The sequence below is a fragment of the Dethiosulfovibrio salsuginis genome, from assembly GCF_900177735.1.
Classification (GTDB): domain Bacteria; phylum Synergistota; class Synergistia; order Synergistales; family Dethiosulfovibrionaceae; genus Dethiosulfovibrio; species Dethiosulfovibrio salsuginis.
This window is the reverse complement of sequence record NZ_FXBB01000014.1, coordinates 1-57,671: the sequence shown is the minus strand read 5'-3', so window position 1 is coordinate 57,671 and position 57,671 is coordinate 1. Positions and strand designations below refer to the sequence as shown.

General features: G+C 54.8%; 57 protein-coding genes and 3 tRNA genes (1 of these 60 running past the window's edge). All 60 read right to left on the bottom strand.

Features of this window, described 5'->3' with window-relative positions:
* A protein-coding gene (locus B9Y55_RS06765; protein ID WP_143340849.1) for a glycosyltransferase family 4 protein crosses the window boundary here: on the bottom strand, positions 1-776 show its 5' portion. It extends 241 nt beyond the left edge of the window; only the first 776 of its 1,017 coding nucleotides appear in the window; its start codon is at positions 774-776; its stop codon lies beyond the left edge, outside the window.
* Complete coding sequence (locus tag B9Y55_RS06760; protein WP_143340848.1) at positions 752-1,924, bottom strand: ELM1/GtrOC1 family putative glycosyltransferase; 1,173 nt, start codon at positions 1,922-1,924, stop codon at positions 752-754. Before B9Y55_RS06760 ends, B9Y55_RS06765 begins: the two co-directional genes overlap by 25 nt.
* Positions 1,902-3,158: a nickel pincer cofactor biosynthesis protein LarC gene (gene larC / locus B9Y55_RS06755; RefSeq protein WP_085544602.1), complete on the bottom strand. Its 1,257-nt coding sequence runs from the start codon at positions 3,156-3,158 to the stop codon at positions 1,902-1,904. Before larC ends, B9Y55_RS06760 begins: the two co-directional genes overlap by 23 nt.
* Complete coding sequence (gene kdsB / locus B9Y55_RS06750; protein WP_085544601.1) at positions 3,155-3,883, bottom strand: 3-deoxy-manno-octulosonate cytidylyltransferase; 729 nt, start codon at positions 3,881-3,883, stop codon at positions 3,155-3,157. Before kdsB ends, larC begins: the two co-directional genes overlap by 4 nt.
* Positions 3,874-5,076 (bottom strand): hypothetical protein, encoded by a 1,203-nt coding sequence (locus B9Y55_RS06745; RefSeq protein ID WP_085544600.1) that lies wholly within the window; start codon positions 5,074-5,076, stop codon positions 3,874-3,876. Before B9Y55_RS06745 ends, kdsB begins: the two co-directional genes overlap by 10 nt.
* A 31-nt stretch (positions 5,077-5,107) precedes the next feature.
* Complete coding sequence (locus B9Y55_RS06740; protein WP_085544599.1) at positions 5,108-5,998, bottom strand: hypothetical protein; 891 nt, start codon at positions 5,996-5,998, stop codon at positions 5,108-5,110.
* On the bottom strand, positions 5,995-6,864 hold the full coding sequence (locus B9Y55_RS06735; protein WP_200806641.1) for a DNA-methyltransferase: 870 nt from the start codon (positions 6,862-6,864) through the stop codon (positions 5,995-5,997). Before B9Y55_RS06735 ends, B9Y55_RS06740 begins: the two co-directional genes overlap by 4 nt.
* A 99-nt stretch (positions 6,865-6,963) precedes the next feature.
* Positions 6,964-8,220: a 3-deoxy-D-manno-octulosonic acid transferase gene (locus B9Y55_RS06730; RefSeq protein WP_085544598.1), complete on the bottom strand. Its 1,257-nt coding sequence runs from the start codon at positions 8,218-8,220 to the stop codon at positions 6,964-6,966.
* The gene (locus B9Y55_RS06725) at positions 8,220-9,227 is read right to left on the bottom strand and encodes a KpsF/GutQ family sugar-phosphate isomerase (RefSeq protein ID WP_085544597.1); all 1,008 of its coding nucleotides are present in this window, start codon (positions 9,225-9,227) and stop codon (positions 8,220-8,222) included. Before B9Y55_RS06725 ends, B9Y55_RS06730 begins: the two co-directional genes overlap by 1 nt.
* The gene (gene kdsA, locus B9Y55_RS06720; RefSeq protein WP_085544596.1) at positions 9,224-10,081 is read right to left on the bottom strand and encodes a 3-deoxy-8-phosphooctulonate synthase; all 858 of its coding nucleotides are present in this window, start codon (positions 10,079-10,081) and stop codon (positions 9,224-9,226) included. Before kdsA ends, B9Y55_RS06725 begins: the two co-directional genes overlap by 4 nt.
* The gene (gene lpxK / locus B9Y55_RS06715) at positions 10,078-12,330 is read right to left on the bottom strand and encodes a tetraacyldisaccharide 4'-kinase (RefSeq protein ID WP_085544595.1); all 2,253 of its coding nucleotides are present in this window, start codon (positions 12,328-12,330) and stop codon (positions 10,078-10,080) included. The genes kdsA and lpxK overlap by 4 nt, the downstream gene beginning before the upstream one ends.
* Positions 12,327-14,072 carry an ABC transporter ATP-binding protein gene (locus tag B9Y55_RS06710; protein WP_085544594.1) on the bottom strand — a complete coding sequence of 582 codons (1,746 nt, stop codon included), beginning with the start codon at positions 14,070-14,072 and terminating at the stop codon, positions 12,327-12,329. Before B9Y55_RS06710 ends, lpxK begins: the two co-directional genes overlap by 4 nt.
* The gene (locus tag B9Y55_RS06705) at positions 14,069-15,190 is read right to left on the bottom strand and encodes a glycosyltransferase family protein (RefSeq protein WP_143340847.1); all 1,122 of its coding nucleotides are present in this window, start codon (positions 15,188-15,190) and stop codon (positions 14,069-14,071) included. Before B9Y55_RS06705 ends, B9Y55_RS06710 begins: the two co-directional genes overlap by 4 nt.
* Positions 15,163-16,251: a lipid-A-disaccharide synthase gene (locus B9Y55_RS06700; protein WP_085544592.1), complete on the bottom strand. Its 1,089-nt coding sequence runs from the start codon at positions 16,249-16,251 to the stop codon at positions 15,163-15,165. The genes B9Y55_RS06705 and B9Y55_RS06700 overlap by 28 nt, the downstream gene beginning before the upstream one ends.
* Positions 16,236-17,057: an LpxI family protein gene (locus B9Y55_RS06695; protein WP_085544591.1), complete on the bottom strand. Its 822-nt coding sequence runs from the start codon at positions 17,055-17,057 to the stop codon at positions 16,236-16,238. The genes B9Y55_RS06700 and B9Y55_RS06695 overlap by 16 nt, the downstream gene beginning before the upstream one ends.
* Positions 17,057-18,157, bottom strand: coding sequence for an LPS export ABC transporter permease LptG (lptG, locus tag B9Y55_RS06690; RefSeq protein ID WP_085544590.1), 1,101 nt, complete (start codon positions 18,155-18,157; stop codon positions 17,057-17,059). Before lptG ends, B9Y55_RS06695 begins: the two co-directional genes overlap by 1 nt.
* Positions 18,154-18,633 (bottom strand): KdsC family phosphatase, encoded by a 480-nt coding sequence (locus tag B9Y55_RS06685; protein WP_143340846.1) that lies wholly within the window; start codon positions 18,631-18,633, stop codon positions 18,154-18,156. The genes lptG and B9Y55_RS06685 overlap by 4 nt, the downstream gene beginning before the upstream one ends.
* Positions 18,621-19,406, bottom strand: a complete 786-nt coding sequence (gene lpxA / locus B9Y55_RS06680) for an acyl-ACP--UDP-N-acetylglucosamine O-acyltransferase (protein ID WP_085544612.1) — start codon at positions 19,404-19,406, stop codon at positions 18,621-18,623. The genes B9Y55_RS06685 and lpxA overlap by 13 nt, the downstream gene beginning before the upstream one ends.
* Before the next feature lie 5 nt (positions 19,407-19,411).
* Positions 19,412-19,843: a 3-hydroxyacyl-ACP dehydratase FabZ gene (fabZ, locus tag B9Y55_RS06675; RefSeq protein ID WP_085544588.1), complete on the bottom strand. Its 432-nt coding sequence runs from the start codon at positions 19,841-19,843 to the stop codon at positions 19,412-19,414.
* A 2-nt stretch (positions 19,844-19,845) separates the two neighbouring features.
* Positions 19,846-20,685: a UDP-3-O-acyl-N-acetylglucosamine deacetylase gene (gene lpxC / locus B9Y55_RS06670; RefSeq protein WP_085544587.1), complete on the bottom strand. Its 840-nt coding sequence runs from the start codon at positions 20,683-20,685 to the stop codon at positions 19,846-19,848.
* Position 20,686: 1 nt separating this feature from the next.
* Positions 20,687-21,700 (bottom strand): UDP-3-O-(3-hydroxymyristoyl)glucosamine N-acyltransferase, encoded by a 1,014-nt coding sequence (gene lpxD / locus B9Y55_RS06665; protein WP_085544586.1) that lies wholly within the window; start codon positions 21,698-21,700, stop codon positions 20,687-20,689.
* 21 nt (positions 21,701-21,721) lie between these two features.
* The gene (locus tag B9Y55_RS06660; RefSeq protein ID WP_143340845.1) at positions 21,722-22,972 is read right to left on the bottom strand and encodes a hypothetical protein; all 1,251 of its coding nucleotides are present in this window, start codon (positions 22,970-22,972) and stop codon (positions 21,722-21,724) included.
* Entirely contained in the window at positions 22,956-24,689 is a 1,734-nt protein-coding gene (locus B9Y55_RS06655) for a BamA/OMP85 family outer membrane protein (protein WP_085544584.1), read from the bottom strand. The genes B9Y55_RS06660 and B9Y55_RS06655 overlap by 17 nt, the downstream gene beginning before the upstream one ends.
* A gap of 21 nt (positions 24,690-24,710) precedes the next feature.
* Entirely contained in the window at positions 24,711-25,337 is a 627-nt protein-coding gene (locus tag B9Y55_RS06650) for a hypothetical protein (RefSeq protein WP_085544583.1), read from the bottom strand.
* Between the two features lie 45 nt (positions 25,338-25,382).
* On the bottom strand, positions 25,383-25,949 hold the full coding sequence (locus B9Y55_RS06645) for a sigma-70 family RNA polymerase sigma factor (RefSeq protein WP_085544582.1): 567 nt from the start codon (positions 25,947-25,949) through the stop codon (positions 25,383-25,385).
* Positions 25,950-26,012: 63 nt separating this feature from the next.
* Positions 26,013-26,657 carry a histidine phosphatase family protein gene (locus tag B9Y55_RS06640; protein WP_159448265.1) on the bottom strand — a complete coding sequence of 215 codons (645 nt, stop codon included), beginning with the start codon at positions 26,655-26,657 and terminating at the stop codon, positions 26,013-26,015.
* A 66-nt stretch (positions 26,658-26,723) separates the two neighbouring features.
* Positions 26,724-26,799: transfer RNA gene (locus tag B9Y55_RS06635), tRNA-Thr, on the bottom strand.
* Positions 26,800-26,809: 10 nt separating this feature from the next.
* Positions 26,810-26,885 (bottom strand) — tRNA-Glu (locus tag B9Y55_RS06630).
* 4 nt (positions 26,886-26,889) lie between these two features.
* Positions 26,890-26,965: transfer RNA gene (locus tag B9Y55_RS06625), tRNA-Lys, on the bottom strand.
* 296 nt (positions 26,966-27,261) lie between these two features.
* Positions 27,262-27,855, bottom strand: a complete 594-nt coding sequence (locus B9Y55_RS06620) for a DUF501 domain-containing protein (RefSeq protein ID WP_143340844.1) — start codon at positions 27,853-27,855, stop codon at positions 27,262-27,264.
* A complete protein-coding gene (locus B9Y55_RS06615; protein WP_085544579.1) occupies positions 27,830-28,300 on the bottom strand; it encodes a S1 RNA-binding domain-containing protein in 471 nt (156 codons plus the stop codon). The genes B9Y55_RS06620 and B9Y55_RS06615 overlap by 26 nt, the downstream gene beginning before the upstream one ends.
* A 57-nt stretch (positions 28,301-28,357) precedes the next feature.
* On the bottom strand, positions 28,358-28,927 hold the full coding sequence (locus tag B9Y55_RS06610) for a hypothetical protein (protein ID WP_085544578.1): 570 nt from the start codon (positions 28,925-28,927) through the stop codon (positions 28,358-28,360).
* A gap of 9 nt (positions 28,928-28,936) precedes the next feature.
* Positions 28,937-29,467 (bottom strand): hypothetical protein, encoded by a 531-nt coding sequence (locus tag B9Y55_RS06605; protein WP_085544577.1) that lies wholly within the window; start codon positions 29,465-29,467, stop codon positions 28,937-28,939.
* A complete protein-coding gene (locus B9Y55_RS06600; RefSeq protein ID WP_085544576.1) occupies positions 29,460-29,756 on the bottom strand; it encodes a hypothetical protein in 297 nt (98 codons plus the stop codon). The genes B9Y55_RS06605 and B9Y55_RS06600 overlap by 8 nt, the downstream gene beginning before the upstream one ends.
* 20 nt (positions 29,757-29,776) lie before the next feature.
* Positions 29,777-31,354 carry a DUF342 domain-containing protein gene (locus B9Y55_RS06595; protein WP_085544575.1) on the bottom strand — a complete coding sequence of 526 codons (1,578 nt, stop codon included), beginning with the start codon at positions 31,352-31,354 and terminating at the stop codon, positions 29,777-29,779.
* A gap of 39 nt (positions 31,355-31,393) precedes the next feature.
* The gene (locus B9Y55_RS06590; RefSeq protein ID WP_085544574.1) at positions 31,394-32,143 is read right to left on the bottom strand and encodes a sigma-70 family RNA polymerase sigma factor; all 750 of its coding nucleotides are present in this window, start codon (positions 32,141-32,143) and stop codon (positions 31,394-31,396) included.
* 23 nt (positions 32,144-32,166) lie between these two features.
* Positions 32,167-32,655: a chemotaxis protein CheD gene (locus tag B9Y55_RS06585; protein ID WP_085544573.1), complete on the bottom strand. Its 489-nt coding sequence runs from the start codon at positions 32,653-32,655 to the stop codon at positions 32,167-32,169.
* Entirely contained in the window at positions 32,655-33,290 is a 636-nt protein-coding gene (locus B9Y55_RS06580) for a chemotaxis protein CheC (protein WP_234986163.1), read from the bottom strand. Before B9Y55_RS06580 ends, B9Y55_RS06585 begins: the two co-directional genes overlap by 1 nt.
* Before the next feature lie 6 nt (positions 33,291-33,296).
* Positions 33,297-35,327 carry a chemotaxis protein CheA gene (locus tag B9Y55_RS06575; RefSeq protein WP_085544571.1) on the bottom strand — a complete coding sequence of 677 codons (2,031 nt, stop codon included), beginning with the start codon at positions 35,325-35,327 and terminating at the stop codon, positions 33,297-33,299.
* A 16-nt stretch (positions 35,328-35,343) separates the two neighbouring features.
* Positions 35,344-36,462, bottom strand: coding sequence for a protein-glutamate methylesterase/protein-glutamine glutaminase (locus B9Y55_RS06570; RefSeq protein ID WP_234986162.1), 1,119 nt, complete (start codon positions 36,460-36,462; stop codon positions 35,344-35,346).
* A 77-nt stretch (positions 36,463-36,539) separates the two neighbouring features.
* Positions 36,540-37,220, bottom strand: a complete 681-nt coding sequence (locus tag B9Y55_RS06565; protein WP_085544570.1) for a flagellar brake protein — start codon at positions 37,218-37,220, stop codon at positions 36,540-36,542.
* A gap of 3 nt (positions 37,221-37,223) precedes the next feature.
* On the bottom strand, positions 37,224-38,138 hold the full coding sequence (locus tag B9Y55_RS06560) for a MinD/ParA family protein (protein ID WP_143340850.1): 915 nt from the start codon (positions 38,136-38,138) through the stop codon (positions 37,224-37,226).
* A 1-nt stretch (position 38,139) separates the two neighbouring features.
* Positions 38,140-39,468, bottom strand: coding sequence for a flagellar biosynthesis GTPase FlhF (flhF, locus tag B9Y55_RS06555; RefSeq protein WP_085544568.1), 1,329 nt, complete (start codon positions 39,466-39,468; stop codon positions 38,140-38,142).
* Positions 39,469-39,471: 3 nt separating this feature from the next.
* Positions 39,472-41,595, bottom strand: a complete 2,124-nt coding sequence (gene flhA / locus B9Y55_RS06550) for a flagellar biosynthesis protein FlhA (protein ID WP_085544567.1) — start codon at positions 41,593-41,595, stop codon at positions 39,472-39,474.
* 29 nt (positions 41,596-41,624) lie between these two features.
* On the bottom strand, positions 41,625-42,713 hold the full coding sequence (flhB, locus tag B9Y55_RS06545; RefSeq protein WP_200806642.1) for a flagellar biosynthesis protein FlhB: 1,089 nt from the start codon (positions 42,711-42,713) through the stop codon (positions 41,625-41,627).
* On the bottom strand, positions 42,710-43,489 hold the full coding sequence (locus B9Y55_RS06540) for a flagellar biosynthetic protein FliR (protein WP_085544565.1): 780 nt from the start codon (positions 43,487-43,489) through the stop codon (positions 42,710-42,712). The genes flhB and B9Y55_RS06540 overlap by 4 nt, the downstream gene beginning before the upstream one ends.
* Positions 43,489-43,758, bottom strand: a complete 270-nt coding sequence (locus B9Y55_RS06535) for a flagellar biosynthetic protein FliQ (RefSeq protein ID WP_143340843.1) — start codon at positions 43,756-43,758, stop codon at positions 43,489-43,491. The genes B9Y55_RS06540 and B9Y55_RS06535 overlap by 1 nt, the downstream gene beginning before the upstream one ends.
* A 19-nt stretch (positions 43,759-43,777) precedes the next feature.
* Positions 43,778-44,548, bottom strand: a complete 771-nt coding sequence (fliP, locus tag B9Y55_RS06530; RefSeq protein ID WP_085544564.1) for a flagellar type III secretion system pore protein FliP — start codon at positions 44,546-44,548, stop codon at positions 43,778-43,780.
* The gene (locus tag B9Y55_RS06525) at positions 44,523-44,897 is read right to left on the bottom strand and encodes a hypothetical protein (RefSeq protein ID WP_085544563.1); all 375 of its coding nucleotides are present in this window, start codon (positions 44,895-44,897) and stop codon (positions 44,523-44,525) included. The genes fliP and B9Y55_RS06525 overlap by 26 nt, the downstream gene beginning before the upstream one ends.
* Positions 44,898-44,909: 12 nt before the next feature.
* Complete coding sequence (locus B9Y55_RS06520) at positions 44,910-45,269, bottom strand: response regulator (protein WP_085544562.1); 360 nt, start codon at positions 45,267-45,269, stop codon at positions 44,910-44,912.
* Positions 45,270-45,310: 41 nt separating this feature from the next.
* On the bottom strand, positions 45,311-46,438 hold the full coding sequence (gene fliN / locus B9Y55_RS06515; protein WP_085544561.1) for a flagellar motor switch protein FliN: 1,128 nt from the start codon (positions 46,436-46,438) through the stop codon (positions 45,311-45,313).
* Positions 46,439-46,441: 3 nt separating this feature from the next.
* Positions 46,442-47,449 carry a flagellar motor switch protein FliM gene (gene fliM / locus B9Y55_RS06510; protein ID WP_085544560.1) on the bottom strand — a complete coding sequence of 336 codons (1,008 nt, stop codon included), beginning with the start codon at positions 47,447-47,449 and terminating at the stop codon, positions 46,442-46,444.
* A gap of 32 nt (positions 47,450-47,481) precedes the next feature.
* On the bottom strand, positions 47,482-47,934 hold the full coding sequence (locus B9Y55_RS06505) for a flagellar basal body-associated FliL family protein (RefSeq protein ID WP_159448264.1): 453 nt from the start codon (positions 47,932-47,934) through the stop codon (positions 47,482-47,484).
* 21 nt (positions 47,935-47,955) lie between these two features.
* Entirely contained in the window at positions 47,956-48,678 is a 723-nt protein-coding gene (locus B9Y55_RS06500) for an OmpA/MotB family protein (RefSeq protein ID WP_085544558.1), read from the bottom strand.
* Positions 48,679-48,681: 3 nt separating this feature from the next.
* The gene (locus B9Y55_RS06495) at positions 48,682-49,473 is read right to left on the bottom strand and encodes a motility protein A (protein ID WP_085544557.1); all 792 of its coding nucleotides are present in this window, start codon (positions 49,471-49,473) and stop codon (positions 48,682-48,684) included.
* 74 nt (positions 49,474-49,547) lie between these two features.
* A complete protein-coding gene (locus B9Y55_RS06490) occupies positions 49,548-49,742 on the bottom strand; it encodes a flagellar FlbD family protein (protein WP_085544556.1) in 195 nt (64 codons plus the stop codon).
* Between the two features lie 6 nt (positions 49,743-49,748).
* Positions 49,749-51,062 (bottom strand): flagellar hook protein FlgE, encoded by a 1,314-nt coding sequence (locus B9Y55_RS06485; protein ID WP_085544555.1) that lies wholly within the window; start codon positions 51,060-51,062, stop codon positions 49,749-49,751.
* Positions 51,063-51,075: 13 nt separating this feature from the next.
* Positions 51,076-55,539, bottom strand: coding sequence for a flagellar hook-basal body complex protein (locus B9Y55_RS06480; protein ID WP_085544554.1), 4,464 nt, complete (start codon positions 55,537-55,539; stop codon positions 51,076-51,078).
* 108 nt (positions 55,540-55,647) lie between these two features.
* On the bottom strand, positions 55,648-56,103 hold the full coding sequence (locus B9Y55_RS06475) for a flagellar hook assembly protein FlgD (protein ID WP_085544553.1): 456 nt from the start codon (positions 56,101-56,103) through the stop codon (positions 55,648-55,650).
* A 16-nt stretch (positions 56,104-56,119) separates the two neighbouring features.
* On the bottom strand, positions 56,120-57,671 hold a 1,552-nt coding region (locus tag B9Y55_RS06470; RefSeq protein ID WP_143340842.1), incomplete at its 5' end, for a flagellar hook-length control protein FliK.

Genomic DNA, 57,671 nt, shown 5'->3' with positions numbered 1-57,671 from the left:
CTCCTGGAGGGAAATAGACAGCAGTGGCTTTTAGACAGCAGCTCCGCCACGTCGTCTCTGTAGCCAAGAAAGGATATTCGGTCTCCCAGACCGGCGGAGGCCACCTTTTCCCTGAGCTCTTCCTCAAGTGGCCCCTCTCCCGCTATATCGAGAACCCAGTCCTGCCTGTTCGCCATCGGGAGGAAGGCCGATATAAGAAAGTCGATTCCCTTCACCTTCGTGAGCCGTCCGACAAACAGAAACCTGAATGGGCCGCCCTCTTTCGGGCTCCACCTTACCCCAGGGTCGGGTATGCCGTTTTTTATGACGGCGGTCCTGGTCGGGAGCCAGTCCCTCTGATGATCCATCACAGCCTTGGAGACGCAGATAGCCCCATCCGCATGGCGGTATGGGGTTAGACCGGCGTTCAGCGAGTATATGCCGTGACAGGTCACTATGAAGGGAACGCCTGAAATAGTAGAGGTCCACCAGGCTATCCAGGCGGGAACCCTGGAGTGTGCGTGAAGCACGTCCCAGCCCTTAGACCGAGCCATCCACGCCAGTTTGACTGCGCAGATGGCTCCGGTAATGGGGTTTTTTCTGTGAACCGCCATGGTTATGTGGGTGACGTCGGGGTGTAGCTGAGACACCATTCGGCCGCCACCGGATACAACCGTGACTCGGTGGCCCGACCTGGCCTGCTCCGAGGCCAGGTCGACCACGTGGGTTTCCACCCCTCCCACCTCAAGGCCCGGGAGCAGGTGGACGATTTTCATCTCCAGTTCTCCAATATCCACCTAGCTGCCCTCTGGGCCTCGTTGAAATCTATGGAGAGTCCGGCAGGCCTGTCCAACATAGGACGCCAGGCCATGACGTCCGAGGGCATCTCGGTGAGAAGTCCCCTTTCTTTGAATCGATCTATCATCATATCGAATCTGGGGGCTCCCCAGAGGTGTTTTTCCTTCAGGGCCTTCCATTCGACCAGTTTGACGGTTATGTCCTGAAGGGCTTTTCTCCAGCCTTTTTTTCTGCCGACCCTCAGGAGGTAGGTTCTGGTTCCTGAGGTGGCCGCTTCGGATATCATGGAAACAGAATCCTCTGTACAGAAGACCCTCTGACAACCTCCGAGAATCCCGGGAACGGGGTTAAAATCGTCCTCCGAGGCCAGCAGGACCATAGAGACCTTTTCGCTTCCCTTACAGACCTCTTTGATCTTGGCCTCGGTCTCGGGGCAGGTCCTGCGAGAGGTGGTTATGTAAAGGGATACCTCTTTCTCCTCGGCTATACGGAGCATCACCCCGATGGTCATGTCCGCCCAGTATGGATCGATCTGATAGTTCTGGTCGTCTCCGCCTATGAGGAGGCCCCACTTTTCCCCCTCTCCTTTCGGAGGGTATAGGGAGAATAGCTCCTTAGCCCCCACCTCTATTTTTTCCTCTGTCACCGAGTTAGGAGCTCCCAGAGTTATTAGGGCCCTCTCGGGCTCTCCGTCGTGAGAGGGAACCACTGCGTAGTCGAAGGGATCGGTCCCTATTACAGACGGTGTCATTACGGTGCAGCTTTTACCTCCCATGATCCTCGCCAGAGCGAGGCAGAAGGGGGCGGCGGAGCTTCCGGTAGATATGACCATGGTCCTCCCGCCATCCACGTTTAAGCCGTCCATCGCAAGGCGGTAGGAGTCCAGGATCGTCTGCCCCTCGTCTCCGGTCCAGTCAAGCCAGTGTCTGGCGGTCAGCCGGTCTCCCCGGGCCAGCACCTTCCCCATGGCCTTGAGTATCCAGGCCCTTTTCCAGCCCCTGTATAGGGGGACTTCCAACTCTATCACCTTTGCACCGCAAAGGGCCTCTATCCAATGGGCTATGCCTCTGCTCTGGAAAAGATGCCCCCTTATCCCGTCGGAGAGGATCACCACAAGCGCAATTTTATCGGTCATGTCGGTATTCATTATCCAAGCCCCCTAATTCTGACGTCAGAATATCTCTAAGCTCCGTCAAGGGTATGTTATGTCTTTCCGACAGGTCTTTCAAGTCATCATGCTCTAAAGTTCTCTGGAAAAGCTCTTTTCCCCAGAAAGAGCTTTTCACCCTGACCGGCCCAAGGGAGGTCAGCTCGGTTTTTTCCTCCCTTCTCAGGGTGTAGCGGCTCTCTATCCTGCAACGGACCCCTATTGAGGTTGTGTGTCTGAGGATCGTCTCCGCCAGTTTTTCCTCCAGATCCACCGGGCCAACGCAGGTTATCCTGATTCCCGGTCGATTTTTCTTCATGATGATCGAGGTGAAGAATACGTCCCAGGCCCCGGCCTGAAAGAGGTGATCCATGGCTATAGGAAGGTCCTGGGGGTTCATGTCGTCTAGGTTGGCCTCTAAAACGGAAGCCTGGCCCGGTATCCAGGGGGTACCTACTTTGCCCTCTTCGATTATTACGGCCCTCAGCAGGTTGGGAAGTTCGGTGTCTCTGTCGCCGAGGCCGTGGCCTGTTGCCTTTATCGTCCCAGAGGGCATGGAGCCGAAGGAGTCGCAGAGGACCTTCAGCATCAGGGCACCGGTGGGAGTGGTCCTCTCGATGGGATCTCCCTGAGATACTATAGGCATTCCGGCAAGAAGCTTCGCTGTGGCAGGGGCGGGGACGGGCATAACTCCGTGGGCGCATTTGACGGTGCCCGACCCTACGTTGACCGGAGAGGAGCATACCCTGTCTATGGCCGCCATGTGTAAAGCCATAAAGCCACCTACCACGTCGACGATAGAGTCTATGGCTCCGACCTCGTGAAAGTGGATCGATTCGACGTCGGTGCCGTGGACCTCCGCCTCAGCTTCCGCCAGGAGCCTGAAGGCCAGTGCCGAGCGGGACCTTACCTCCTCCGGCAGGGTAGAGCGGTCCAATATGGCGATTATGTCCGACAGATGACGATGGTGGTGGTGATGGTGGTGATCTTCGTCGTGGTGATGGTGGTGATCTTCGTCGTGGTGGTGGTGGTGATCTTCCTCGATCACCTTGATGTCCGTGCCGGAAATGCCCTTCCTGATGCCTTTTTCGACGGATATAGAGTATCCGTCCAGGGCTAGGCCCTTCATGGCGTCGATAAAGCCCTCAACGGGGAAGAGCCCTAGGTCTATTATGGCTCCCAGAAACATATCTCCCGCTATTCCGGCGAAACAGTCGAGATACAGGGTTTTCATGGTTTGTTTCCTCCTATGACCGATCTGGCCCAGTCCAGGTCCGACTGGGTGTCTATGCCAGGGGCGTGGTCCCCTTTTGCCAGAGGGACCATTATGGGGTAGCCCTGTTCCAGTACCCTGAGCTGCTCCAGCGACTCGCTCTCCGAAAGGGGAGTGGGGTCCATCTTGGAGTACAGGTCCAGAAAGCCCCGACGGTAGCCGTATATCCCCAGATGGCCGTACACCGGACAGCCTGGCACTCGGCGGTAGGGGATGGGATACCGGCTGAAGTAGAGGGCCATGTCCCCCTTCCCTACGACCACCTTCACCCTGTTGGGGTTGTCCCATTCGTTTTCCTCCAGAGGGTATCTGAGGGAGAACATAGGGATATTTGGATTCCCCTCCATAGCTGTTACCAACTGCTCTATCAGGACAGGATCGATAAAGGGCTCGTCTCCCTGGACGTTTATCACGCCGTCGCAGTCTATGTCCTTCACCACCTCCGCCACTCGGCAGGTCCCGTTAGGGTGGTCACTGGAGGTCATGACGACCTCCCCATCGAAGGAGCGGACCGCCTGGGCGATCCGCTCGTCGTCTGTTGCAACCAGAGTCCTTCCCACACCTCTGGCCTTTGAGGCCCTTTCGTATACGTGCTGAACGACGGGCTTGCCCCCTAGGTCACACAGGGGCTTGCCGGGCAGTCGGGAGGAGCCGTATCTGGCGGGAATGACTACGACTATCTCCACTCAGAGGCCTTCTTCCTCATAGCCTCCGGGTCTATGGGACGAATCTCGTCGACTATCCATTCCCTAACGGCCTTGCCTTCGTCGGTCTCCTGTTTGTAGCTCATGAACTCCAGCTCTATCCCAAGGGCGTCGGCGACCTTAAGGGCCATGACGGGCCATACCTCTCCTATGTCCCCTATTATAGGTATGCTTCCCTCGTGTCTGGCGAAGGCGGACATCTCCATTCGGAAGGGTATGCCGGATATTTTGGTCTTAGGAAGGCCTTTGTCTATGGCCTCCTGGATCTGGGCGTTGTGTCTCTGCTGGTCCTGGGCCTTTCTAAGGTTTTCGTCTAAATCGATTCGGATGAGGGTCTTGTCCCTCATGTGGAAGGTGTTGAACCCCTTCCACCAGGCCCATATGCCGTGTCCGGTATAGTTCTCGAAGGGGCCGTCGTGGAGCTCCTGGGAGAGGGCTATGGCCGATTCTATTATGATGTCCGCGTCGTCGAGCATTCTCGCAAGCCTCATGGAGCGGTTGGAGATGGGGACGCTGTCACCTATGGCGAGGCCGATTGCCCCCCCTCCGACCATCTGAGGTATGCTGACGATTACAGGCAGGCCCTTTTCAGCCCCTATGCCTATCATGGTCCTGCGGTCGGCCCCCCAGCCAGCGACCTCCTCGAAGGTAAGGCCGTAGGTCCTGGCTATGTCCAGTATCTCGTTGGCGAGGATCTCGTTCCAGAGACCCATAGGATAGGCCATGTTGCCCGCCGCCTTTACGACGTCGTGGCCGTCGACTTCGTCCTCTTTGGAGAGGAGCTCTTCGTCTAAGACCATGTTCTTCCTGAGGACGTTTCTCTCCTCCTCGGTCATCCTGGTGAACTCAAAGACGTTGCCTCTGGGCATTTTCTCCTCCGGTAGGCCGAGCTGGGAGGCGTCGCACATCTTCACCCTGTCCAGGGTTCCCGCCATTTCGTGACCTATAACCGCAGAGCTGGTGGTCACTCCGTCGATTATGCCTTTGTCCATGAGCTCAGCGACCAGGGTGGTCACCCCTTCGTGGAGGTTAGGCCCACTGCCGGAAGCCACCACTATCTTGCCGCCCCGCTTTTTGACCTCCACCATTTTATCCACCGCCGAGTCCAGTGAAGCCCTAGACCGATCGTCGAGGTTGCGATAGAAGTTCTCTATAAGTTCTCTGCTGATTGCCATGTTGTTACCTCCCTTTATATCTTTAATATAGTCATATAAATCGCCATATATCATCTATTATTAGACGATCAAAGGTTTTTATGTGGTCTTTTAGGATATCCTCGGAGACCATATTTGGCCTTATATCGAAATAATACACCCCATCAAGGGGGTTTAGCTTCACCGTGTATCCTTTGAAATGCCCTTTTAGAAACGTTGCGCTCACTCCGTATCGCCCTTCTCTGCCGGACCTCTGCACATCGTTTAAAAACACGGCGAAGTGAGGGGTGCTAGAATCGGTGAGCCTGTTATACAAAAACTTGTCTATGAATATTTTGTCTAGTCTATCCTTGCTGGACGTTTTAACCGAACCGATGGCTTTTATTTGTCCTTCTGACCTGAGGATAAGATCATGCTGATAGTTCATCCGAAAGGCCTCTTCCCCGTTTATTTTGACCGGTAAGGATGATAGACCACAGGAAGCGTCTACGCCTATCTCGGAGAGGACTAAACGAACAAGGTTCTCGAAAAGATCTCCGTTTATTTTTCTGGCGGCATTGGACCTGTTAGCTGGTAAGCCATCCAATGCAGCACCTATAGATTGCTGGCAGGTATATATGAAATTGTTGATGAGGGCCCTGTTTTTCTCTTGCCTGACATCCTCTGCCTTGATATCTCGTATTAACTTCAAGAAAGCATCTCTTTCTAAATCAAAAGTCTCGTACGGGAGCATCAGTAAGCTGTTGATAGGCCTAGTGACATTGTAGGTTCCATCATCCTTGTACTGAAAAAACCTATAATGGTGTTCGTTCCTTGAGACTATGACGGCCTGAAGTCCCTTTTTGACGAACTCCAAGTAGTGAAGACAAAAACAAGCGTAATTGCCTATGGATTTAAAATTATTTTTATCTGTAGCGAAGGCCAGTATTTCATTTAAGGTCATCTGATAGAGTTCCTTCTGCTTTCCGTAGATCTATCCTGCTCTATCCATTCTGCCACGGTCTTTTTAGGCACTTTCATCAGTCGCTCGATAGCCCAACGGTTGTATTCTGGGGAGATATCACACCCCATCCACCTTCGCCCAAGCTGTTTGGCGACGACAAGGGTGGTTCCAGAACCGGAGAAGGGATCAACAACTACGTCTCCTGGATTAGATGACGCGAGAACTATCTTTCTTAGAAGCTCTTCCGGTTTTTGTGTAGGATGAGCCGTTTTTTCTCCCATACCATTACAGGTTGTGGGAACCTCTATAACGTCTTTAGGCTTTGCCCCTGCGGGATGGGGCGTCCAAACGTCTTTTCGTTTTCCACCGTTGCCGTATTGACTCGTATCGGCCTGAGGATGGGAGGGATACTTTAAGGTGTGTCTACCGTAGGGGATCCTCACGTCGTCGATGTTCATGGTGAATTTTTTGCTCTTTCTCAAATGAAGGATACTTTCATGAGATCTCCCCCAGTCCCTACCTAAGTTTGCTTTGTTTTTATAGTGCCAGATAAGCCACTTACAGCTCTTAAAGTATTTCATAGAGGGATGTTTTAGATCAGCCAGTATCTCGGAAAAACCGCAGACGTACATTGTCCCGTTTTCTCCCAATATTCGAGAGGCTTCGGCTATCCATTTCATGGACCAATCGATGTACTCTTCCTGGCTCTCAAACATATCCCAGTCCGCTTTTTTTATGTTGTAGGGGGGATCAGCAAAGACAAGGTCAACCGATCCATCGGGAATGGTTCTAAGCCAATCTAAACTGTCCCCCTGAAAAAGAGAGTTCTGCCCTTCGGCGTAAACCGATTCCCAGGATTTCCCCAAAATCACCAAAGGGAATTTTTTCTCTTCGATTATTTCGGGAAAGAGCCGCTGTGTTCCTTCGTTTTTTCCCGTCGTGGGCACTGCCCCACCCCCTTTCAATCAAAGACAAGAGGATACTATCTCCCAGGACCGCTTGGCGGCTTCCTTTCCGCCGGAGAAATAATCCTCGCAGCTCTCCGACACCTTCCGTTTCCTTTCGGGGTCTAGGTCGTCCAAAAAGGCTCTGGCCATGGAGTCCGAGTCGGCGACAGGGGTTCCCACTCCTAGGGCGAAAAGTTCCTCTGTGGCCTGGACGAAGTCGTCGTTGTAGGGGCCCTGACAGAAAGGTACGCCCCATATGGCCGGCTCCATTATGTTCTGGCCCCCTTTGGGGACCAGGCTGCCTCCGACGAAGGCGGCGTCCGCCAGGGAGTAAAGGCCGAAGAGGACCCCTATTTTATCCACTACCATTGTGCGCCAGCCGGACACCGGACAGCTGTATAGGCAGACAGGTCCGGTGTCCCATGCGACGTTTGCCACGTCCTGGGCCCTGTCCGGGTGTCTCGGCACTACGACAAGCCGAGCATCGGGATGGTGGTTAAGGACCTTTCTGAAGGCGTCTATGACGATCTGGTCCTCCCCCTGATGGGTGCTTCCGGCGACTATGAGAGGCCCCTGGCCCTTAGATATCCAGCTCAGTTCCGAGAGGTCCATAGAGGCCTTTCGCTCCATCAAGCCGTCCAGCTTACAGTCGCCGGTGACCTCTATCCTGCCTCCGTCAACGCCTAGGGACATGAGTCCATCCCTGTCGGAGTCGGAGCGAACCATTATGGTGCTATAGCAGGAGAGGACGTCCCGCCAGAAGGGGGCTATCTTTCTCATAGACCGGAGGGTCTTTTCGGAGAAACGTCCGTTGACCATGAAGGACGGTATCCCTCGCCTCTTCATCTCCCAGATCATCGAGGGCCATATCTCCGTCTCCACCGTGACGTAGGCTTTAGGTCTTATGGAGTCCAGGGCCCTATCGACGATAAAGGGGCTGTCCCAGGGGTAGTAGATGGTCCGGTCTGGCACTCCCTCCAGGATCCTGCCCGCCATCTCCCTCCCGGTTGCGGTTATGGTGGAGAGGAGGAGAGGCCTTTTGGTCTCTCCTTTGGCGAGCCTGAGGAAAGGGGACGCCGACTGAACCTCCCCCACCGAGACGGAGTGGACCCAGAGGGGTCTTCCACGGCGTCTGAGGGTGTCGATAAGGGACCTGTCGTAAAGGCCCTTTCTCTCCGAAAGACCCTGGCCCGAGTATTTACGGCTAAGCCAGGGGGAGGCTGCGGAGAAGGCCAGAGCGGCGGCACACCGGTATAGGCAGATGGACAGAGACATCAGGATAACCCGGCCTGTAAAAGCTCGTGAAGGTGGACCATGCCCACAGGCCGGCCATCCTCCACCGCTATGAGGACAGAGACCTCGACGTCCTGCATTATACGAACGGCCTCTACGGCGAGACTGTCTTTGGCGATTGTCCTAGGCCCCACGCTCATTACGTCGGAGATGGTCTCCTCAAGGCAGGATACCCCCTGCCTCTCTATGAGCCGTCTGAGGTCTCCGTCGGTGAAGATGCCCTTCAGAATACCGTCATCGTCCACTATCGTCGTGGCTCCGTAATTTTTGCTGGTTATCTCGAAGAGGGCGTCTTTGACGGTGACCTTTTCCTGCACCACAGGAAGTTTAGGGCCTGAGCCCATGACGTCGGCGACGGTCATGAGTAGCTGTCTTCCAAGGCTCCCGGCGGGATGGAACAGGGCAAAGTCCTCCCGCTTTAGGCACCTCATCTCGGTGACAACTCCCGCTAGGGCGTCGCCTATGGCGAGCTGTAGCGTTGTGCTGCTTGTGGGGGCCAGGTTTAAGGGGTCCGCCTCCCTCTCCACCGATGCGTTTAAGACGACGTCGGCACCGGTGGCGAGAGGGGACTTTAGGTCTCCCGTTAGGGCTATGACAGGGGCTCCCAGCCTGCGAAAGAAGGGGATAAGCTTGACCACCTCGGTAGTCCTGCCGCTGTGGCTGATAAGCAACGCCACGTCCTCCCGCCTTACCATTCCCAGGTCGCCGTGGGCGGCCTCGGCGGAGTGGAGGAAGAAAGATGGGGTTCCCAAAGAAGCCAAGGTGGCGGCTATTTTTCTGCCTACGTGTCCCGATTTGCCCAGGCCCGAGACCACCAGCCTTCCCCTACAGCCCTGGACGATTCTGGCGGCTTTGGCTATCTCGGACCCTAACCTGGAGGCGGCGGTCTGGAGAGCCTCCGCCTCGTCCATGAGGACTTTCTTCCCGATCTCTATAAGCCTTTGATCGTCGAAGACCGGACAATCCCTGTCGCTGGGGAGGCTCATCATTTTTCCCGGGCCTCCCAGGAGAGGTCAAACACCCCAAGGTTCGACTTGACCAGCTGGTCCAGGGCCTTTATTTCGGTCAGCACCGATTTTAGATGATGGAGAGGTATCATGTTTGGACCGTCGCTCAGGGCCTTATCTGGGTCGGGATGGACCTCAAGGAACAGTCCGTCTATCCCTATGGCCACCGCCGCCCTGGCGAGGGCGGGGACGAACCGCCGATCTCCGCCGGAGGTCTCTCCCCTTCCGCCGGGCATCTGGACGCTGTGGGTGGCGTCGAAGACAACAGGGCAGCCCATAGACCTCATTATGGCTAGGGATCTCATGTCCACCACGAGCTGGCCGTATCCCATGGTGGTTCCCCTCTCGCAGAGCATGACTTTGTCGTTGCCAGCCTCGTGGCACTTGGTGACCACCGATTTCATGTCGTAGGGAGACAAAAACTGCCCCTTTTTGACGTTTAGGATCTTTCCTGTTCTAGAGGCGGCGATGAGCAAGTCGGTCTGACGGCAGAGGAACGCCGGTATCTGAAGGACGTCGGCGACCTCCGCCACAGGCTGGGCCTGATAGGTCTCGTGGATATCGGTTATGACCGGCACACCTAAGGTGCTTTTTATCTCCGAAAGCCACTCAAGGCCCTTTTCCAGCCCCGGGCCACGGTAGCTGTGGATGGAGGTCCTGTTGGCCTTGTCGTAGGAGGCTTTGAATATGTAGGGTAAGCCCAGTTCGTCGCAGACCTGCTTTATGCCTTTTCCCGTCTCCATGGCCAGGTCCAGGCTCTCCAGTGAACATGGGCCTGCTATGATGGTCAGTGGACCTTCACCGATGGATATATTCTCCGTTTTTATAGCATTCATAGTTTTTCACCTTTTTCCTCTCTGCGAGCTGATTTCAACCTGCGGTACACCAGGTCTCTGACTCCCCAGCCCAGTTCTACCTCTCCGTACCGGACGACCTGATCCAACGCACCGGACCGGCCCAGTCTGGCCCTGCCCGCTTTTGCCATGTTTTCGGCGAGGACAGGGTCTGAGAGGACCGTTAAAGCCGCCTGAGCCAGGTCCTGGGCCGTCGGAGGAACGAGCAGTTCCGCCGACCCCAGGAGCTTTTGCTGGACCAGTTTTCCCTTTTCGAGGATAGATACAACCGGAACTCCCAGGCCAGCGCAGACCTGGTTTGCCGTTCCCCCAAGCCCTATGAGGACCTGGGCCCCCTCGGCGGCGTCGGCCACCGGACCGGTGTAGAGGGAGACCACCACCGAGGTATCCAGATGGACCATGGTCCCGTCCATCTCCTTCCATCCAGGGCAACCTTCGACGAGCCTTTTTAGGTCCAAAGTTGGAGCCATGACGGCGACGAAGGAACAACGGTCCTTCTGGGCCATCAGGAGCACCGAGTCCAGGAGAAGCCTGAAGTCACAGTAGGCCCTGTCCCTGCTCCCGGGCAGTATGAGGACCCTTTTACCGTCGGGCCATCTAAATCCTCCTGATCTATTATCCCCGACCAGGTCCATTATTGGATTGCCGTCGAACCTTGCGGGTACTTTTGAGGATCTAAGCTCCCAGGCGGTCTCGCCGTCTCTGGTCCATACCAGCCTGGCCCTGGACCGCAGCAGGTATCTCTCTGCCCTCCAGTGGCCGTGAAGGTAGGTGGTTTTAGCGGTGGCGACCAACACAGGGGAGAGTCCCTGTCCCCATAGGGCGTGGAGAAAAAGGTAGACGTCCCCTACACATATAGGGGTCCTGATATGGCCTTTCATATGGTCCCATACCCTGTACTGTCTCTTTATATGACCCAGAAGGCCCGACTTTATGTCGGTAACGAGATCGGAGAAACGATACTTGACCACCCCTCCTGTAGGGGTAACAGAAAGGGCGGGAGCGACAGGTATAGACCTTTGGGCGTACTGCTCTCCCTTCCCTACCAGAGGGAATCCGGTGATTTGGGAATTAGGCAACCTCGATGCCAGCTTCTGAGCCAGGAGGGACGCCATTGCGTCCTCTCCGTAGCCGTTTGAGGCGACCACTATGTGAGGCCTCAAGGTGTCGGTCATAAGGTCCCAAAAACGACCCTCCTCGTCCACCTCGGTCTCTAGAAAGGGGACCAGGAGAGGAAAGGGAGGGACCCATCGAGGTGGAAGGTTGTAGACGTCCTTTTCGGTGCAGACCACCCCTTCCGCACCGGAGGAGCGGGCCAACGCCGTCACCGAAGCCAGATCATTAGGTCCATATCGATGGTGGTCCTTGAACCTTACCTCCTCTATCACCGAGACCTGCTGCTCCTTCAGGGATTCCATGAAGCTCTGAGGGCTTCCTATGGCGGAGAAGGCGACCACTTTTTTACCCTGTGGCATTGGGATTTCCCTAAAGGTGCGTCCGTCCCAGGTACACCACTTTTTTATCCTTAGATACGACCGAAACAGCCGAGGACTAGGGACTATCCTCAACAGCCGGGACTCCAGTTCCGCCAGAGACTTAGGGGAGACCTGGTCGACTTTGGTTATGACGATTATGTGGGCCCTTTTTAGACTGCTCAGAGGCTCCCGAAGGATTCCACCTGGGGCCAGCCTCCCGTTTCCGAAGGGACAGGCGGCGTCCACTAAGACGATATCCACGTCCCTGCCCAGCTTTCTGTGCTGGAAGCCGTCGTCGGCGACCACTATCTGAACCCCTTTGGCCTTCAGTGCCTTTATGTCCCCTAGTCTGTCCCTGGATACCGCCACGAAGACCGACGGAAGGCGGTTCGACAGAAGCAACGGCTCGTCGCCCACTTTATCCCTCCGGGCCCTACCGGAACGGAACACCACCGGATCGTCGGTAGAACCTCCGTATCCCCGGCTGACTATGCCAGCGGTAAGGCCCTTCGATAGAAGTCCTTTCGTGACCATTTCGACGAAGGGAGTTTTGTTGGTTCCCCCTAAGGTTATATTGCCTACGCTTATGACCGGCAGAGGGGGCTCCTGGCTCTTTCTTATGCCTCTATCGAAGGCCCAGTTTCTGACCCTGACCACCGCCGAGGTCAACCAGCCGAGAGGGGCCAGACAGGCCCAGGGAGAGATGGGATCCTGGCCTTTTGCGTGGTCGAGGTAGCTCTTTACCAGCTCGGTCACAACCTCTCACCTCGCTGGATGCCGTCTAACAGGCTGTAAAGGCCTCCTTTAGCCACCAGTTCGTCGTGGGTGCCCTCCTCCTCTATGACTCCGTCTTTGAGAAAGACGATTCTGTCCGCTCCCCTTATGGTCGAGAGCCGGTGGGCTATGACGAAGGAGGTTCGGCCCTCCATGGCCCGGTCCATGGCCTTCTGGATAGACTGTTCCACCTGGGCGTCCAGGGAGGAGGTCGCCTCGTCCATTATGAGTATTCTAGGATCTCTGACTATAGCCCTAGCTATGGCGACCCTCTGCCTCTGGCCGCCGCTCAAGGTAACTCCCCTCTCCCCTATTTCGCCGTCGTAGCCATCAGGAAGGGACCGTATAAAGTCGGCTATTCCCGCTATGTCCGCCGCCCTCTCTATCTCATCGTCGGTGGCGTCGTCGTAGCCGTAGGCTATGTTGTACCGAAAGGAGCCTTTCATGAGGACCGGATCCTGAGGGACCACCCCTATCTGCCTCCTGAGCTCCGTCAGGTCCAGAGACCTCAGGTCGTGGCCGTCGACGGAGACGGAACCTTTTTCCGGGTCGTAGAACCGCTGGATGAGGTCCACCATAGTGGACTTTCCCGATCCTGTGGCACCTACCACCGCCACGGTCTCGCCGGGAGGGACGGTCAGATTTATTCCCCTAAGGACCCAGCTCCTATCGTAGCGAAACCAGACGTCGTTAAAAGCGACCTCCCCTTTTATGGGCCTGAGGCAAAGGGCATCAGGAGGGGACTCGACGCTGTCGCCGTTGTCCAGAAGCTCAAATATCCTCTCCGCCGACGCCAGGCCGTGTTGAAGCTGGCTTATGACCCTGGTCAGGATGGTGACCGGATGGGCCATAAAGCCCAGATAGCCCAAAAAGGCTATGAGGTCGCCGGGGGTCATCTGGTCCTCCAGAACCGATCGGCCTCCTAGCCAGAATATGATCGCCAGGGCCAGTATCAGCAGCACCTCTACCGCACCGGACAGAACGCCGTTGACCTGGGTTCCCCTCATCAGGGAGCGAAAGTTGGATAGGTTCTGTTCCTCGAACTTCTTTCTCTCCATGTCCTCGGTGGCGAAGGCCCGAACTATGCGGATCGCCGACAGGGCCTCCTCCGCCAGGGCGGACAGCCCCGCCAGGCTGGACTGTATATCGTGGCCGACCTGCCTCAGCTTTTTTGAGGCCACGCTCAAAACCCAGACGGTTACCGGCAGGATGGCGAAGGTAACCACCGTAAGCCTCCAGTTTATGTAGAGCAGGAAGCCCATCATGCCCACGGTGGTGATGCCCTGGACCACCAAGTCCACCAGGGCGTTTGTGACGGTGGACTGGAGGACCGTGGCGTCGTTGGTCACCCGGGATATGAGTTCCCCTATTCTGTGGCTGTTGACGTATTTCAAAGACATCCTCTGGGAGGCCCGGTAGGCCTGAATTCGGAGGTCAAGTACGACCCTCTGGCCCACCCAGGTCATGAGGTATTTCTGGCCGTAGGAGGCGAAGGCCTTGACCACGTAGACCGCCACCAGGGCCACAGCCACCACGTTCAGCATGAACATGTCCTTTTTTATGAGGACGTCGTCCACCACGTTTTTCATAAGCCAGGGGGGAATAACCGCACAGCAGGAGACCACCACCATACAGGCAAAGGCAAAGGCGAGCCTTTTTCTGTAGGGCAGGGCGTAGGCCAGAACCCTCCTGTAGGTCTCTATAGATTTGTTTTTACGAATCATTTTATAATCAACCTTTCCAGACCGTCGCAAAAAATGGAGGCAGGGGAGCCGCCGGGAGCCATGGCCCTGAGGGCACCTCGAACCTCCTCCAGCCTGTCTCTATCCCTAAGAAGCCGGTCTATGCCCTTAGCCAGATCCTGGGGGGAGATATCTCCCACCATCTCAGGGAAAAGCTCTCTGCCGGAGATTCGGTTGGGCCAGGCCAGGTATCCTCGGCGGTTGGCCGCTTTTTTGCGGAGGACCTTTTCCTTCAGAGCCGCCCCTCCAGGCAGGGAGAGGACCATTCCCTTAAGCCCTCCTAAAGGGATCTTTCGGATAAAAGAAAAAGGGACTGCCACCAGAGCGGGGACAGCCCTATGCATCAGCTCAAGGGTGTTGGTTCCGGGCTGGGTTACCGCCAGATCGGCGCCCTCCAGGACCGCTCCAGTACCTCCGGTGAATGGGTTCAGCCCCCGTTCCTCCCATCTCTTGACCTCTTCCTCAAGGGAAAAGGGGGATAGGAGTGATACAAACTGGAACTCCCTCATGGATCGAAGGATGGAGACGGTCTCCACCAGATATTCCCTGGCGGCCTCCCTTATGGAGGGCCTGCTTCCGGGAAAAAACACCAGCCTATCCCCTGGATAGTCGGACCAGGGGGATCGGTGTGTGTCCATGTCCAGTCCGTCGGAGACCAGATCCCCTGTGACAGAAACAAGGCCTTTCATCGACGAGGCCATAGAGTCGAAGGCGGTTGCCACCATGTGGCACCGGGAGAGTCCCTTTTTATCGCCGTAGGAATAGCAGGCCAGGGGAACCGATTGGAACGCCGCCATGGCCCTTCCGAAGGCCAGATCCCCTCCTAGCTGGACCACAAGATCGGCCTTGTGGGCCATAAGGGATATTAGAGTCTTGATCGGGCCTTCGGGGCCTTTCACCGAGCTTACTCCCGGTATCCGAGCAGCGGCCTCGGACTCCAGACCGGAGGCGAAAGGGCAGGGCAGAAGGTGTATGGAGACCGTCCAGCCCCTGAGGGACATAACACGACACAGAGGCCTGGCCCAGCCCCATAGCTCCCCGGGACCGTTGACCAGAAGGGACGCTTTAGGGCTCATAGCTCTATCACCGACTTCGCCCAAAACACCTTAGCCCCAGGGGATCCCATTTTCGATCTGGCCAGGTCCAGCCCTCGGTATACCCGCTCACGACGGCACTTTGAGGCCATAAAGGAGCGAATATCCCCCCATATGGCAGAGGGATTGCACCGGTCCTGAAGCCGCTCTGGAAATAGCGACCGTCCTGTCATGACGTTGGGAATCGAGATATAGGGCAGCTTTATGAAGTTGCGGTAGACGAACCACTCCAGTGCCCCACTCCTGTAGAGGACAACCATAAAACGGCGGGCCATCATGGCCTCAACCGCCACGGTTCCGCTGGCCCCTACGACCAGGTCGGACCTCTCTATAAGGTCTAACGCATCCCCTGTAAATACCTTCTGGCCCTGGAGTTTTTTGAGAAGGTCGTCCCTGAAGGCCCCGTGAAAAGAGGGGGCCACGGAGAACACCGGGCGGAGCCCCGCCTTCTTTAGTCCTCTGGATAGGTCCAGTAGGACCGGAAGGAGGGAACTTACCTCCGATTTTCTGCTCCCAGGCAGGAGGGCCACCACTCCGTCGCCGGGAGGGGGAGACGGAGGACCGAAGGAGTCCACCATAGGGTGACCGATCCAGGAGGAGGTGACCCCATAGGAGCGGAGATATCGATCCTCGAAGCCGAAAAGAGGCAGACATAGGTCGAAAAGCTCCCTAAGGGGAACCACCCTTCCCTTTCGCCACGCCCAGACGGTAGGAGGAGACAGGAAAATCGTCTTTCCACCGTAGCCCCTCCGTCTAAGCCTGCGGACCAGAGGTATATGGAAATCCGGGCTGTCCGCCACCACAACCTTGGAGGGCTTTCGTCTAATTATTTCGTCGCAGATTCGATCCGCCAGGCCGTTCAGCCTGGGGAGGGCCTTCAGGGCCTGGGTTATGCCCATTATATGGAGCTCCGAGCTAGGCCAGAGACATTCTACCCCGGCGGCCTGGGAAGATGGGCCTCCCATGCCCCAGAGGGGGCCGTGATATCCTTGTTCCCTCAGAGAGAGGGCCAAAGAGGATAGGAGGTTATCCCCAGAGGCCTCACCGCAGCTCAGGAAGATGGACATGGCTCCACCCCTATCACCGAGATACCCAGCTCCTGGGCCGCTTTAGAGAAGGACTCTCCGCCGAGGATAAGGCAGTTTCCAGCCTCAAGGGCCAGACATGAAAGGCCCGAACGGGCCATGGCCTTGAGGGTATCCAGTCCCACCACGGGAATGTCGTATCTCCGGTCCTGGTCTGCCCTCAGGCCCTTTACCACCACCCCGGAAGGGCATATGCTCCCTGCCCGGAGGATTGTTTTGTCGGTGCCCTCCATGGCCTCGACGGCCACCACCGATCTTTCGGATACCACGATAGACTGACCGAAGGACAGGGGCAGGAGTTTTCCCAACACCGAGCGACCGTAGTCCACGTCCCTTAGGTCTTTAGCGGAAGGCTCAGGGCCACCTATACGGCCTTCTGGAGCTATCATCTCAGGAACTATTGAGTCGTATCTCATAACCGATATCCCCAGCCTTTCCAGCCTATCGATAACCGCCCCCAGCAGGGAGTGGTCGTTTCGGTCGTCCAGGCCCCTCAGTATAGAGGAGGTCTCTTCGTCCATAGAGTCGCTGTAGATGGTCCTCTTAGGCACGTAGCCCGCCAGAACCAGCCTTTTGACCCGCCTCAGGGCGAAGCTGGCGAAGATCCTGACCAGGTTTAACTCCTTAAACTGTATGACCGACACGCCGGGCAGTTCCAGCTCGGAGCAGTCCTCCCTTAGGCCGTAGACCAGAGGGGCCTCCCCTCTTTCCACCAGCCGTCTCAGTATTTCCACCGGAAGGAGCCCTTCCCCTGCCACCAGAGCGAGCTTAGTGGAGAAGATAGCCATTATCGGTTCGCTCTGGCGGTGAGCAGGCCACCGCAGGATAGGAATATTATGTTAGGCAACCAGGCGGCGAAAAAGGGGGGAATATGGCCGCTTTCCCCTAGAGCTCGTCCCATGGACATGACCACGTAGTAGGCGAACACTATGAGGACGCTCAGGCCAAAACCCATGCCCATGCCACCGCTTTTTCTCTGAGGCCTGACGCCTAAAGCGGCTCCGATGAGGGCCAATACCACGCTGGCCCACGGGACCGCCAGGTGTAGATGGAAGGACACCCAGAGAGGAACCAGGTTTGCTCCCTGAGCCTTCATGAGGTCCATATGGGCCATAAGCTGTTTTATGCTCATAGAGTCGGGATCCTGGGAGGAGCTGGCCACCTGGGTGGGGGTGAGGCTAAGGGGCAGCCTCTGATTTTTGAAGCCGAAAAGAAAGGACACCCGGCCTTCGCCGTCCACCCCGAAGACCTTGCCGTCGGAGAGGGACCATACTCCCTCCTCCCAGTTTCCTCTGTCGGCGGTCGTTATCCTGGAGAGGCGACCTTCGGCGAACTCCTGGACCACTACGTTTTCCATTACGCCGATTCTGGCCCTCAGGATGCCTATGTACATGACCCGGTTAAGGGTTCCTCCGCTTTCGTCTTTAAGGAAGATCCTTTCCTTCAGTAGGGAGGGCTTCTGTTTGACCACGTCGTATCGGAGGACGTTGTCGGCGGCTTTATTGGCCAGAGGCACCACCGTCTCGTTCATAAAAAGGGCGGTTAAGGCGATCAGAGAGGATCCTAACAGGACAGGAAGGGCTATCCTCTGAAAGGAGATGCCAGATGCCTTCAGGGCCACTATCTCGCTGTCCGATGACAGTCGCCCGAAGGACAGCAAGGTCGACAGAAGACAGGACATAGGGAGGGTTATAACCACCACCGAGGGAAGTTTGTAGACGAAGAGCTTTAGGACCGTCACCATGGAGATGCCTTTCTCTATGAGAAGCTCGGCTACCTTGAAGAGCAGATCCCCTGCCACCAGGATGGTGGTGAAGGTCAAAACGCCGAACATAAAGGAACTTCCCAGTTCTTTGAGGATATATCGGTCCAGAATCCTGAACCTCAAGGCAATACCTCCTCTAACAGCCTATCCACCACTTCCCTTATGGCCCCATATCCTCCGGGCCTATCGGTTATCCAGTCAGCCTCGGCCTTTAACCGATCCACTCCGTCGCCTACCGAGACGCCGATTCCCGCCCACCGGACGCAGTCCAGGTCGTTGACGTCGTCGCCTACGAATAGAACTTTGCTCCTGTCTATCCCCAGACGGGAGGCCAGGTCGGTGAGATCGCCGATTTTATCCTTAGTGCCGTTGAACAGATGGACGACCCCAAGCTCTTTTGCCCTCAGCTCGGTGGACTTTGAGTACCTGCCGCTGATGAGGGCGACGTGGCCTCCTGCCTTTCTGAAGGACACTATAGCCATGCCGTCTTTGACGTCGTAACGTTTGGTCTCCTGGCCGTCGGAGGATAGGTAGATTCCTCCGTCGGTCAGGGTTCCGTCTACGTCCATAGCTAAAAGGTAGTTCGCTACCTCGCCCATGGGCATAGTCCTCTGGTGCCTTTGGACAGGAAGTCCAGTATGTCCCTGGCAAAGGGATTTTCGCCCATTTCCGATTCCAACTTGGCTATGGCCTCGGAGGTTGGCAGACCGGAGCGATAGAGCATATGGTAGACCCTCTTTATCTCGAGCCTCTCGGAGGGGGAAAACCCAGCCCTGCGGAGTCCCACTACGTTGAGGCCGTAAACTCTGGCGGAGTGGCCGTCCACCATGGCGTAGTGGGGTACGTCTTTGACCACCTTTGAGGCCCCTCCGACCATACAGTATTTTCCCACCGATACGAACTGGTGGAGTCCTGAAAGTCCGCTCATGACGGAACAATCCCCTAGAGAGGAATAGCCGGAGAACCCCGACTTATTGGCGACGGTGACGTTCCTGCCGATGGTGGCGTTATGGCCTACGTGAACCCCTTCCATGAGAAAGGTGCTGTCCCCTACGGTGGTCCTGTTTCCCTCTCCCGTAGCCCGGTTGACGGTGACAGCCTCCCTTAAGGTAACGTCGTCTCCTATTACCGCCCAGGATTCCTCCCCTTTGAAGTCGTGATCCTGAGGCTCCCCTCCGAGAACCGAGTTCTCGTATATCCTGCATCTCGCTCCGATGGAGACGTAGTCCATTATCCTGACGAAAGCCCCTATAACCGTCCCCTCTCCGATGGAGACCTTTGAGTCGACTATAGAGTAGGGCCCTACAACGACCCCTTCCGCCAGTTCCGCCTCCGGGGAGACTATGGCTGTAGGATGAATCTTGACGACCATAGGGATCACTCCAGTCTATCGTCTACGACAAAGCCCAGATCAGCCTCCGCCACCACGTCGTCGCCTACTCTGGCCACGGTTCTGACCTTGCCGACCTTTCCTCTGAGCTTGGTCAGCTCGGCGGTGGTTATCATCTGATCCCCAGGGCGGACGGGACGGCGGAAACGGGCTTTCTCCACCGAGGTCAGATATATCACCTTGCCCTTAAAATCCGGCCTAGAGAGAAGCACCACCGCACCGGCCTGACCCATAGCCTCCACTATGAGGACCCCGGGCATAACCGGCTCGCCGGGGAAGTGGCCCATGAAGAAAGGCTCGTTTATGGTGACGTTTTTAAGGCCCACTACCCTGTTTCCGTCGGCCTCCAGTATGCGGTCCACCAGGAGGAAGGGATATCGATGAGGAAGGAACTCCATTACTTTATCTATGTTAAACAAAACTACTCACTCCTTTTGATATTTTGTCTTATAGTCTCCCCTAGGCGGTGGTGCATCAGGTGTCCCGCCTTTAGGGCTATTACGTGGGCGCTGAGAGGACGACCTAAGAGAGATAGGTCTCCTATGAGGTCCAGGATCTTGTGTCTTACGAACTCATCGGTGAACCTTAACCCCTCTTTTGCGGACACCTCCATACCATCTACAACCACGGCGTTATCTAGAGAGCCACCGAGGGATAGCCCTCTGTCCCTCAGGAAGGCGATCTCCTCCATGAGGGCGAAAGTCCGGCATGGAGCTATCTCCCGAATAAAGTTATCCCTCGATAGGGCAATAGAAAGGCATTGAGTTCCTATTACAGTGGATGGATAATCTATTACATAGGTTACTTTAAATCCCTCCCAGGGGAGGGCGATTATAGATCTGTCGCCATCAAGGTCGTCGACGGCAACAGGTCGATCCAGCTCTATAGGGTCCCAGGCCTCACTCTCCGATAGGCCGACCTCCAACAGGGAGTGGACGAAAGGGGCGGCGCTGCCGTCCATGGCGGGGACCTCCCCTCCAGTGACGACGATCTCCACACCGTCGATCCCCAGGCCCCTTAAGGCACCTAAGAGGTGCTCAACCGTCATGACTCCGTTGCCGTCGGGAAAGGATAGGACCGTCCCTCTGCCGTCGCCACGAGGAGAGCCGTCGGTGAGGTTCCAAAGGGCCTGGCCAAACCTAAAGTATATCCCTCGAGGCTTGCAGGGATATAGGCTTAAGGTACAGGGTTTCCCCGAGTGGAGACCTATCCCGTAGAGGTGGACCTCCTTTTTGACTCTATATCGGTTAAACACGGTCATGCTAAGGCCTTACTCTATCTTTCTCAAGCCTTTTGACCCTGTCGAAAAGGTCCTCCAGCCTTCTGAGGAGGGCCTCTTTCCTCATCTCCGACCTATGATCTCTGGCGGGAAAGCCTGAGACCACCGCTCCAGGAGGTACGTCCCTTGTGGCTCCGCCGCAGGCGGCGACGGTGGCCCCTTCTCCCACCCTGACGTGTTCCTGGACGCCGCTTCTGGCCGCCAGTATCACTCGGTCCTCTATTACAGAGCTTCCGGCCATGCCCACTTGGGATATTATGAGGCAGTTTTTTCCGGTTACCACGTTGTGGGCTATCTGAACGTGGTTATCCAGCTTCGTTCCTGCCCCGATAACGGTGTCACCGATGGTGCCTCTGTCCACCGTCGAACAGGCCCCGATCTCAACGCCGTCCTCCAGTATAACCGATCCGATCTGAGGTATCTTTACCGTTCCCCGTTCGCCGGAGGCAGGTATATGTCCAAAGCCATCGGCCCCTATGACCGAGTTACCGTGGATTATCACATTAGAGCCTATTCGGCATCGGTCGTAGACGGTCACACCGGGCTCTAGAACCGAGTTCTCACCTACGCTGGCATCTTCGCCTAGGAAAACCCTGGCCCGGAGGACCGATCCAGACCGAACCTTGGTGCCTTTGGAGATAACACACAGAGGACCGATACAGCAGTCCTCTGCGACCTCGGCGGTTGGGTGGACCACTGCCGAGGGGTCTATCCCCCAAGGCTCCTCTACTGTAGGGCGAAAAAGGGCCAGAGTCTGGGCCAGGGCGAGCCTGGTGTCCGGCACCGATATGCCGAAAGATCGGCACGAAAACCAACTCTCTAAGCCTACAACAGGAAGGTGGAGAGGGACATCTTTAAAGACCTTCTCAGTCATAGCTACGACGACGGCGCCGTCCTCCGGTCTATCTGGAGAGGCCACCGACTTTACGATATAAGATTTATCCCCTATGACCTTGCCTCCCAATCGGGAGGCTAGATCGGACAGAACGTATTCCAATACAAATCTCCTCTCATGGGATCAGAGATCCCCTACAGCCCTTATGCTCCAACGATCGTCGTATCGATCGTCGTAGTGAAGCTCCAGGGATATGGTCTGATTTAGACGATACCCTAAGGCACCTTGGTTATCCCTGTCCTCGCTGTAACGCCACCATAGATAGGGGCCTTTTACGTTACCTTCAAGCCAAAGACGATACCATAGTCGGTTGTCGGGGGCCACGTATTCCGCCCCTAACCATAGTGGGCCATCTATAGCCCATCTTAGCCCCCAGCGGCTCTCAAGGTTCCAGTCCTCCAGCTCCAGTATTCCCTCACCGTAAAGCTCCCAGTCCCAGTTAGGAAACACCTGGACGATTCTTCCGAGATGGAGACCGAACTCAGGGGACCTTCCCCCTCCACCAGCCTGGGCGGAGAGCCAGGCCCTGAGGACGTATCTCCGGCTATCCACGGTACCCTCTACCCTGGCTATCTCCCCAGGGGTGATGGAGAGGGAGACCAGGGCGTTAGAGTTTATGACGGTGTTACGCCTCTCCAGCGCCGCCACCGCCCATCGGTTTACCTGCACCTCGTGTTTTTCGACCCAGGGGACGGGCAACCCCAGCAGTGGAACCATGTCCTTTATCAGAGACTCCCTCAAACCCTCTCTCAACAGGTTAGGCAAGGTTCCCGAGTATATAGACGGATAGGTCGCCAGGATGAGAGGAGGAGATGGATATACCGAAAGCTCTATAACCGAGATATCCTCTTTTAGCCTCACCACCACCGAGCCCTTCCATCCAGGCAGATGGAGGGACAGGCTATCGCTCACCAGGGAGCGGAGGGCCTCGTCACCCCAGGACAGGGCCTGATAGGGTATCGACGATAGGTGGGAACCCAACAGGGAGGCTACCTTCTCTCCGTCCTCTCTCAGCCAGGAGATAGGGGGCTCCGGTACCTCAGGATAGATCATCTCCACGACCCAGTGGGAAGGATCTTTAGCGGTCATCTTCAAAACAGGGTCCGAGTCCCTCCAGATCAGTTCGACCTGATAACCGGAGAAAATCCTCCCCATAACAAGGGCGAAGGTGTCCGCCATGGCATCATGGGAGAGCCCTTTGTTATCAAGCTCGGACCAGACGGCGGTAGAGGCCCTCTCGGCGGATTCCCTCAGCCAGGAAGGCAACCCCTCTACGGAAGGGGAGGCCCAGGAGGATGGGGGACATAAAAAAAAGAGGGCTGTGGCGACTGCGACGGCCGCCACAGCCCTCTTTACCTTAAAAGATCTCGCCAAAGCCGAAATGGAACTGGGAGTCATCGTCGCCGGTCGCGTAATCCAGACGAAGGTTGCCCATAGGGGTCCGAACCCTTACCCCGAGGCCGTAGTTATCCTTCATGTCGGAGAAGCTCAGCTCGGTGTTGCCTACGTCGTAAAACAGGACGAAGGAAAAGGCTTCCTCTATAGGAAGATGGAGCTCGAAGTTCCCAAGGAGCAGTTCCTCCCCTTTGAACTGTCCCGTCTCGTAGCCTCTCAGGCTGGTTGCCCCTCCGAGGTCGTATCTCTCGATCCAGGGCAGAGACCCGGAGGAAGATCCCGCCTTTATACGGGCGGCGAAGAGCATCGGGTTGTCCTTTTTCATCCGGAGATCTAGAAAATCCTCCATACCGACGATAGGCATGAAGAACTTTCCCTCGAACCAGTATTTGGTGAAGCTCCAGTCACCACCGAGAAACTTCATGGCGTGTTCTACGGCGATACTCTCTACGTCTCCCTTTCTGTAGCTGAGGTAGGGATCAAGGTTGTTTCTGGTGACCTGTCCGGTGGCGGAGAAGGTGGTTCCGCCGGTCCCACCCTGGGCGGTGACGGTATCGAAGATATCTTTAGAACCGGTCTTGAATGTGACGTCGCTATCGTGCCAGTCGAGGGTGACAAACCAGCTGAGCTTATCGTCCCCTTTAAACTTACGTCCTGCTCCGATGTAACCGCCTTTTCTCTTTTCGTCGTACTGGAAGAGCTCGCTGTCGAAGCCCATGCTCCTGTCCCAGTAGGAACGGTCCTCGAACTCCCTGCTGTAGGCCCCTATCTTCCAGGCGAAGGTCTTTTCGTCCATGTAGGAGCTGGAGAGGGAGGCCCAGTATTTTTCGTAGTCGCCGAGCTCAAAGCCCAAATCGAGGTTAACCCCTCTGCCGGATAGGTTGGAATCCGAGTATCCGACGCCACCGCCCCACCCGCTGCTTGAACCGTGGCTGACGGAAAAGGAGACTTTTCCGGTTTTCTGCTCCTGAACGGTAAGGATAAGGTCGACGTCGTCAGGGTCGTTGGCGGCGGGCTCAAAGCCCACGGAAACGTCCTCAAAGTAGCCCAGGCCTCTGACTTTATTTATGGCGTGCCTGAGGATTATGGAGTTAAACAGGTCTCCCTCTTTTAGGTTTATGGCCCTTTTTATGACGTAGGTTTTGGTCCTCCTGTTGCCCTGGATTACGATCTCCCCGATTCGAGGCTCCATGATGTAGACCTTGACTATTCCGCCTTCGACCTCTACGTCTTTGACCCTCATCATGACGTAGCCGTCCTCCTGGAACTTTTCTCTGATCCTCTGAAGATCGTGCCGGAAGAATACCCTGTTGAACACGGTGCCAGGGGAGGTAAAGACCTGTTTCATCAGGTCCTCATCGCTGTAAACCGTGTTGCCTATAAACTGGACCTTTTCGACGACCGGGTTCTCGGTTACCACGTAGGTTATCTTCGCCCCCCCCAGATGGGGGTCTACCATGGCGTCGACGTAGGAAAAAAAGCCAAGCCCGTAGATAGCCTCTATGTCCTTTCTAAGCCTGTCCTGATCCATAGGCTCGCCTATTTTAGTCTCCACAACCCCCAGTATATGCTGAGAGACGACGTGGTCGTTTCCCTCCACCGCCAGCATGGTGACCTCCGGCGCCGCCTCAGCGGTCGACAGGGAGGCGAAAAGGACCACCACCAGCATCGCGAGAGCCATTATCGGTTTTCTCACATAAACCTCTCCTTCCAAACGTTAATTCGTCTCTCTTTCCTCTAAAACGATAAAACCTTCGCCCCTTCGAAGGGCTCTTTGCCCTATTTCCAGAAGCTCTACCATCTCATCCAGGGGAATAGGCTGTCTTGCGGCGTTTTCGACCTCTTTATCCTTATCCTGCCCCGATCTCGCCGGTTTAGGCCCCACCGATCTTGTCCTGGAAACAGAGGCAACAGCGAGGGGCTCGGGAGAAGGTGTTTCCCCTGTACCTTCGGCTATTTCAAACCTATTAGCACCGCTCAGGCTTTTCCTGAGGGATAGTAGAAGGTCCCTCTCGTCTCTGGTCACCAGCTCAAGAAGGGCCTTTTCGTCCTCCCAGGCCATAGTCTGGGTCAGCTGCCTCATCGGCTCTGGCATGGCCACAGGGATAGCGAAAAGGAGCACAAAAACCGTAGCGGTAAGGGAGGCACCTAAAGTCCTCGACCGTCTTTTCGCCTTGATCTGGGATCTAGTGCCGTCGACGACGGACCAAAGCTCTTTTCTGGCGGACTCCAGTTCGGCGGCGGCACACTCCATGTCCGCCAGGGCGTTTTCCCAGGACCTGGATTTACATGCGTCTACACACCGTTCGAGCCATCTCTGAACCTTGCGGATTTTGCTCTCCATCAGGGGAACCTCCTAGTGTTCTATTTGCACAGGAAGTATCCCCTTTTATACCCTGGAAGTGGCATCGGGGAAAAACCAGGACCTTAGCCACCCTAGGGCCTTACGACGAAGCCTGTATACGTGGCTTACGTCCATGCTTTCCCTTTCGGCTACCTCCTGGGCACTTTTACCCTGAAGGACCATCTCGGAGAGTATTCGGGCCTCCCTCTCCGGGAGGCGATCGAGTCCATTTTGCAGGTCTAAAAGGGAGTCTATTCTGTCGGGAGAGAAGGGATCCTGAAGCTCTTCGTCCATATCCTCCACCGGAACAGGAGCTTTAGCCTCTTTCCTCTGGATAAAGTTCAACATCTGGCCTCTTACCCTGTAGTAACCGTAGGTGGTAAAGCGAAACCCTCTGGAGGGATCGAAGTTATCCACCGAGTTTATGAGGGCCACCATACCCTCTTGAACCAAGTCGGGGTACAGATCACCGGGCACCCTGAATTTTTTCGCTATCCAGAAGACCATAGGCCTGTAGGAGAGGATTATCCTCTCTCTGGCCTCGTCGCTACCCTCTTTGATCTCCGACCAAAGCCTATCCTCCAAGGATTTGGACAATCGTTCGTCGTCCATATAGAACCCTCCCCTCCATCACCGAGGTATATTGTACCAGCAACGGAGGTTTTAGGACATATTTTATAGGTCCACCGATAGAGAGGAAAGTATCTCCTCAGGGAGATCGCTGTGGAGGCAGTCGTTGACGAAATGGAGGGCGGGCCGCCCATCCCAGAAGGAGACTCCCGTCAGGGCACAGTTGCCTAGCCGCATTTTCCATACGGAGGCACCGGAAAACCCGAACAGCGAGGCCAGCGCCGCCCTTATGGTCCCTCCGTGAGCCACCACCAAAAACCTGTCCCCTTCCTGCTCCAGGATGGAGTCGATAGCACCTTTGACCCTTGTCTGGACCGCGGAGAAAGGCTCCGACTCCGGTGGGGACCAGGAGGAGGGATCCTCCCTCCAGCGGATGTAGTCGTCACCGTAGTTCTTCATTATATCCCCGATAGGCTGGCCCTCCCAAACGCCGAAGGAGATCTCTCTGAGATCGTCGATCGTCTGAGGGGCACAGATACCCCTTACCGCTATTTCAGCGGTCCTGACCGCCCTTTTTTGGGGACTGGTGAAGCATCGCTCAGGGCTCCATCCCTTTATCCTGAAAGCCACCTGGGAGGCCTGTCTCTCTCCTATAGAGTTCAATGGTATGTCCATAGATCCCTGATAGCGAAACTGGGCGTTCCAGTCGGTCTCTCCGTGCCGTAAAAAAAGTATTTTTCGTTCCTTCACCGATAGACACCTGCTTTCATATAAAAAAGGGGCTCTCGGATAGCCCGAGAACCCATGAAAAACCTCTGGAGCCGATGTCCAGATTCGAACTGGAGACCTGCGCATTACGAGTGCGCTGCTCTACCTACTGAGCTACATCGGCGTACGAAAAATGGCGGTCCCAGCGGGGTTCGAACCCGCGTCGCCGCCGTGAAAGGGCGGTGTCCTAGACCTCTGGACGATGGGACCGCGATGGTGAGTCGTGTGGGATTCGAACCCACGACACCCGGATTAAAAGTCCGGTGCTCTACCGACTGAGCTAACGACTCCCGTTGCTCAAGAACGCTCGGGTATATTACTCTCTCTCGAGATTTTTGTCAAGGATAAAAATCGGACCGGTCCGTTTTTCTTAAGGGCACCTCTAAAAACACCCACCCTCGGAGAGATCGTTCCGACGGAGCCCATTCGAGCCCGTATACTCGACCTGCCGTTGTGTAGTACGAATGGGGCGACAGGACGTAGGCGGAACGGTCTCTCCGAGGGGACTCAAAGGTGAATTTTTAGAGGTTCCTTTCATAAAAAAAGTCCCCCACCTTCCGGGAGAGGGACCTGAGACCTAGAGCTTTTACCGCTCTCGGATAACGCATCGGCCATCGTCACAGCTTCGATGGGGGATCTTATCCACGAGCCAATTACTCCCGGGATGATGGCCCAGGGCCAGCCAGGAGGCTATCTGGAGGTGAAGACATTTGACCGATAGGTCGTCGGAACGAGAATAATCGATTCCGCCTATTCCGCCACGACGGAGGACATCCCAGACCGATCTTCGATGGCTTCTCAGAAAGGCCCTTTGAGACTTAGGAATATCGGCGATACGGACAAGGCCGTGAAGCATCTGGTATTTTATCCAGCTCGACCTGTGAGAGCTAAGATAGTCCTCCAACTCGGAAACCCCGCCTTGAGACTCGAGAGCTCCTGCGACCTTTATCAACCACGGACAGGAAAGCCAGTAGGTAGTGGGAAAAGGCCACCAGCCTCTGAAAGGGGCACAACGAAATACCTGAGGGACACCCCAGGTACATCTTTTAGCCACCCCTACGACACCGGAGGGGTCGAAGCGACGACCTCCCATTTGATCGGTTATAAGAGATATATCGGAGGACGATACAAAAGATCCTCTTGAGATCACAGAACTAACGACCGCCTTTTTTCTTCCCACCGCGACCACTGGATTTGCCTCCAGAGTTAAGAGTGGAGATCCTCTCTTCGCTTTTTTTCATGAAGTTGGACAGCTTTTTCTCGAAATCCTCCTCAGGAGTACGAGGAGCGGTGTCTCTAGGCGCACCGACAGGAGCGGGGCCAGGTCTTTTAAAGGGCGGCCTAGCAGGACGTGAAGGGGCTTCGCTCATAGCCTTTATAGACAGGTCTATCCGTCCCTTTTCGTCGATCTTGATGATTTTGGCGGTGATTTCCTGATTGACCGCCACAACGTCGGCTACGTCTTTCACGAAGTTGTGGGATAGTTGGGATATATGCACCATGGCCCTCTGTCCTGACGAAAGACGGACAAAAGCTCCGTAGGGCATCACCTGCTCTATCACTCCAGTGACCACATCTCCCGGACTAGCAGGAGTCGTTTCTTTGACAGTTCTGTTTTCTTCCATTGCGTCCCTTTGGGGTCTCCTTTCATATCTTCCCTATGATACGGTGAAATACCGTGACTATAGCCATCTCCAACCGAGAGGAGGTCTCTTTCCAGGTTCGGGAACGAGACACAACACTTTAGGAGGACCGTTGCAGGAAGGATTATACCAGACGTACAGCGATCCGCTCTCTTTTTCGAGAGCACTTTTTACCACGCATTCCTCTATGACCGGATAAAAGAGGGCTAATACGCCTTTCTTTTTCTCCTTATCGGATATATAGCTTGCCAAATTCTGCCGCATCTGAGGCAGAGAGGATATTCTCTTTATATATCTCGAAACCTTAACCCTTCTCTTTGGCTCCTTACGCCCCAAGACCTTACAGCTCAAGGACAGACACCTGCCCTTCGCTTTAGGAGGGGATATAAATAGCTCCAGTCTATGGCCTTTCGCCACTCCCTGATTCCAGCTGGCAAAATTTGCTTTCGCCACTGAGACCGAGGACCTAAGTCGGTGGACGTCCACCGACCTTCGGAGCGAGTTAATCTCGAGGTTATCCTTGCTCTCCATCGATAGAGTTAAGGCCTTGACCGAAACCCTTCCGAGAAACAGCCTTTTAAGCCCCTCTTTTACCGAACGGATATCCATTTTGGGCGGTCACTCAAGGGATTCTATGGCCCGATCTATCCTGTTGAAAGGCTCCAGCACGTCCATAGTGGCTCCAGCATCTACAAGTATGGAAGCTGCCTTGGAGGAGTCGGATTCAGATAGAACCGAAAGACGGCAAGGAGGACCCATTAGGCTTACCTGAAGGAGATAATAACCCTCCTCGGGCATAGGGGAAAGGGCACCAGGTTCTTCCAGGGAGTTTCTGTTAGCCCCCTCAAGGGTTACAGCGAGGCATTTGGCCCGGTTCGACACGGGCTCTAAGAGATGACGATCTCCGCATATCCAGATATTAGGAGATTCCTCCACGGCGTCCAAAAGGCTACCGAGGATGACCTCCTCCCTGACGTATATCTCAAGAGCGTCGCCGTATAGAACCCTCTCAAGCCTGGTAGGAGAGACGGCGTCGGTGTAGCGAAAGTCCAGGGGGATTCCTCTATGATCCACGACCAAAGCGGCTCCCCTGAATCCATCGCCATCGGCATTTACGGTTATATAGCCTAAAACAGGTGAATCAGGCATAAAGATCTAACCCTTCTTTTTTTGTATCTTCCGTTGATTCCTCTGTCTCAGAGGGCTCTCTAGCCTCCGATTTATGTTTATGTCTCTTGGCGTCCCTGTCGCCGACACCGGAGCGTTGGGATTCTCTGGAATCCTCCCCTGCCTGAACCGACGAATCCCTTTTTTCCGCCTCTTTCTCCGAGGCCTGAGCCTCCAAAGCCTGCCTTGCACCGGAGGCGGGATCTTTATGGCTCTCGGCGTTTTTCTCGACCTTCCAGTAGGAAAGCTGGTGATCAATGGGATTTATCATAAAACAGCCTCCTTTCGGAGTTACCTGTCGTAGGGCAGCACCTTTATCTCGCCGTCCTGATAGGAAAAGCTTACGAACCGCACATCCTCCCGCACCAGGTAGGTACAGCCCCTCATAGAGATCGACACCCCAGGATAGCACCATTCCTTGACCTTTACCTTAGCGTCGGATCGGCTTCTCTCCATCTTCACGCCCAGTTCTTCCAGCTCTTTCTTCCACTGGCCGAGGAGAGACTGAATCTGAAAACTTCCCTTGGTAAGTTTGAGGAGTATGGTTCTTTTCTCTGTATCCAGCTTGCCCGCTTTCTCAAGTTTTTTAAGGAAACCGATGTTGGTGTCTATCTGGCCGAGCTTTTCCTGATTTTCCGCTAGGAGGGAGGTCAGCTCCGCCTTTCTGTTAGCCAGCAAAGGGGATACGCCGACGTGGACCTCCGTTTTGGTTCCCATCTGGCTGCCTAAGGTTATGCACTGGACCGAGACTCCAGCCTGCGTCTTGCCCCCTACGATCTGTCCTTTACCTCTGTTTACCCCTACCGCTATAGACCGACCGGCGGATATATCGCTGTGCATAATGGCGTCTTTGACCTGGATGTTGCCTCCGATCATAAGATGGGCCTTGTCTATATACCCTGCGGTCAGAGAACCTCCTATTTTTAGAGAGCCTTTATTCCCAGCGGAGACGCCGACTTTTATCTCTAGATCGCCGTCGGTCTCTATGACCGCTCCCTCGACTACCCCTCCGACGTCGACGTTGCCGGTGGTCTTTATCTCGAAGCCGTCTCTAACCGCTCCTTTGACCTCGACGGAACCGATAAAGTTTATGTTACCTACGCTGTAGTCCACGTCACCGGGGACGACGTAGACTGGAAGGACGTCCAGTACGCCGCCTCTCATGACGAGATGCCCGTCGTGCTCGGCGTAAAGCTCTGTCTCGTCCTCCGAGGACACCGTGCCCTGGCCTGCAGGAAGTTTACGATCTTTGCCGTTTTTAGCCTTGATGGTCTTGCCCTGAACGCTAATGCCGTCGTGGGCCTCGGTAAAGGGGACTCGGGTCGCCAGAAGTTGCCCCTTACGGACTATGGTTATGGTGGAGAGCTCTTTCATATCCACTTTGCCGTCTTTTCCCTGGTCCAGAGGCTTAGAGCTGCCGAACTCGATTTTGTAGTCGACCTCGCTGTCCTTGCCGTCCACAGGAGGAGCCCCTTTGGCGACCTCCACCCACTGATCGGCGATTTTTTCTTCCACCAGACGGGATAGGGCCGTGTCGTCTATTCCGTAAATGACTCCCTTTGCCTCTAGAGTCGACTTTAGATCCGCCAAAGAAGGCCAGCCAAAAGACCCTTCCGGCGGCTCTATGGACATCCTGGCTAGCAGGTAGTCTCTGGATATATCCACACTAATTCGAGCGGGACGATCGACTTGCCCCTCCACAATTCGGACCCTGTTTCCCGGCACTGTCAGGGCCTGCTCCACCAGCCCGGGTTCGGCCCCGGAGATCCTCTCTTTTTCGAGGGCATCCAGAACCTCCGAGAGGGAAACCCCCTCCGCTACGGAGAGGTAAACCCCCTCTTCGTTCTTTTCGATCTTTACTCGCTCCATCAAAACACCTCCTGATCTAACCGAGTGGTTACAGATCGCTCAACCTCGAGTTTTTAATCTACTTTTCATGGTAGATATGGCCTTACCGTGTATCTGAGAGACCCTGGATTCGGTTACACCTAGGACCAAGCCTATCTCCTTCAGGGTTAATTCCTCCAGGTAGTACATAGAGACCACAAGTCGCTCCCTTTCGGGGAGTTTCTCCAGAACCGATACAACCCTCTCTATGTCCTCTTTTCTCTCCAGCATCTCCTGAGCGGACAGTCCAGGGTCGGCGAGAAGGTCGCCTTTCTGGACGTCTCCCTCCTCCAGAGCCATAACCTCGTCCAGAGAGACCATATACCCTCTAGAGGCGAGCTCCAGCATCTCCCTGTAGGAACGATCGTCGATGTCTAGCTCGTTTTTAAGGGTCTCGTCGTCCAGGGAAATTCCCTGAACCAGCAGTCTTTCGGTCGCTTTTTCCAGCCTCTGTAGCTTCTCCCTGCCGGTCCTGGAAAACCAGTCACACTTACGAAGTTCGTCTAAGACCGCACCTCGAATCCTGGGAACGGCGAAGGTCTGAAAGGAAAAGCCTCTCTCAGGCTCAAACCTATCTATGGCGTCCAGAAGCCCCATGGTGCCAAAGCTCACCAGATCCTCGTAGTCCATACCTGAGGGGGGGGCGACAGCCATCCTTGCGACTACGTACTTCACCAGAGGGAGGTAGCGACGAACGATAGCCTCTTTGCCGATAGGGTCATGGCTATCTATATATCTCTGCCATAAAAGTTCATCCTCTTTAGAAGGCATTCATGTCCCCCTCCCTAGGTCGATCAGATACCCTGTTTTCCCGTACCTAGTGTCTTCACGACCAATATCCAGTCATCGGTAGAAAACTCGACGCTTCTTCCACGATTGCCACCGGTGTCGGAGGCGACAAGTTTTACGCCATTTTGCTTAAGGTGTTTTTCCGTCTCCTCGGCGTTTCTCGCTCCAACCGCCAAAAAACCGGATTTAGATCCAGGGACGTTGAACATCTGAGATCCTCCGGCCATCTTCGCCTTAAGCCTTTCCTTTTTTGCCCCCGCCTTTATCACCATATCTATCAGGGTCGGTACCGCCGTATCGGCGAACTTGCCGGGTTTAACGTCTTCCTTTCCACCTCGGCTCTCAGGAAGCATTATATGGGCCATGGCGGCGACCTTTACGGACTCGTCGTATATCACCAGGCCGATACAGGAGCCCAGCCCCAAGGATACCATTTTACCGGGATGTTTTACAAAGACGATATCGGCCATTCCGACATGCTGTGCCTTTTCCATCAAAGCACCCCCAACTTGGCCAAGAGGATCTCCAGTGCCCCAGGATCGGGGACCATCATGAGATTGCCTTTCAGGTCCTCTCCCTCCTGCTCCAATTGAAGAGTGGTGTTAACGAGAAGAGCCAGCTCCCCGGACTGAGCGAATATAGAGGCCACAAACTGCAAAATAGATCCTAACATATCGTGAGCGACGCCTGGAACGGAGATAGATAGGGAATCAGAACCTATCATTCGACTGACAGCGTTGAGAAAGGAGCTTAAGACTATGTTTCCAAGCTCCCCTAAGGCACTGTCCCTCATCTCAGGGGGAAACTCTCTTCCGTCGGTACTCATTCTCGACAGGAACATGGCATCTACCAGCCCCTGAGCGGCATCCTCGTCTTGGATAAAAATAAGATTGCAGGGAAAAGCCCCTTCGGCGTGGGTGTAGATAGCCGCGACAAGGTCCTCCGCCGGTCCAAAGCGCTCGGATATCTCGTATATGGAGACCAGCTCTACGTTAGGAACCCCCATATCGACCGGTTTTCCCAACATCTCCGACAGGGCGGTTGCGGCGTTACCGGCGCCTATGTTCACTACCTCTCTGATCGCATCGAGATGAAGAGGATTAAATTCAGAATATTCCATTATAACCATCTACTCCTAGACTCTGACGTGAAGGGAGCCTACATCGAGGATCAGTGCTACGTTGCCGTCTCCCAATATGGTGGCACCGGCGATACCTTTTATCTTGGACAGGATCCTACCGAGTGACTTTATGACTATTTCCTGTTGTCCGACCAGAGCATCGACGATAAACCCGATTTTGTTTCTGCCTACTCTGACGACAACCACAGGATATTCGTGTCTTTCCTCGTCGTCCTGGGGGGTGTCCAGAGTTGCCGCTAGGTCACCTAGGGACAGAACCTCTCCACGAAGCAAGGTAACCGGCTTGCCGTGCATCCTCTTGAGATCCTCTTTTCTAACAAGGATAGTCTCATCGACGTTCTCGAGGGGAATGGCGTAGGTTTCCTCTCCGACTTTGACCAAAAGGGCGAGAACGATGGCTAAGGTGAGCGGAAGCCTTATGTAGACGTTAGTTCCCTCTCCTACCTTGGAACGAGCCTCGAACTGGCCTCCCAGAGATTCGACCTTTCTCTTGACGGCGTCCATGCCGACCCCTCTTCCTGAGAGGTCGGTGACCTCTTTGGCCATGCTGAACCCCGGCAGGAATACGTACTGGATTATCTCGTCGTCGGACATCTCCGCCAGGGCCTCTTTGGTGACGAGACCTCGTTCAATGGCCTTTTTGCCTACAGCGACAGGGTCGATGCCCTTACCGTCGTCGGATACCTCTATTATGACGCTGCTGCCTTCCTGATATGCCGCTATTTTTATAGTGCCCTTCGACGGCTTGCCTGCGGCCTTTCTTACCTCCGGGGTCTCGATTCCGTGGTCCACCGAGTTACGGATAAGGTGTACCATAGGATCTCCAATTTCGTCTATGACGGTCCTGTCAAGCTCGGTCTCCTGGCCCTCTATGACCAATTCGACGTCCTTGCCGAGGGTTTTCGAGATATCTCTGATGAGCCTCGGGAAGCGGTCGAAGATGAAGGATACAGGGACCATCCTGAGCTTAGTCACAAGCTCCTGTATATCGCCGGAGATCCTGCCCAGTTGGGACAGAGGCTCGTCAAACTCCCTCAGTTTTGACTCCATGACAAGCCTCTCGATTCTGGCCTTTCCTATGACCAGCTCTCCTACGAGATTCATCAGGCTATCGAGACGACCTATATCGACCCTGACGGTCTGACTGCCTTTTTTGGGTTTTGCCTTCGCAGCTGGGGCCTTTGAGTCCTCCTGAGGGGAAGCTTTCTGAGGGACAGCGGACACAGAGGGCTGAGGAGTCGCCTCCTGCTCTTCTTCGTTGAGCTCTTCCTCATAACCTGCGAAGCTGAACTCCAGAGGAGTGACGTCGACCCCAACGACCTCGCTCACACCCATCACCGCGTTCTGGACCGACTCTATATCGTCTTTAGTCCCCAGGTATATCCTGAAAGAGTAGTCAAAGGCGTCTTTCTCCAGATCCTCCACAGGGGGATCGGATTTTATTATCTCCCCTATCTCCTCAAGACGACTGACGACCATATAGGCCCTAGCGGCTTTAAGAAGGCACTCTTTATCGAGGTTGACGGTTATCTCAACCACCATCATCCCCATCTTGCTGGCTTCCTGTATCCATTCCCTCTCTTGAGGGGACAGCTCCTCCGGGCTGAGACCTTCGGTCTTATTTTCAACAGGAGCGACAGCGGCTTCCTCTTCCCTAAGCTGGGAGACCAGTTTGGATATATCCGTATCCTGATCGGTTCCGCCGTCTCTGATGGCGTCGACCATGGTCTGCATCAGGTCGAGGCTTTGAAAAAGGTGGTCCAGATCGTCGTCGGTAAGATCGACCTCGCCGCTTCTAACTTTGGAAAATCGGTCCTCCAGGGCGTGGGTAAGCTCGGCCATGTGGTGAAATCCCATAGTCGCCGACATCCCCTTTAATGTGTGGGCTGTCCTGAAGATCTCATCCACCGTCTCCCGATTCTGTCGGTTTTGTTCAACCGCGAGGATCAGATCGTTAAGCTGCTGGAGGTTATCGGTAGCCTCATCCAGATAGGCTCCCAGGTACTGGCTCATATCGGTAGACATGTCTTATCCATCCCCTCTATCGTTTTTCTCTCACAAAGCGATTTAGAGCTCCAGCCATGTCATGCAGAGGCAGTTGCTCGTTTATAACACCTGCCTCCATGGCAGACCTGGGCATTCCATACACGACGCAGGTCTCAGGAGCCTCTCCGAACACGTACGCCCCTTTGGAGGAGAGTACCTGAGCACCATCGGTTCCATCTCTGCCCATTCCGGTCAGTATCACCGCCACAACGTCACCTCCGATAGCGTCAGCTACGCTGGAGAAAAGCACGTTGGCGGAGGGCTTTACGGAGAGCACAGGTGGGGAATCCGATAGACCTATGGTCATGTCCTTAGGTCCTCCCCTTATAACCATATGATAACCGCCAGGGGCTATAACTGCCAACCCCGGTCTTAGGCGGATACCTTCGGCACCCTCCTTGACATCGATAGAACACAGGTCGTCCAACCTGGAGGCAAAGGATGCGGTAAAACCTTTAGGCATATGCTGAGCTATCACTATAGGCAACGGGAAATCCCCGGGAAGAGCTGTAAGCATCCTCTGGAGGGCCTGAGGTCCTCCGGTGGATGAGGCGATACAGACCAGCTTGGGCCTGGACCCAGGCATCGGAGGTTTGATTATACCTCTAGAGACGGAGGGCCTCACCGACTCGGGATCCCGTGCCTTCAAGGGGAAGGGTTTACCAGGAAGGACAGATTTAGCGTAGGCCGCAGCAAGAACCTTTTGCCTCAACTCGTCTCCTACCTCCCTCATGTTTAGAGATATAGTTCCCGATGGCTTGGCTACAAAGTCCACCGCCCCCATAGAAAGAGCCTGCATGGTGATCGTGGCACCGCTCTGGGTAAGGCTGCTTACCATTATCACAGGGGTTGGGAATCGATCCATAATTTCTCTCAGTGTGTCAATACCGTTTTTTCTCGGCATCTCTACGTCCAAAGTTATAACGTCGGGACGGAGACTCTCAACCTTTGCCAGGCCGTCTATGCCGTCTCTCGCCCTGGCGACAACGGATATCCCTGGAACTTCGTCGAGGATATCCCCTATAACCTTTCTCATAAAAGACGAGTCGTCCACGACCAGAACCCTGATTTCTTTCATGTTTTTTGGCTGTCGGATACCCGTGACTTTAGTCATGGGAGGAGACGGCCTCCCTCCTCTCGAAGTCTAATAAATCGGTGGATTCCAATAGGGCAGCTGCTGTCGATACAAATTTACCGTCTGTCGCTTCGAGAAGCCAGCTCCTGATGACGGACAAACCGACCTAAGGCCTTTTCGATCAGGCCGGGAAGTATCTCAAAGGCCAACCCTAAATCGGTGTTTTCAGTTTCGTCGACGAAGCGAGCCATGGCTACTTTACAGGGGATAAAAAACCTTTCTTTATCCACCTTCACCCTGAGGATAGCCCGGGAAACTCCGTCTAAGGCCGGACCTTGCCTGCCAGGGATGGAGAGCCTCGCCCCCCCAAGGCTTATGTCGGTGATAGATCCGTCCAGCCAGCCTTCTCCGCCTATCCTAGGAGGCTCTCCCAGAGGGGCTACTTTGCCGTCCAGGAGACAGGAGACCCTCAGGAACTGTCGCCTCTGGATCTTCTCTACCTCCCCTAAGATCTGGAGGACCAGCATCACTACCTCGCCCTCTCGGACAGTGCCGAGAACCGAACCTGTGGCCCTGTAGACCGACCCATCGCTTTTTACCGACAGGACGACCTCTACACCTCTATAAAGGGGCAGAAGACCGCCGCCGAGAAAAGGGTGTCCCATCTTCCACACGGACCCATCGACGTTCTCAAGCCTGGAGGGATACTCTCCCTTGTACAGTCCTGTCTGGATCGATATTTCCGCCTTCGCTCCGATCACCGAGGGATCGGACTCTATCAACCTGGAGGCTTCCACAGCCTACCCCCTTTCTGAGTTCATTCCAAGACGTCTGGAGAGCTTGAAAAACAGCGACTTTACCCCTCGTCCTGCTCCGGACGTCCTGCCCTCCGACTCCACCAGATCCATGGCGATCATCCTTATACACTCCGCTGAGACCGATTTAGGGAAAAGCCTGAGCAGGGGCTTTCTGGCCCTCACCGCCTCGGTTAGCCTAGGGTCTATCAGGACGTAACCGGCGTAACCTAGCTCCATACGGAGAAACTGGCTTGCGGCGAACCTCATCCGATCGGAGACCACCTTTGCCTCCTCGCTGGAGACAGCCATATTCACCAGCACTTTAACGTCCAGCTTGCCTATGGCGCTGAAAACCAGCGATTTTAGAAGTCCGTAGGCGTCCCTTATGGAGGTCGGCTCTGGGGTGGTCACCAGTATCACCGTATCCACCGCCAGGGCAAAGGAAACCATGTTTCTGTGAATACCAGCTCCGGTGTCCACTATTATTATATCAGCCATACCGTCAAGGTCGGCTAGCCTATCTATGAGGGCAGACTGGGACGATTCGTCCATGTTCGCCAATTCCTCTACCCCAGTGCCACCGGGGACCAAGACCACCTGATCGCCGACGGTATAGACTATCTCCTTAAGATCTTTCTCTCCCCTTATAAGATGGGTGAGATTATAGCTCGGCTGAACTCCCAGGAGGATATCTATGTTGGCGAGCCCCAGATCTCCGTCCAGGAGAGCGACCCTGGTTCCGCTCTGTCCCATGGCCAGTGCCAGATTGACGGACAGGTTGCTCTTTCCCACCCCTCCTTTGCCTCCTACTACCGCTATGGAGCGGAGGGAGCGGGATATTTTTGACGATGGAGGGGATACCACCGATGCCATCATGCGACGAAGTTCTGCCGCCTGATCCACCGAACCGGATCTCATGTCAGCCAAGGTCCTCACCGCCTAGGGCCATGCGAACGAGCTTATCCGCCGACGCTACCTCTATATCGTTAGGCACGTTCTGGCCGAAGGTGAAAAAAGATATAGGGATATCGAAGTTGAGAGCTATCTCCAGCACCGGTCCAAGGGTAAGGGTTTCGTCTATTTTTGTAAACACCAAGTTTGATACGGGGATACCTCCCATACGATCTATAACGTCCAGCATATCCCTGAACTTAGAGCTAGCGGATATAACCAGATGTACGCATTGAGGCTTAAAGGCATCGTACAGCTCTCTGACCTCGTCGAATCGCCTTTTATCCCTCTGGCTTCTTCCGGCTGTATCCAGGAGGATCAGGTCCGAGTCGGGCCTTTTCACCATCTTGACCAGGTCTTTAGGCTCAAATATGACCTCGACAGGAACCCCGAGAATCTTGGCGTAGGTCCTAAGCTGCTCTACTGCGGCGATTCGATAGGTATCCGACGTAGCTAAAGCGACCTTCCGATCCTCCCAAAGGGAGCTGATCGCCGCCAGCTTGGCTATAGTGGTGGTTTTACCTACCCCTGTCGGACCTATAAACATAGCCCTAGGACCCCCAAGTGCCTCGAGGTTGTTGCCGTAAGGTGTCCTTATACGAGAGGCTAGCCACTGGAAAAAGGAGCCCTCCTCCCAAGGCCCGTCGTATTCCTCTATGACCTTTTCCACGAAAGGCTCGGTCATGTCGGAACGGATCATCATCTCCCGAAAGGGCTCGGAGCGGTTATCTAAATCTGAATACCCTGTAGCTACTGGGCTGGAGGGTTTTATCTCCGCGGTGTCCGTGTCTACTGCCGAGTTCACTCCGTCGAGCCTATCGAGGACCATGGCGAGGGTTTTCTGTATCCTCTCCACGTCCTGAGCCAGATCCCTCTCGGGATCTTTCTTTGGAGCTGACTCTCCGTAAGCCTGGGCTACCTGACGAGCGTGCATCGGCGTGCCCGAGGCCACCAATCGACCTCCGATCTCAAGGCGATCGTCGTCCGTCGGATCCACCGCAGGAGGGCTTTTTTGGGGGGCTTGATCCAAGGAGGTCTTGGCCTCCAGGAGCTGCTGAAAGGCCCTTACCCTCTGGGCCAGGTCGTCCCCTAGAGGCTTCTCCTCCCTAGGGGTGTCCTCCTCCAGCAGACCTGCGGTGACCACAAGGGCGGGCTTTCCGAAAAGCCCCATAAAGCCCCCTTTGTTCACCGGACGGGTGGACAGCACAACCGCATCTCTTCCAAGACGATCGGAGGCTATCCTGATAGCCTCGGCGTCGTCTTTGGCCTCAAATGTGATTTTCTGGATAACCCTCATGGTCTACTCCACCATCCCTAAAGACTGAATATCTATCCCCTGGCTTATTTCATTATAGGATACCACGAACATGGCGGGCAACGACGCTTCGAGAATTCGTCTTACGACCAGACGGACGTCTGGACTGACCAACAACACAGGAGAATGGCCCTGTATCATGATCTCCTCCGATTTAGACGATACCGCCGAGACAAGCCTGGAGATCTCCCTTGAATCCATGTTCAACCTCCAACCTTTGACCAAATCGCCCTCCAGGGCATCTCGAACCCTCTGCTCCCACGCAGGGGATAAAGTGGCGACGGTCACCACACCGTCCTCTTTCAGACGAAGGGATATTATCCTGGACAGACTTTCCCTCACCCTTTCGGTGAGATAGTCCACCGAGGTGGAGAGCCTGCCGTAGTCCGCTAAGGTCTCGAATATACTTACCAAATCCCTTATAGGTATATGCTCGGACACGAGGTTCTGGAGGACTTTCTGTATATCCCCGAGTCCTACGACTCCCAGCATCTCCTCCACCACCGCCGAATTGCTCTCTTTCACCATGTCGGTGAGCTTCTGTATCTCCTGCCTGGTGATCAGATCCGCTCCATGGACCTTTATGATCTCCGACAGATGGGTTGCCAAAACGGAAGGGGCGTCGACCACCGTATATCCACCGGCCTCCGCCCGATCCCTGAGTTCCGGGGAGATCCAGAGGGCTGGCAAGCCGAAAGCTGGCTCGGTTGTTGGAACTCCCACGACCTCGTCGATTACGTTGCCGGTGTCCATCGCCAGATAGTGCTCGGGCATGAGGTCCCCCTGGCCGACTAACGCTCCTTTTACCCTTATCAGGTATTCGGAGGGCTTAAGCTGTATGTTGTCCCTTATCCTTATGGAGGGGACCACCAGCCCCATGTCCATAGCCATCTGTTTTCTGATGGTGCTTATCCGGTCGAGCATATCTCCACCTTGGTTGGGGTCGACTAAGGGGATAACCCCATAGCCTATCTCCATCTCCATAGGGTCTACCGCCAACAGCTTCATAACGTCGTCAGGAGAGGCTGGAGCCCTAGGAGGCTGGCCGCCCTCCCCTTCCCCTTCCCCTACCGCTCCAGGTCCACCGGCACCGGAGGATTTACCCTCTCCTTCACGGGCGGCCATCTCCTGACCGGTAACCTCCCTGTAGACACCGTAGGCCATCATACCGAGAAAAACGGCGAGAACAATAAAAGGTATAGTCGGAAGGCCGGGAACCATGGCGAACCCGAAGAGAAGGGCCGTCCCTATCATAAGAGGCCTAGGATACCGGACAAAAGAGGCAAGCACGTCCTGCCCAAGGTTGGAGTCGCTGGCCGCTCTTGTGACTATAATACCGGTAGCGGTGGAGAAAAGAAGGGCCGGTATCTGAGAGACCAGTCCGTCCCCTACGGTGAGAAGGCTGTAAACCCCGGCGGCCTCGCCCATAGAGAGCCCTCTTTGGAAGACCCCGATAGAGAGCCCTCCTAGGATGTTTATCACCGTTATTATAAGTCCAGCCACCGCATCCCCTTTGACGAACTTAGAGGCACCGTCCATAGAGCCGTAAAAATCGGCCTCCCTCTGGATATCCCTTCTTCGCTCCTTGGCTCCTAGCTCGTCGATGAGACCGGCGTTTAAGTCGGCATCGATTGCCATCTGTTTTCCTGGCATGGCGTCTAAGGTGAACCGGGCGGCGACCTCCGCAACCCTTTCGGCACCTTTGGTTATGACCAAAAACTGGATGATAACCAAAATAAGGAACACCACCGCACCGACGACGTAGTTTCCGCCGACGACGAAGTTTCCGAAAGAGCTTATGATATTTCCCGCATCCCCTTTAAGCAGTATCAACCTGGTCGTAGACACGTTCAAGGCGAGACGGAAAAGGGTGACGATAAGCAGTATAGAGGGGAAAGACGAGATCTCCAGAGCTCTATTCACGTAAAAAGTCACCAAGAGGACCACTACCCCTAAAGTGATGTTCAGAGTCAACAGCAGGTCCAGAAGCCACGTCGGAAGAGGGATGATCATCATGATCACCACCATAATCATCAGCAAAGCGATGCCGACGTCGGAGAACCTCATCATTCTTCCTACCGCTGAGTTTCCAGCTCTTTCCTCCGCCATAAAACATTCCCCTCCAAGCCAGAAAGGGCCTAGCCCTTTCCTTTATCCTTAAAACCGTATACGAAGGCCAGGACTTCCGCCACGCCTTTGTACAGCTTTTCAGGTATAGCCTCTCCGACCTCGACTGATTCGTACAGAGCCCAGGCCAGGGGCTTATTTTCCACAACAGGTATTTTATTCTCCTCCGCTATTTCCCTGATTCTGGCGGCGACTTTATCCTTGCCTTTAGCCAGAACCACCGGAGCCTCCATTTTGCCTTTTTCGTACTTTATAGCCACCGCCAGAGTCGTAGGGTTGGTTATGACTACGTCCGCTTTGGGGACATCGGCCATCATCCTCTTCTGGGCCATCTCCCTCTGCTTCTGACGGATCTTCTGCTTTATCTGAGGGTCTCCCTCCATCTGCTTGTACTCTTCTTTTATCTCCTGCTTGCTCATTCGGATGTTTTTCTCGAACTCCCACTTCTGGTATCCCCAGTCGAACAGGGCGATAACCAACAGGAGCAGCGTCATCTTAAAACTAAGCATCCACAGCTTCCAAAGAAGCCTAGGGACCGCCTCTCCCAAGGGAAAACGGATATAGGTTATCATCTCATCTAGATCGCCTGTAAGGGCGGAGTAGAGCATTATCGCCAAGATCAGCGCCTTGAGTAGGCCCTTACATAGCTCTACGAGGGACCGTAGGGAAACAATTTTCTTCAGCCCCGATATAGGGTTAAAACGGTCCATTTTAGGGGTAAGGGGCTTAGAGCTTATGAAAAAGCCCACCTGGACCACGGAGATAAAGAAGGCGGCGACAAAACAGGCCAGGGCAAGAGGGAAAAGGTATAGACCGTAGGTCGCCACCGACTTTACCGCTATAATCTCAAACCAGCCCTCCTGCCAGAGGGCTTCGTCCCCCATAAACATTATGAGATCTTTGGTCAGAGAGGAAAGACCATCGAATATCCATCCTCCGAAAAGCAGTATCATCAGCAAACCGGATATAATGACCACTCCAGCGCCCAGGTCCTGGCTTTTAGCTACCCGGCCCTCCTCCCTCTCTTTCTGTCTCTTTCTGGGAGTAGCGGGCTCGGTCTTCTCCTGAGCGAAGAACTGAAGCCCTAAGGCTCTTATCATCGCCAAGCACCTAGTCCTATGAGAGCGAGACGGAGAAAAGGCTCTATTCTGTCGTGAAGTATGCCGACCATTACAGGAAGCAGCACCATCAACAGGAAGATACCTAGCCCTATCTTTATAGGCAACCCAAGGATAAAGACGTTCATCTGAGGAACCGTACGGGCCAGAAACCCTAGCCCTATATCGGTGATAAGGAGGGCACCGTAAAAGGGGATTGACATCATGAAAGCCATAACGAAAAGATCGCCCGCCCATTTAGCCAACCCCATGTCGGAGGCGACAGCCAAGCCCATGCCGCCTATAGGCAACAGCCTAAAGCTCTCCAAAACCGCCCTCACCAGTAGTATATGGCCGTTCCAGTAGAGGAAAAACCACAACCCCACCAGAATTTGAAATTGACCTATAATTGATTCTTCATCCTGAGATATAGGATCTAAAACGCTGACCATGGCTAGGCCCATGCTGGTGCCTATCATTCGTCCTGCGACCTGAAGGACGTAGAAGGGACAGGCGGAAAAAAAACCGATAAAAATCCCGACCAAAATCTCTCTAGCTCCCGCCAAAAACAGGGGCAGAATACCGGAAAAGAGGACTGTAGGAACGGTCCCTCCCATAAGGGGAACCACTATCATCGACATAAAAACGGACAGCCAGAAGATGAAAGGCACGGGAAAGCTGGCTCCTACTATGGCGGGAGCTACGTAAAACAGCCCCAAAAACCTGATAGACACCAGAATATATACAGGGACCTGACCTGTGAGTAAATCCAGTCCCATCAGCGAACGAACCTATGAAGCTGACCGAGAAGATCTATAGCCAGCTGGTTTACCAGACCGAACATCCAGGGCCCCATAACCAACAGAGCCCCCATTATAGCCATTATCTTAGGGACAAATGAAAGGGTCTGCTCCTGGATGGACGTAGCGGTCTGAAGGATACCTATTATAAGCCCAACCACCATAGCCACCAGCAGAATAGGAAGAGAGGCCATAAGGGAGACCTTCATGGACTCTACCAGCATATCGCTGACGCTCAGAACCTCCACAGTATAACCTCCTCACATATCAGCGAAAACTCTTTATAAGGCTCACTATAACCAGATTCCAGCCGTCGGCCATAACGAAGAGAAGCACCTTAAAGGGCAGAGAGATCATCATAGGGGGAAGCATTATCATACCCATACTCATCAACACGCTGGATATAATCATGTCTACCACTATGAAGGGAACGAATATGACTATGCCCATCTGAAACGCCGATTTCATCTCACTAAGCATAAAGGCGGGAAGCAATATCCTGGTAGGAACCTGATCGGCGTTTTCAGGCCTGGGGAGATCGGCCATAGAGACCATAAGGGAAAGCTCTTCCTGTCTGGTCTGCCTCAGCATAAAGGCCCTGAGGGGAGCGGAAGAACGCTCCCAGGCCTGAGCCACCCCTATCTGACCTGCCATATAGGGAGCGAGACCGTCTTTATACATTATGTCCCAGGTAGGGGACATAATGTATAAAGACAGAAAGAGAGCGAGGGTCACTATTACCTGGTTAGGAGGGGTCTGTTGGAGCCCTAGAGCCCTCCTGACAAAGCCAAGGACCACGATGATTCTGGTAAAGCAGGTGACCATGAGAAGAATCGCAGGGGCGACGCTCAGGATGGTCAAAAGAGCCACTATCTGGATGGTGTTTACCACGTCCTGATCGGACGAAGCCCCTTCAACGGCTATCCTGACCGCCGGGATAGGCGGAATCGGTGGCTCTGGCTGGGCCCATGCCATGGACAAAGCGAAAAGACACAGCAGAGAGGCAATAAGGCTAATGGAAAATATCTTTTTTTTCATCGACACCGTAAAGCTCCTCCCACTGTTCTGCCCGATAACGACCTAAGACGGTGTAGCCTGTCTTTGTCTCGCCTAGCAGTATAACCTCGGAACAAAATCTGACAACATAAATAACGCCTCTGCCCAGAGGCAGAGACGTCAGAACCTCAAGGCCGGAGCCGGAGGCCCTGCGGAACCTTGGCCCCCACCGGACGAGGAGAGCACCGATGGCTCCGAGAAGAGCCACGGCCAGAAGAACCTTTACGAGATAAGTCTCCACAGCCACAGAGGACAGGGCCCAAGCCGGTTCCCCAAGTCCGGTTAAGATGGAACATAACGCCACCACCGTAACTAAAAGCCCTCTGAGCAACGAAAACGCCCCTTACCCCAGGACCTTGGTCAGAGCGTCGACGACCCTATCGGGCTGGAAGGGCTTTACTATGAAGTCCTTCGCACCAGCCTGAATCGCCTCTATAACCATCGACTGCTGCCCCATGGCACTGACCATAACTATCCGGCATCCAGGGTTGACCGCCTTTATGGCCTTTACAGCATCGATTCCGTTCATCTCTGGCATGGTGATATCCATGGTCACTATGTCTGGGTTAAGCTCCTTGTACATATTGACCGCCACCTGGCCGTTCTCCGCCTCTCCAAGAACCTCAAAACCGTTCTTAGAGAGAATATCCTTGAGCATCATCCTCATAAACGCTGCGTCATCGACGATAAGGACTGTAGGCATTTATGTCCCTCCTGTTCGTATATATAGGGGCCCGCAAGGTATCAGGATCCAATAGAGTTGATCCTGTCGCCCATATTTAAAATCTCCGTAACCCGCACGCCGAAGTTCTCGTCTATGACGACAACCTCTCCTTTAGCGATAAGCTTTCCGTTTACCAGAACATCCACAGGCTCCCCTGCCATCTTGTCCAATTCTATCACGGAACCGGGGGCAAATGACAATACCTCTCCTACTGTTTTTCTCGTTCTACCTAATTCAACGGTAACCCTGACGGGAATGTCCACGATAAGCCCTATGTTGGAAGGCTCCTGCTGGCCCCCTGACGGCACTATAGGGCCAAACTCCGCTGGCCTCACGTCAACCGGCTGCTGTGGCGGCGGCGGTGGCGGTGCGTAGCCTGGCTGAGGTGCCCTAGGCTGAGCTGGCGGCTGAGCCTGAGGTGGGGAGGCCTGAGGCGCGGAGGCTTTAGGCGGCGGCGGAGCAGGAGCGGGCTCAGGATCGCCTATCAGGGCGTCAGCAAAGGTAGCCGCCGAATCGTTAGGGATGCAGACGATAGAGCTGAAAGGAGAGAGGCCGTCTATCTCCACGTCCAGAGCGGCTCTCCATATCTTTCCATCCTCTCCCTCAGAGGGGAAGGGAAGCCACTCCCCTTCCTCCATCTTTGCCGAGGGGTTGCTGGGCATGGCCCTGCGGCCTTTTAGAGCTCCGCTGAGAGAGGTCATAGCCGCTCCCATCACCTGGCTCAAGCCCTCTTGGGCGGCGTTCACGAAAAGCTCGTTTGCCTCTTCAGGAAGGTCCTTTCCCTCTCCACCCATCATAAGGTCCGCGAGCATCAAGACCCCAATCTCAGACATGACCATAGCCATAGGGGCGTTATCGAAACCGTCGCAATCGACGGAGAACAGTAGATTTCTGCCCTGAGTCTCGCCACTAGACAGATCGGATTGAGGAATCTCTCCGGCTTTGGACACCGTCACGGTGACCTCCCGGCCTGAAAGCATCCCAACCACACCGGAGACCGCATCGACAAACATATTCGCCATGTCGTCCATGGCGTTTAACTGGGGCTGGCTCAGAGAAGTGGATCCTCCTCCACCGCCAGAATCGCCCCCTAAAGTACCCTCAAGTAACGCGTTTATCTCGTCCTGACTGAGCAGATCATCAGCCATGGCCTATCCCTCCTCGTACTCTTCCAGCGAGCCATCCCAGGCCACGTCGAGGACCTCGGCGGAATAGCGACCGTCCACCGTGCCAGGTCGTCCTGTAAACTTGACCCTGCTCCCTACCCTTATCTTGACCGGATCGTCGGTAGCCGAGTCCAGACGAATTACGTCTCCGACCTGAAGCCTCATTATATCCGACAGAGACAGAACCGTATCGCCGAGCTCCAGGCTGAGAGGAACCCTAACGGTGCCCATGCTGGAGACCAGGAAAGAACGGCTATCCTGCTCTTTGTTTTTGCCTGTGGAGGCAAACCATATCTGAGAGCTCAGCTTGTCCATAACCGGCTCCATAACGAAATAGGGGATACAGAGACTGACCATCCCCTCTACGTCGCCTACGGACACCTTCAAAGTGACCAGTAGCACCATATCGGTACCGGGACAGATCTGGACGAAGAAAGGGTTGCTCTCCATGCTCTCGAACCGGAAACGTACGTCCACAACGGTAGACCAGCTGTCCTCCAGTATCTCCAGCATCTTCATAAAGACCCTCTCTATGACCGTAGACTCTATATCGGTGAGATCTCTGGGCTTGCCGAAGATCTCTCCTTTTCCCCCTAAAAGGCGATCTATTATCGAAAAGACCAGGCTTGGATTCATATCGATTACGGCGTTGCCCTCGAGGGGATACATCTCCAGAACCCCCATAACCGTCGGCTGGACCATAGAACGGACGAACTCCTCGTAGGCGACCTGGTCCACCGAAGCAACCTCGCAGGTCACTATTGAACGAACCATTGTGGATAGGCTCGTGGTCAACTGCCTGCTGAAGGACTCGTGGATCATCTGAATCGCCCTCAGCTGGTCTTTGCTGAACTTGTCGGGACGACGGAAGTCGTATCCCTTTATGTTTTTTTCCGAAGAAGCCTGGGAGATCTCCTCGAAATCGACGTCCCCACTGGTGAGGATATCGAGGAGAGAGTCTATCTCAGACTGGGAAAGTACGTCGGGAGTCACAGTTCCTCACCACCTTTCCACCGGGAACCAATCTACTGGGTAACGAACTTGCGAAAGAGGACCCTGCGGACAACCACCTTACCGTCCACCGAGGGCAGAATGGCGTTGATCCGCCTTTTGAGATTGTCGCTAAGCTCCATAACACCCTCGGCACTTCTGAAATCGTCGGCGATATGGTCCTTCACGGTGAGCAGAATCTCGTTACGGATATGGCTACGCCACCCTCCGTCCGCAAGAATCAGCTCAGCCTTGGAACCAGAGGCTTCCAGAGCCATCTCGAAATTGACGAGCCTAGGATCTTTATCCGCCAGGTTTATGACGAAATCGCCAAAATCGACGATAGGTCCCGGTCGCTCCAGATCTTTAGACACCCCTGTGACGCTCTGTTGACCTCCGCCAAAACGGATTCCCAGGAAGTAGCCCCCTCCTAGACCACCAGCCAGGGCGACCAGAGCAACTAAGACAATCAACAAAATCTTTTTCAAAATTAATCCTCCGATCTGTGATCACTGTTTGGGGTACTTGGAGAGGATCACCAGGTCTACCCTTCGATTTAAGCCCCTGTTCTCGTCGCTATCGTTGGGCACCACAGGCCTGTAGGGACCGTATCCTACCGCCTGAATTATATCAGGGGCTATTCCGCCGCTGTCTACCATGTAGGAGGCCACCACCGCTGCCCTGATGGAAGATAGGCCCCAGTTATCCCTGTAGGGCCCCCCTCGAAGAGGTCTATCGTCGGTGTGCCCCTCCACCGCAAGGGCGGGAATCCTGCCTCTGAGCAGTGCCCCAAGCCTGGTCAGGATTCTCTTTCCCTCAGGACGAACCTCTATGCCCCCTAGGGGGAATAAAAACTGATCCGACAGGGACACAGTGACCCCTCTCTGATCGACTTTTATGGAGACCTCCTCTTCCAGCTCGTTGTCCTTCAGGAAGGACCTAAGCTCCTTTTCAACCTCGAAGGTGGATTGGGTCTGCCTCTTTTCCTCTCCGGCGTCGTAGCCCGAGGCGCCACCGTAGGGAAGGGGATCCTCCTGGAGGGACTTCCCACCCTGCATGACCCCTAAAGCACCTTGAAAGGAGACCATCATCTTCTTGAACTTCTCCACGTCCAGAGAGGAAAAGGCGAAGAGGAGGACGAAAAAAGTCAGAAGAAGGGTGACCATATCGCCGTAGGTAGCCAGCCAGCCAGCACCGCCTTTCTCCTCCTTTTTCTTTCTCTCTCTGGCCAAGGTTTACTCGCCGCCTTTCTCTGTTCCGTTTTTCTCCTCAAGCTCCTTACGCTGTTCGGGAGGCAGAAAGACCTTCAGTTTTTCCTCGACTATGCGGGGGTTTTCTCCCGCCTGGATGGCCAGCACCCCCTCCACCATCAGCTCACGGACCACCGTCTCCTCGGAGGACCGGGCCGCCAGCTTGGCGGAGATAGGGAGGGCCACAAGGTTCGCCATAAAGGACCCGTAGAAGGTGGTTATAAGGGCCACCGCCATGCCGGGCCCTAAAGAACCGGGGTCGTCCAGGTTTCGGAGCATCGCTATGAGACCGATGAGGGTTCCTAACATGCCGAAGGCGGGGAAAAGCTCGCCCATGGTGTCGAACATGCCTTTGTTGGCGGCGTGTCGCTCCTCCAGGACGCTTATTTCGGTGTCCAGGATGGCCTTCACCAGCTCAGGGTCGGTTCCGTCGACGACTAACTGGATCGACTTAGACAGAAACTCGTCGTCCAGCTCCCCTGCGTCGGCCTCCAGGGCGAGAAGCCCCTCCCTTCGGGCTTTCTCGGCGAAACTGACTATGGTCTGAACAAGGGAGACCATATCGGGAGTCTGGGAGAAAAAGGCTATTTTGGTGACTTTTCCCAGATTTTTTATACGTCCCATAGGGTTTGCCATTATGACAGCCCCGAAGGTTCCGCCTACGGTGATGAGGAGGGAGGGAAGGTTTATGAAAGCAGCGGCCTCTCCACCTGCCACGATCCCCCCTATAACCAGAATTAACGCAAGAGACAGTCCTACGACCGATGCAAGATCCACTATGAAGCCCCCATTTTCACCGAATATCGACTAAACCGTAAAGGTCCGTCTATATCATAACCGCTAGACGACCATCACGTCAAAGAGGGCGGCCACCTTTTTTCCTGATAGGCCGCCGCCCTTTCCATTATCTCTTCAGGAGACTCCTGAACCACGTATCGGTGACCGTTGACCAAGGTCACCACCGTATCGGGGTTCGCCTCCACCGTCTCTATCAGGCCGGCGTTCAGTATAAACACCGACCCGTTAAGTCTAGTGACCTCTATCATAGGACACTATCGTTTCAGGTTTATGGCCTCTTCGAGGACCGAGTCGCTGGTGGTTATGACCCTTGCGTTGGACTGATAGCCCCTCTGAGCGAGGATCATCTGGGTGAACTCCTCGGTTATCTCGACGTTGCTGGACTCGGTGGTGCTACCTGCGATGGTGCCCGCTCCCTCGACGGTTGCACTGACGATATTTGGCTCACCGGAGTTTATGGATCTGGCAAAGGCGGTATCCCCGACCTTGGTGAGCCCCTGGGGGTTCGAGAACATGGCCATGGAGACCTTGAAAAGGGAATCCACGTGACCGTTGTCGTAGATTCCGACTAAAGTTCCGTCCTCGGAGACCTGAAAATCGTTCATAACCCCCATTTTATAGCCATTCTGGGTATAGGGTTTAGTCGTAAAAGCAGAGCCATACTGGGTTACGCCGTCGATGGTCTCTTTGCCAAAAGCCTTGCCGGTGAAATCCAGCTCTATCTCCGTATCCTCAAGGCCTATGGCGGAGAAACCCACGGTGATAACCGGGCTCTCTTCCAACACAATCTTGCCGTCAGAACCAAAGGTAACAGTGCCAGAACCGCCTGTAACGGCTATCTCCGGCGTCTCCGCCTCCGGGTCCTCTCCCTCTATGGACACATCCCACTGCCAGGTGTTGTCGCCGGTCTTGGTCCAGACCGTGATCATGTTGTGCTCAGCACCGAGGCTATCGTATATTACGCTGCTCGTTCTGTGAACGCTCTCTGGGTCCGCCTCCTCACCTGGAGTGGTGCTGGGAACGCGAGCATCCAGGTTACAGCGATACCCTACCAAGGTGGTTGACTTGGCCTCGATCTTCTGCCCCATCGGGATATTTATATCCACCAGGCCGCCGCCCCAGATCTCCTCGCCGTCCTCGCCCATGACCTTTTCGTAGCCCTGGACCTTGTAGCCGTTGCCGGAGGCGACCAGGTCGGAGTTGCCGTCCAGGACGAAGTTGCCTGCCCTGGTGTAGTACTGCTCGTTCCCCGCTCTCACCACAAAGTAACCCTCACCCTGTATGGCCATGTCGGTCCTGTTGCCCGTAAAGGTGAGAGGTCCCTGAGTATGAATTGTCTGGATAGCCCCCACCTTTACACCAAGGCCGACCTGGCGGGGGTTTACCCCGCCTCGGTTGCCGTCTGGGGCCATGGCCCCTCTGTCCATCTGGGACAGGAGGTCCTGAAAGGCCACTGTGGATTTTTTAAAGCCAGTGGTGTTGACGTTGGCTATGTTGTTGCCCACCACATCCAGTTTTTTCTGGTGAGCGATAACCCCGCTAACACCGGTCAAAAGCGATCTAATCATCTAAGCCACCATCCTATCGTTTGAGGTTCAGCAGCTCTTCCAGCATGGAGTCGCTGGTGGTTATGACCCTTGAGCTCGCCTGGAAGCCCCTCTGGGTGGTTATCAGGTTTGTGAACTCGTCGGTTATATCGACGTTGCTGGATTCAAGAGATGCACCAGCGATAGAACCAGCTCCCTCGACCATGGCGTTGACGACAGAAGGCTCACCGGAGTTGATGGATTTTGAGAACACCGTGCCTCCGTTCTTCAAAAGCCCCTGAGGGTTGGCGAACTTTGCCAAGGAGACCTTGTAGAGGGCCTGGTTTTGACCGTTGTCGTAGATCCCCACGATGGTTCCGTCGTTGCTGGTGGAGAAGTCCTTCAGCACCCCCATTTTGTAGCCGTCCTGGGCGTAGGGCTTGGTGGTGAAAGCCGAGCCGTACTGGGTGACTCCATCAATCTCGTCTTTGTCGAAGGATTTGCCGGAGAAGTCGAGAACTATTTCAGCGTCCGCCGCACCGATGGCGGAGAAGCCCACTGAGATGGTGTTCTCGCCACCGGAGAGGATTTTCCCATCCTCGGAGAAGAGGAGAATTCCTTTGTTCTCCTTCAAGGCAAGCTCCGGAGAATCGGGGAAGAACGCCTCCCAGCTCCAGGTGTTGTTGCCGACCTTCTTCCAGGCCACCTCCATGGTGTGGGCGTTGCCGAGACTATCGTATATGGTTCCTTTGCCCTCGTGGACGCTGGCGGAGTTCTCCCTGATCGTCGTTATGGCCTTACCTCCGTTGTTGCTGTCGTAGGTGAAGATCAGCCTGGACGGATCGGTCGGCGATGGCTTAGCGGTAACCTTAACGCCACCGGAGAAATTCCCATCAAAGGTCTGACTTCCACCGTAAACTATCTCTCCTGCGGTGTTGGTGTAGGTTAGTCCCTCGGGGTCGGTGGTGTTTATCTTAAAGGGAGTCATAACCCCAAGATCGTTAGGTCCCCAGAGAGTTACGATATCGCCGTAGGTGGCGTCCGACGCTCCAGAGGAATCGTAGTCCACAAGATAGTTAACTCCGTTTATCTCGGTGGTCTGGAACTTAAAGTTACTGTAGCTCCAAGCCGATTTGCCGGTGGCCTCGTTGACCAAAGAGACAGAGCCAGTGGCTGGGTCATAGGTCACCCTATGGGACTGCAAGGTGAGCTTGTCCGGGTCGTCTGGATCGGCCACAGGGATATTCACAGTAGAGGGCGAAGGCTGAAGTATTACGTTACCCTCGGTAGAGACTCCTCTAAAGGAGAGCTTTATCTCCTCGGTCTTAGCGGATATACCACTTGCATCGGGGTAATCCAAGGTCATGGTCATGAAGTCGTCGGTAGTCTCTCCCTCTTTAAACCCATAGCCGATATCCGCCCGAGCAGGGACCTGGAAATCGGTAGGCTCGTGGAAAATTCTGGAACCAGTGATGGAGGCGAGAGCTACGCTATCGGTAAAGGCAGTGCCGTTGCCGATATCAAAGGTAAACACCCCAGAGGCGTAGCTGAGACGAGCCCTATTTCCTGTTCCATCGGAGGTCTCCCAGTTCGTTCCATCGTGGTAGTACATATTGGCCAAGTCAGGCCCGACTCCACCAACTCCGAAAGACTGCCAAGCAGCGCCATCGTGATACCTGAATATCGGATCACCTGCTCCATCGAAACCATCACAAATGAGTCTCAGTGTTCTGTCAAGGTCAGGATCTCCGTTATCCAAACCGTTTCTCAGTTTTAACTCTATCTCCTCACCTTTTGAAACCGTCTTGGGAAGCTCGGCGTTAACCGACCAAACGTTGCCGCTTATGGTCGTAGAGCCAGCCTGAGGTGTGTTAAGGTTGATCTTCGTCGTAGCCCTTGTGGAGACAAGGGGATCCAAGTCTACCGTAGCTGTGGTTGCAGCGGCATCCTGAACGGTAAAGGAAAATTCACCGGACGCTGGGTTGTAGGAGAGCTGAGCCTGGGCACCTAAAACCGTGGAAGTTCCCCAAGCTGCCCCGTCGTAGAAATAGATATCCGGGATGTTGGGGTCAGTTCCCGCTGGCAACGCTGTTTTTGAAGCGAAATCATTCCAAGTTGTTCCTCCATCGTCTGACCACTGGAACACAGGGACACCAGCTGATGTGAAGCCGGTACATTTAAGGTCAACCGACGAGGTAACAGGGGAATTTCCTGCAGCTTCACTGACAAGGTCAAGTTTTATCTCGTCTCCGACCTTTACTACCGAAGGTAGGGTCGGAGTTACGGTCCAGTCAGAACCAACCGTACCTAAGTTAGCACTTGTCTCAGGAGTTAACTTAGCGAGGTCCACTCTGTTATCGTTGCCATTATCGGTCATGCCAAGCACGAAAGACCCAGAAGAGGGATCATACCCTAGAGTATAGGGATTGCCAGGAGTAGCTGCGGAAGTGGTCCACCCGCCAGGAGCTGTTGATGTAGTAGGGTCTGCCACCTCGGCATCGTAGTAATCCAAACCAGCTACTTCAGGGTCAGTCCCTCCGTTGACGGCAAAATCCTTCCACGTGGTTCCTCCATCGTCAGACCACTGGAAGACGGCGTTTCCGGCGGAGTTAAGGGAGATACACTTCAGATGAAGGGTTGCGGTCCCCGAACTCGTGGTTCCTCCTGTGACCTCGGTGTTTAAAGTAAGCTCAATCTCCTCCCCTACGCTGACCGACTGGGGCAGGGACATGGATAGAGCAAAGTCGTCTGTTCCACCACCCACTCCGGTTTCGGTGTAGGTCTCCGGTGTCTTAAGGCCGACGGCGTAGTTTCCGTTGGTGGCCATGTTGGAGAAGGCCGTGGGATAGGCCTGATTCTGGAAGTTTTCCACGTATCCTATAGCCGTAGGAGGCGTCGCACTGGGCAGATAAGAGGACGCAGGCGGCGTCACGGAGAAGGCCCCGGTGGTGGCGTTGTAGGACAGGGTGTAATCTCCGTCTGCAGCTGTAGTTGCTGCTGTAAATTGCCTAAGGCTAACCGTAGGATCGGTACCCCCAAAGTCCTTCCACGACGGCGTGGCTGCAGCGGAATCGTACCACTGAAAGAGGCCGTTCCCTGCCTCGTTGAAACCGATACAGCGAAGGGTCAAGGTTGCGGTCTTCGAAGTTTTGGTACCGTTTGCGTCGGCCTCCGAAGCAAAGGTCATGGTGAAGCTCTCCCCTATGGCAACGTTGCTTTTCGAGAAAGAAGTGTCCACGGTTATGGTGTCATTTCCAACGGTTATATCGTAGACCGAGGTTAACTCCGTCGACAGTCCAAGTCTAGCGGTGTTTCCGTCTTTGTTGACCACGCTGTTGCTGGTCGCAGGACCAATGATGGGGTTGACGTTGCCCCGGAAGTTAAGGGTCTTTCCCGAAGAGCCTACGTTCATGAAAAGGCTGATCTCGTCGGGAAACTCACTATCGTTTCCGGTGGAGATGCTTAAGGTGCTATCGGGATCGAAAAGACCTTCGTCGGTCTTCGGTACGGTCCACTGGAAGTAGTCCTTCTGTAAGGCTCCGGTGATCTCGTTTTTGCCCTGGCCCCAGAGTTTTACCACCGCGTCCTTCTCGCCCTCGGTAACCTCCGCCAGGTAGGTATGGCTGGTTCCGGTGCTGTCGTCTATGGTGACCGCCTGGTAGTTCATGTAGGCACCAAGAGGGAACTCAAGATCCCTTATACGCATTTTACCGGTCTCCGAATTAAAAGCCGTTTCGTCGGTATCTTTTAGCTTAGGGTAATATATAGAATCGTCGCTCGAACTCTGCTCCACGCCATCGAACTCGAACTTGAATATCTCAACGCTCTTGTCGGTCTCGTTTGTGACACGGACTACGAGAAAATCGTCCACGTCGGAGCCTTCGGACACCTCTATTGTATAAGGTGTTTTCTTGGCGTCGAGGGCAGAGAACTTAAGCCCCTCGGGGATACCGAACGGCAGGTAGGGGTCGACCCTTGAGTCCAGGTTACAGCGATACCCGACAGTAGAGGTGGCCTTGGCCTCCATCTTTTTGCCGAGAGGGATATTTATATCGTCCAGGGTAGAGCCCCAGATCTCGTTGCCGTCCTCGTCGATGGTAACCTCGTTGCCCTGGACCTTGTAGCCGGTGCCGGACATGACAAGGTCGGAGTTGCTGTCTAAGACGAAGTTTCCCGCCCTGGTGTAGAGATCCTCCTGACCGCTACGGACGATGAAGTAACCGTCTCCCTGGATGGCCATGTCGGTCCTGTTACCGGTCTGGGACACGGTGCCCTGGGTGTGGATCGTCTCTATGGCTCCTACGCCGACCCCTGTGCCTATCTGTTGGGCGTTGACTCCGCCTCTATTCTGGTCCGGTGCCATAGCCCCCTTAAGGTTTTGGGAGAGCAGGTCCTGGAATATAACCGAAGAGCCCTTGAATCCGGTGGTGTTTACGTTGGCTATGTTGTTACCTACCACGTCCATACGCTTTTGGTGAACCTTTACTCCGCTGACGCCGGTCATAAGAGACTTTAACATTAAAAACGACCTCCTTCGAGTTGTTTAGAGATCGGCATTCCCTTGCCTCTCTGTATGTCCCGCCGTCCGTGGTGGGCCTGTGATAACGAAAACGCTATAAGAACCATACTAACTATCCGAGGTTCCGGGAACCTGCACCGAGATTATCCTGTCCATCTCCGCCTCAGAGCCGTCCAGCATTTTCAGGATAACCGATCCGTTTTTATGGGAGATGGACTTTACTATGCCCGTCTTTTCCTCGGTTATAACGTTGCCTTCATCGTCGATGGTGTTGGCGGAGTAGGTGACCTCAAAACCTATGTAGCCTACGGCGTTGCCTAGCTGTAGGGATACCATCTGCTCCATGGTGGTGTTCATGTTTATGAGCTGTTCGACGGTGCTGAACTGGGAGAACTGGGCTGCCATCTGGTTGCTGTCCATTGGCTCCATAGGATCCTGATTTTTAAGCTGTTCTATGTAGAGTTTTAGAAAATCGTCTTTGTCCATGGCGTTTTTTATCTCCCTGGACTGATTTGTGAAAGACGAAGCTGCGTTTACCGATGAATAGGGATTTACGGTGGTCATAAGGTCTCACTCCTTTTTATGCGTACCACTGAAGGACGCCTCTTTCCATGTCCAACCTGGCTGTATCCATCAAGGGGATCTCCAGTTCCTCTTCCTCGGAGGCTCCTTTTCTCCTGCGGAGCTTTATAGAGTCTAGGCTATCTCTCCAGGGGGAACGTCTTTCGTCGCCCTGCCTGATATCGACGCTGATAGAGGAAGCCACTATGCCCTGCTGGGACAGCATATCCTGAAGGACAGGGATCTGGGGCTTTATCATCTCCCGAACCTGGGCACTGTCCACTTTGAAGCTGGCCTCTATGCCCGTCGATGTGGCTCTGACTTCAACCTCAACCCTTCCTAATGCAGGAGGGTCTATTATGACGGTGGCCTTTTGGGTTCCGTCGGCCATGACGTGGCGGACCACCTGGACCAGACCGTGAGGAAGGGCGTCGGGCCCTTTCTGAGGTAGATACATCGTCTGGGTCGGAAGGGGCTCCGATTTTGGCTGGACCGACTGCCTGACGTCAGTCTGTACCACAAGGTTTTCAAGCCCCTTATCGAAGACCTTTTGGAAGCTATCCTCTGGTTTATTTTCGGATATTTCCGCAACGGGCTGAAACTTTTCATCCCTTTTCTCCGGTGTCCAGCTGGAGAGGAACATCGGGGCTTCCTTTGCCTTAGGCTCCGACAGGGAGTTGGCCTTACCTTCCTCCATGTTCGATAGAGAGGCGGGCTCAGAGGATACCGAATATCCTCTGGACTGGACGGTTCTAGGGGTTACTATCTTTATCCTATGTGGAACCGCTTCCTGAGCTACAGCGGTGGCAGCATGGGCAACCTGGGACGGTTCCGCTACGACTGAAACAGGCTGAGTTCCACTCGGTTTTGCTGATAAAGCTACCTCACCGCTTGGGGAGAAGGGTTGATCGGCCTTTACGGTAGAGCCTATTTCCGGTTTGATCAATGCCGCTGGAGTCTCAGCCAATGAAGACTGTGTATTTGGAATCACGGTCTCCAGCTCTATGGGGTCAGCCTGAGTAGTTACCTCGAGTAATGTCGGCTGGTTCAAAGGACTCACCGACTCCGACGACCCACCAATGCCTAACCCAATGCCGATAAGTGGCTCTGGCTTGACGACCTCGGCAACGACCGCAGTATCGGACGGAAGAAGCCTGTCGGGCTGTGCCGCTGCCTCCGGCTTAGTCGGCTCGACTTGGGTCTGTGGCTCTGCCATCACTGGAATGCCTTCCAGTTTTATAGAGGAAGCGACCTCACCGCTCGGGGTGGGGGCTTGATCTGCCCTTATTGGAGAGGCTGTCTTTAATGCCTCGGGCTTTGCCGTTGACGCAGGGAGCTCCGTCGAAGGATGGGCCTTTGGGACCATCAGCTCCGGCTCTATTGGATCGGCCTGAGTCGTTACCTCGGATGGTGTCGACTGATCCAAAGGACTCACCGACTCCGGTGTTCCACCGACTCTTAGCCCGATGCTGGTCGGTGGCTCTGGCTTGACGACCTCGGCAACGACCGCAGTATCGGACGGAAGAAGCCTGTCGGGCTGTGCCGCTGCCTCCGGCTTAGTCGGCTCGACT

Coding starts and splice junctions, on each gene's coding strand:
- B9Y55_RS06760 (WP_143340848.1), bottom strand. CDS start 1,924: ATGAATACCGACATGACCGATAAAATTGCGCTTGTGGTGATCCTCTCC.
- larC (WP_085544602.1), bottom strand. CDS start 3,158: ATGAAAACCCTGTATCTCGACTGTTTCGCCGGAATAGCGGGAGATATG.
- B9Y55_RS06745 (WP_085544600.1), bottom strand. CDS start 5,076: ATGGCAATCAGCAGAGAACTTATAGAGAACTTCTATCGCAACCTCGAC.
- B9Y55_RS06740 (WP_085544599.1), bottom strand. CDS start 5,998: ATGACCTTAAATGAAATACTGGCCTTCGCTACAGATAAAAATAATTTT.
- B9Y55_RS06730 (WP_085544598.1), bottom strand. CDS start 8,220: ATGTCTCTGTCCATCTGCCTATACCGGTGTGCCGCCGCTCTGGCCTTC.
- B9Y55_RS06725 (WP_085544597.1), bottom strand. CDS start 9,227: ATGATGAGCCTCCCCAGCGACAGGGATTGTCCGGTCTTCGACGATCAA.
- kdsA (WP_085544596.1), bottom strand. CDS start 10,081: ATGAATGCTATAAAAACGGAGAATATATCCATCGGTGAAGGTCCACTG.
- B9Y55_RS06710 (WP_085544594.1), bottom strand. CDS start 14,072: ATGATTCGTAAAAACAAATCTATAGAGACCTACAGGAGGGTTCTGGCC.
- B9Y55_RS06700 (WP_085544592.1), bottom strand. CDS start 16,251: ATGTCCATCTTCCTGAGCTGCGGTGAGGCCTCTGGGGATAACCTCCTA.
- B9Y55_RS06695 (WP_085544591.1), bottom strand. CDS start 17,057: ATGGCTATCTTCTCCACTAAGCTCGCTCTGGTGGCAGGGGAAGGGCTC.
- B9Y55_RS06685 (WP_143340846.1), bottom strand. CDS start 18,633: ATGGGCGAGGTAGCGAACTACCTTTTAGCTATGGACGTAGACGGAACC.
- lpxA (WP_085544612.1), bottom strand. CDS start 19,406: ATGGTCGTCAAGATTCATCCTACAGCCATAGTCTCCCCGGAGGCGGAA.
- lpxC (WP_085544587.1), bottom strand. CDS start 20,685: ATGACCGTGTTTAACCGATATAGAGTCAAAAAGGAGGTCCACCTCTAC.
- B9Y55_RS06650 (WP_085544583.1), bottom strand. CDS start 25,337: ATGGAGAGCAAAATCCGCAAGGTTCAGAGATGGCTCGAACGGTGTGTA.
- B9Y55_RS06645 (WP_085544582.1), bottom strand. CDS start 25,949: ATGGACGACGAACGATTGTCCAAATCCTTGGAGGATAGGCTTTGGTCG.
- B9Y55_RS06615 (WP_085544579.1), bottom strand. CDS start 28,300: ATGGAAGAAAACAGAACTGTCAAAGAAACGACTCCTGCTAGTCCGGGA.
- B9Y55_RS06610 (WP_085544578.1), bottom strand. CDS start 28,927: ATGGATATCCGTTCGGTAAAAGAGGGGCTTAAAAGGCTGTTTCTCGGA.
- B9Y55_RS06605 (WP_085544577.1), bottom strand. CDS start 29,467: ATGCCTGATTCACCTGTTTTAGGCTATATAACCGTAAATGCCGATGGC.
- B9Y55_RS06600 (WP_085544576.1), bottom strand. CDS start 29,756: ATGATAAATCCCATTGATCACCAGCTTTCCTACTGGAAGGTCGAGAAA.
- B9Y55_RS06595 (WP_085544575.1), bottom strand. CDS start 31,354: ATGGAGCGAGTAAAGATCGAAAAGAACGAAGAGGGGGTTTACCTCTCC.
- B9Y55_RS06590 (WP_085544574.1), bottom strand. CDS start 32,143: ATGCCTTCTAAAGAGGATGAACTTTTATGGCAGAGATATATAGATAGC.
- B9Y55_RS06585 (WP_085544573.1), bottom strand. CDS start 32,655: ATGGAAAAGGCACAGCATGTCGGAATGGCCGATATCGTCTTTGTAAAA.
- B9Y55_RS06580 (WP_234986163.1), bottom strand. CDS start 33,290: ATGGTTATAATGGAATATTCTGAATTTAATCCTCTTCATCTCGATGCG.
- B9Y55_RS06575 (WP_085544571.1), bottom strand. CDS start 35,327: ATGTCTACCGATATGAGCCAGTACCTGGGAGCCTATCTGGATGAGGCT.
- B9Y55_RS06570 (WP_234986162.1), bottom strand. CDS start 36,462: ATGACTAAAGTCACGGGTATCCGACAGCCAAAAAACATGAAAGAAATC.
- B9Y55_RS06560 (WP_143340850.1), bottom strand. CDS start 38,138: ATGAGATCCGGTTCGGTGGATCAGGCGGCAGAACTTCGTCGCATGATG.
- flhF (WP_085544568.1), bottom strand. CDS start 39,468: ATGAGGGTTATCCAGAAAATCACATTTGAGGCCAAAGACGACGCCGAG.
- flhA (WP_085544567.1), bottom strand. CDS start 41,595: ATGGCGGAGGAAAGAGCTGGAAACTCAGCGGTAGGAAGAATGATGAGG.
- flhB (WP_200806642.1), bottom strand. CDS start 42,713: ATGATAAGAGCCTTAGGGCTTCAGTTCTTCGCTCAGGAGAAGACCGAG.
- B9Y55_RS06540 (WP_085544565.1), bottom strand. CDS start 43,489: ATGGGACTGGATTTACTCACAGGTCAGGTCCCTGTATATATTCTGGTG.
- fliP (WP_085544564.1), bottom strand. CDS start 44,548: ATGAAAAAAAAGATATTTTCCATTAGCCTTATTGCCTCTCTGCTGTGT.
- B9Y55_RS06520 (WP_085544562.1), bottom strand. CDS start 45,269: ATGCCTACAGTCCTTATCGTCGATGACGCAGCGTTTATGAGGATGATG.
- fliN (WP_085544561.1), bottom strand. CDS start 46,438: ATGGCTGATGATCTGCTCAGTCAGGACGAGATAAACGCGTTACTTGAG.
- B9Y55_RS06490 (WP_085544556.1), bottom strand. CDS start 49,742: ATGATAGAGGTCACTAGACTTAACGGGTCGGTGTTTATACTGAACGCC.
- B9Y55_RS06485 (WP_085544555.1), bottom strand. CDS start 51,062: ATGATTAGATCGCTTTTGACCGGTGTTAGCGGGGTTATCGCTCACCAG.
- B9Y55_RS06480 (WP_085544554.1), bottom strand. CDS start 55,539: ATGTTAAAGTCTCTTATGACCGGCGTCAGCGGAGTAAAGGTTCACCAA.
- B9Y55_RS06475 (WP_085544553.1), bottom strand. CDS start 56,103: ATGACCACCGTAAATCCCTATTCATCGGTAAACGCAGCTTCGTCTTTC.